Origin of the sequence: Streptomyces sp. NPDC006602 (assembly GCF_042870385.1) — a bacterium.
In the GTDB taxonomy this organism is placed as follows: domain Bacteria; phylum Actinomycetota; class Actinomycetes; order Streptomycetales; family Streptomycetaceae; genus Streptomyces.
The window spans coordinates 1-57275 of sequence record NZ_JBIAHG010000030.1; the positions used below are offsets into that span (position 1 = coordinate 1).

Annotated in this window: 47 protein-coding genes and 6 pseudogenes (1 of these 53 running past the window's edge); 40 read left to right on the forward strand and 13 right to left on the reverse strand. The window is 69.2% G+C overall.

Features of this window, described 5'->3' with window-relative positions; genetic code table 11:
- The first annotated feature begins 826 nt into the window (after positions 1–826).
- From ACFYO2_RS39820 to ACFYO2_RS39830, 3 genes are all read left to right on the forward strand, one after another.
- Positions 827–2176, forward strand: a complete 1350-nt coding sequence (locus ACFYO2_RS39820) for a tetratricopeptide repeat protein (protein WP_388359635.1) — start codon at positions 827–829, stop codon at positions 2174–2176.
- A 749-nt stretch (positions 2177–2925) separates the two neighbouring features.
- Entirely contained in the window at positions 2926–3342 is a 417-nt protein-coding gene (locus ACFYO2_RS39825; protein ID WP_388359638.1) for a hypothetical protein, read from the forward strand.
- A gap of 582 nt (positions 3343–3924) precedes the next feature.
- Positions 3925–4776, forward strand: a complete 852-nt coding sequence (locus ACFYO2_RS39830; RefSeq protein WP_388359640.1) for a class I SAM-dependent methyltransferase — start codon at positions 3925–3927, stop codon at positions 4774–4776.
- Positions 4777–4904: 128 nt separating this feature from the next.
- Here ACFYO2_RS39830 and ACFYO2_RS39835 read toward each other — a convergent pair whose 3' ends face one another.
- Positions 4905–5471, reverse strand: a complete 567-nt coding sequence (locus tag ACFYO2_RS39835; RefSeq protein ID WP_388359642.1) for a hypothetical protein — start codon at positions 5469–5471, stop codon at positions 4905–4907.
- Between the two features lie 362 nt (positions 5472–5833).
- Here ACFYO2_RS39835 and ACFYO2_RS39840 point away from each other — a divergent pair, with 362 nt between their 5' ends.
- The 4 genes and pseudogenes from ACFYO2_RS39840 to ACFYO2_RS39855 all read left to right on the forward strand — a co-directional run.
- On the forward strand, positions 5834–6235 hold the full coding sequence (locus ACFYO2_RS39840) for a hypothetical protein (protein WP_388359643.1): 402 nt from the start codon (positions 5834–5836) through the stop codon (positions 6233–6235).
- A gap of 60 nt (positions 6236–6295) precedes the next feature.
- Positions 6296–7033, forward strand: a pseudogene (locus ACFYO2_RS39845) (IS5 family transposase); the annotation flags it as partial.
- A gap of 181 nt (positions 7034–7214) precedes the next feature.
- Complete coding sequence (locus ACFYO2_RS39850) at positions 7215–7655, forward strand: VOC family protein (protein ID WP_388359644.1); 441 nt, start codon at positions 7215–7217, stop codon at positions 7653–7655.
- A gap of 17 nt (positions 7656–7672) precedes the next feature.
- Positions 7673–7853: pseudogene (locus tag ACFYO2_RS39855) on the forward strand (pyridoxamine 5-phosphate oxidase); the annotation flags it as partial.
- 182 nt (positions 7854–8035) lie between these two features.
- Here ACFYO2_RS39855 and ACFYO2_RS39860 read toward each other — a convergent pair.
- The 3 genes from ACFYO2_RS39860 to ACFYO2_RS39870 form a co-directional block, all read right to left on the reverse strand.
- Positions 8036–9136, reverse strand: a complete 1101-nt coding sequence (locus ACFYO2_RS39860; protein WP_388359646.1) for a Ku protein — start codon at positions 9134–9136, stop codon at positions 8036–8038.
- Between the two features lie 161 nt (positions 9137–9297).
- Complete coding sequence (locus tag ACFYO2_RS39865; RefSeq protein WP_388359775.1) at positions 9298–9408, reverse strand: DUF6207 family protein; 111 nt, start codon at positions 9406–9408, stop codon at positions 9298–9300.
- Between the two features lie 183 nt (positions 9409–9591).
- Complete coding sequence (locus tag ACFYO2_RS39870) at positions 9592–11766, reverse strand: glycogen debranching N-terminal domain-containing protein (protein WP_388359649.1); 2175 nt, start codon at positions 11764–11766, stop codon at positions 9592–9594.
- A 214-nt stretch (positions 11767–11980) separates the two neighbouring features.
- On the opposite strand from ACFYO2_RS39870, the gene ACFYO2_RS39875 reads away from it, so the two are divergent.
- The 8 genes from ACFYO2_RS39875 (at position 11981) to ACFYO2_RS39910 (ending at position 19979) form a co-directional block, all read left to right on the forward strand.
- On the forward strand, positions 11981–13006 hold the full coding sequence (locus tag ACFYO2_RS39875) for a LacI family DNA-binding transcriptional regulator (RefSeq protein WP_388359651.1): 1026 nt from the start codon (positions 11981–11983) through the stop codon (positions 13004–13006).
- 156 nt (positions 13007–13162) lie between these two features.
- A complete protein-coding gene (locus ACFYO2_RS39880; RefSeq protein ID WP_388359654.1) occupies positions 13163–14410 on the forward strand; it encodes an extracellular solute-binding protein in 1248 nt (415 codons plus the stop codon).
- A gap of 42 nt (positions 14411–14452) precedes the next feature.
- Positions 14453–15730 carry a carbohydrate ABC transporter permease gene (locus tag ACFYO2_RS39885; RefSeq protein ID WP_388359656.1) on the forward strand — a complete coding sequence of 426 codons (1278 nt, stop codon included), beginning with the start codon at positions 14453–14455 and terminating at the stop codon, positions 15728–15730.
- A 79-nt stretch (positions 15731–15809) separates the two neighbouring features.
- Complete coding sequence (locus ACFYO2_RS39890) at positions 15810–16715, forward strand: carbohydrate ABC transporter permease (RefSeq protein WP_388359659.1); 906 nt, start codon at positions 15810–15812, stop codon at positions 16713–16715.
- Between the two features lie 82 nt (positions 16716–16797).
- A complete protein-coding gene (locus ACFYO2_RS39895) occupies positions 16798–18444 on the forward strand; it encodes a glycoside hydrolase family 13 protein (RefSeq protein WP_388359662.1) in 1647 nt (548 codons plus the stop codon).
- A gap of 109 nt (positions 18445–18553) precedes the next feature.
- On the forward strand, positions 18554–19117 hold the full coding sequence (locus ACFYO2_RS39900) for a hypothetical protein (RefSeq protein WP_388359665.1): 564 nt from the start codon (positions 18554–18556) through the stop codon (positions 19115–19117).
- Between the two features lie 26 nt (positions 19118–19143).
- A complete protein-coding gene (locus tag ACFYO2_RS39905) occupies positions 19144–19554 on the forward strand; it encodes a phosphotransferase (protein WP_388359667.1) in 411 nt (136 codons plus the stop codon).
- Positions 19555–19610: 56 nt separating this feature from the next.
- Positions 19611–19979, forward strand: a complete 369-nt coding sequence (locus tag ACFYO2_RS39910) for a VOC family protein (RefSeq protein WP_388359670.1) — start codon at positions 19611–19613, stop codon at positions 19977–19979.
- 152 nt (positions 19980–20131) lie between these two features.
- On the opposite strand, the gene ACFYO2_RS39915 is transcribed toward ACFYO2_RS39910, so the two are convergent.
- Entirely contained in the window at positions 20132–21037 is a 906-nt protein-coding gene (locus ACFYO2_RS39915) for an aminoglycoside phosphotransferase family protein (protein ID WP_388359778.1), read from the reverse strand.
- A 155-nt stretch (positions 21038–21192) separates the two neighbouring features.
- Between ACFYO2_RS39915 and ACFYO2_RS39920 the strand changes: the two are divergent.
- Positions 21193–21875, forward strand: a pseudogene (locus ACFYO2_RS39920) (transposase).
- A gap of 53 nt (positions 21876–21928) precedes the next feature.
- On the opposite strand, the gene ACFYO2_RS39925 reads toward ACFYO2_RS39920, so the two are convergent.
- Both ACFYO2_RS39925 and ACFYO2_RS39930 read right to left on the reverse strand, forming a co-directional pair.
- Positions 21929–22675 carry a phosphotransferase family protein gene (locus ACFYO2_RS39925; RefSeq protein ID WP_388359673.1) on the reverse strand — a complete coding sequence of 249 codons (747 nt, stop codon included), beginning with the start codon at positions 22673–22675 and terminating at the stop codon, positions 21929–21931.
- A 145-nt stretch (positions 22676–22820) separates the two neighbouring features.
- Positions 22821–23156 carry a transposase gene (locus tag ACFYO2_RS39930; protein WP_388359781.1) on the reverse strand — a complete coding sequence of 112 codons (336 nt, stop codon included), beginning with the start codon at positions 23154–23156 and terminating at the stop codon, positions 22821–22823.
- On the opposite strand from ACFYO2_RS39930, the pseudogene ACFYO2_RS39935 reads away from it, so the two are divergent.
- The 10 genes and pseudogenes from ACFYO2_RS39935 to ACFYO2_RS39980 all read left to right on the forward strand — a co-directional run.
- Positions 23119–23217: pseudogene (locus tag ACFYO2_RS39935) on the forward strand (SDR family oxidoreductase); the annotation flags it as partial. The gene ACFYO2_RS39930 and the pseudogene ACFYO2_RS39935 overlap by 38 nt on opposite strands.
- Positions 23218–23260: 43 nt before the next feature.
- Positions 23261–23445: pseudogene (locus tag ACFYO2_RS39940) on the forward strand (RidA family protein); the annotation flags it as partial.
- A gap of 74 nt (positions 23446–23519) precedes the next feature.
- On the forward strand, positions 23520–23882 hold the full coding sequence (locus ACFYO2_RS39945; RefSeq protein WP_388359676.1) for a bifunctional 3-phenylpropionate/cinnamic acid dioxygenase ferredoxin subunit: 363 nt from the start codon (positions 23520–23522) through the stop codon (positions 23880–23882).
- An 11-nt stretch (positions 23883–23893) separates the two neighbouring features.
- Positions 23894–24184 (forward strand): hypothetical protein, encoded by a 291-nt coding sequence (locus tag ACFYO2_RS39950; protein ID WP_388359679.1) that lies wholly within the window; start codon positions 23894–23896, stop codon positions 24182–24184.
- Entirely contained in the window at positions 24181–25086 is a 906-nt protein-coding gene (gene folP / locus ACFYO2_RS39955; RefSeq protein ID WP_388359682.1) for a dihydropteroate synthase, read from the forward strand. The genes ACFYO2_RS39950 and folP overlap by 4 nt, the downstream gene beginning before the upstream one ends.
- A gap of 131 nt (positions 25087–25217) precedes the next feature.
- Complete coding sequence (locus ACFYO2_RS39960; RefSeq protein ID WP_388359685.1) at positions 25218–26303, forward strand: S-(hydroxymethyl)mycothiol dehydrogenase; 1086 nt, start codon at positions 25218–25220, stop codon at positions 26301–26303.
- Positions 26303–26935, forward strand: coding sequence for an MBL fold metallo-hydrolase (locus ACFYO2_RS39965; RefSeq protein WP_388359688.1), 633 nt, complete (start codon positions 26303–26305; stop codon positions 26933–26935). Before ACFYO2_RS39960 ends, ACFYO2_RS39965 begins: the two co-directional genes overlap by 1 nt.
- Positions 26936–27184: 249 nt before the next feature.
- A complete protein-coding gene (locus tag ACFYO2_RS39970) occupies positions 27185–27547 on the forward strand; it encodes a bifunctional 3-phenylpropionate/cinnamic acid dioxygenase ferredoxin subunit (RefSeq protein WP_388359690.1) in 363 nt (120 codons plus the stop codon).
- Entirely contained in the window at positions 27544–28746 is a 1203-nt protein-coding gene (locus ACFYO2_RS39975; RefSeq protein WP_388359692.1) for an NAD(P)/FAD-dependent oxidoreductase, read from the forward strand. The genes ACFYO2_RS39970 and ACFYO2_RS39975 overlap by 4 nt, the downstream gene beginning before the upstream one ends.
- Positions 28747–28876: 130 nt before the next feature.
- Positions 28877–30007: an aromatic ring-hydroxylating dioxygenase subunit alpha gene (locus ACFYO2_RS39980; protein ID WP_388359694.1), complete on the forward strand. Its 1131-nt coding sequence runs from the start codon at positions 28877–28879 to the stop codon at positions 30005–30007.
- 42 nt (positions 30008–30049) lie between these two features.
- Here the strand turns inward: ACFYO2_RS39980 and ACFYO2_RS39985 are convergent, their stop codons facing one another.
- Complete coding sequence (locus tag ACFYO2_RS39985) at positions 30050–30847, reverse strand: IclR family transcriptional regulator (protein ID WP_388359697.1); 798 nt, start codon at positions 30845–30847, stop codon at positions 30050–30052.
- A gap of 155 nt (positions 30848–31002) precedes the next feature.
- On the opposite strand from ACFYO2_RS39985, the gene betA reads away from it, so the two are divergent.
- From betA to ACFYO2_RS40045, 12 genes are all read left to right on the forward strand, one after another.
- Positions 31003–32670 carry a choline dehydrogenase gene (betA, locus tag ACFYO2_RS39990; RefSeq protein WP_388359699.1) on the forward strand — a complete coding sequence of 556 codons (1668 nt, stop codon included), beginning with the start codon at positions 31003–31005 and terminating at the stop codon, positions 32668–32670.
- A 3-nt stretch (positions 32671–32673) separates the two neighbouring features.
- Positions 32674–33507 (forward strand): methylenetetrahydrofolate reductase, encoded by an 834-nt coding sequence (locus ACFYO2_RS39995; protein ID WP_388359702.1) that lies wholly within the window; start codon positions 32674–32676, stop codon positions 33505–33507.
- Between the two features lie 193 nt (positions 33508–33700).
- Positions 33701–35170, forward strand: a complete 1470-nt coding sequence (locus ACFYO2_RS40000) for an aldehyde dehydrogenase family protein (protein ID WP_388359705.1) — start codon at positions 33701–33703, stop codon at positions 35168–35170.
- Positions 35171–35190: 20 nt separating this feature from the next.
- Complete coding sequence (locus tag ACFYO2_RS40005; RefSeq protein WP_388359708.1) at positions 35191–36279, forward strand: glycine betaine/L-proline ABC transporter ATP-binding protein; 1089 nt, start codon at positions 35191–35193, stop codon at positions 36277–36279.
- Positions 36279–38282 (forward strand): ABC transporter permease subunit, encoded by a 2004-nt coding sequence (locus ACFYO2_RS40010; protein WP_388359710.1) that lies wholly within the window; start codon positions 36279–36281, stop codon positions 38280–38282. Before ACFYO2_RS40005 ends, ACFYO2_RS40010 begins: the two co-directional genes overlap by 1 nt.
- Before the next feature lie 13 nt (positions 38283–38295).
- Positions 38296–39258, forward strand: coding sequence for an ABC transporter substrate-binding protein (locus ACFYO2_RS40015; protein WP_388359713.1), 963 nt, complete (start codon positions 38296–38298; stop codon positions 39256–39258).
- Between the two features lie 226 nt (positions 39259–39484).
- Positions 39485–41923: an FAD-dependent oxidoreductase gene (locus tag ACFYO2_RS40020; RefSeq protein ID WP_388359715.1), complete on the forward strand. Its 2439-nt coding sequence runs from the start codon at positions 39485–39487 to the stop codon at positions 41921–41923.
- Between the two features lie 22 nt (positions 41924–41945).
- Positions 41946–42806: a bifunctional methylenetetrahydrofolate dehydrogenase/methenyltetrahydrofolate cyclohydrolase gene (locus tag ACFYO2_RS40025; protein WP_388359718.1), complete on the forward strand. Its 861-nt coding sequence runs from the start codon at positions 41946–41948 to the stop codon at positions 42804–42806.
- Positions 42803–44083, forward strand: a complete 1281-nt coding sequence (glyA, locus tag ACFYO2_RS40030) for a serine hydroxymethyltransferase (RefSeq protein ID WP_388359721.1) — start codon at positions 42803–42805, stop codon at positions 44081–44083. The genes ACFYO2_RS40025 and glyA overlap by 4 nt, the downstream gene beginning before the upstream one ends.
- Positions 44083–45315 carry a sarcosine oxidase subunit beta family protein gene (locus ACFYO2_RS40035; protein ID WP_388359724.1) on the forward strand — a complete coding sequence of 411 codons (1233 nt, stop codon included), beginning with the start codon at positions 44083–44085 and terminating at the stop codon, positions 45313–45315. The genes glyA and ACFYO2_RS40035 overlap by 1 nt, the downstream gene beginning before the upstream one ends.
- A 12-nt stretch (positions 45316–45327) precedes the next feature.
- Entirely contained in the window at positions 45328–48564 is a 3237-nt protein-coding gene (locus tag ACFYO2_RS40040; RefSeq protein ID WP_388359726.1) for a sarcosine oxidase subunit alpha family protein, read from the forward strand.
- Positions 48557–49162 (forward strand): sarcosine oxidase subunit gamma, encoded by a 606-nt coding sequence (locus tag ACFYO2_RS40045; RefSeq protein WP_388359728.1) that lies wholly within the window; start codon positions 48557–48559, stop codon positions 49160–49162. Before ACFYO2_RS40040 ends, ACFYO2_RS40045 begins: the two co-directional genes overlap by 8 nt.
- A 113-nt stretch (positions 49163–49275) precedes the next feature.
- Here the strand turns inward: ACFYO2_RS40045 and ACFYO2_RS40050 are convergent, their stop codons facing one another.
- Both ACFYO2_RS40050 and purU read right to left on the reverse strand, forming a co-directional pair.
- Entirely contained in the window at positions 49276–50067 is a 792-nt protein-coding gene (locus ACFYO2_RS40050) for an IclR family transcriptional regulator (RefSeq protein WP_388359729.1), read from the reverse strand.
- A 22-nt stretch (positions 50068–50089) separates the two neighbouring features.
- Positions 50090–50962 (reverse strand): formyltetrahydrofolate deformylase, encoded by an 873-nt coding sequence (purU, locus tag ACFYO2_RS40055; protein WP_388359731.1) that lies wholly within the window; start codon positions 50960–50962, stop codon positions 50090–50092.
- Between the two features lie 249 nt (positions 50963–51211).
- On the opposite strand from purU, the gene ACFYO2_RS40060 reads away from it, so the two are divergent.
- A complete protein-coding gene (locus ACFYO2_RS40060) occupies positions 51212–52354 on the forward strand; it encodes an aromatic ring-hydroxylating dioxygenase subunit alpha (RefSeq protein ID WP_388359733.1) in 1143 nt (380 codons plus the stop codon).
- Positions 52355–52357: 3 nt separating this feature from the next.
- Positions 52358–54646: an FdhF/YdeP family oxidoreductase gene (locus tag ACFYO2_RS40065; protein WP_388359736.1), complete on the forward strand. Its 2289-nt coding sequence runs from the start codon at positions 52358–52360 to the stop codon at positions 54644–54646.
- Between the two features lie 9 nt (positions 54647–54655).
- On the opposite strand, the pseudogene ACFYO2_RS40070 reads toward ACFYO2_RS40065, so the two are convergent.
- The 3 genes and pseudogenes from ACFYO2_RS40070 to ACFYO2_RS40080 all read right to left on the reverse strand — a co-directional run.
- Positions 54656–54960, reverse strand: a pseudogene (locus ACFYO2_RS40070) (glycosyltransferase); the annotation flags it as partial.
- A 31-nt stretch (positions 54961–54991) separates the two neighbouring features.
- The gene (gene fdhD, locus ACFYO2_RS40075) at positions 54992–55867 is read right to left on the reverse strand and encodes a formate dehydrogenase accessory sulfurtransferase FdhD (protein ID WP_388359738.1); all 876 of its coding nucleotides are present in this window, start codon (positions 55865–55867) and stop codon (positions 54992–54994) included.
- A gap of 79 nt (positions 55868–55946) precedes the next feature.
- Positions 55947–57275, reverse strand: partial view of an L-serine ammonia-lyase gene (locus tag ACFYO2_RS40080; protein ID WP_388359740.1) — the 3' portion only. It continues 54 nt past the right edge of the window; the window shows 1329 of its 1383 coding nt (coding positions 55–1383); its start codon lies beyond the right edge, outside the window; its stop codon occupies positions 55947–55949.

Genomic DNA, 57275 nt, shown 5'->3' on the forward strand with positions numbered 1-57275 from the left:
GTAGCCGAAGCCCGGCTCCAGCGGCTCGATCACGAACCGGGAGCGGAATTCGTCGACGACCTCTTCGGTCAACGAGGGACGCTGAGCAATCAGCACGGGGTGTTGCCTCCAGGGGTTTGGCGCCCGCTGTATGACGCCGTAGACACTACGAGGGTACGGGCGGTAGGGGCGATACGGGCTCCGCAGAGGCCGAACCGCCCGTCTCCCGAACCAAGCGATGAGGCTTCGGGCCTCCCTTCCGCCCGCCGCCACCACGGACATTTCTGCTTTGCCTGCGTCCAGCTCTTGGCGGGCAGGACGGCCAGGCAGCCATGCGCGGCCACGGCCGGGTGATGTTGTGTGATGGCGTTGCCGAAAGGATCCCCGCCGTGTGCTGCATCTGCTGGGCACGGCGGCGTGGCTGGGCGGTCTGTGGCGCTACTGAGGTTTTCGGTTCGGGGTGACGTCATGGCGGCGTCGTTGTCCGGTCTCGGCGATGAATCCGTCGAGCAGGTCGGACCGGTACTGCATCCGTTTGAGGCGGGTGCGGACCAGGCCGGCCAGGTGGTCGATACTGCACGGGGTGAGGTTGCCCAGGCTCTTCTTCAGGCGTCCTCACGTCCTCGGCCGGGTTGAGGTCGGGGCGTGCAGGTCGGGGCGTGCAGGTCGGGAAGCGAAAGACCGTCAGCCACGGCCGTTTCCCGATCAGCTTGCGCATGGCGGCGTCGACGTGGTGGCCGTCCACGCCGACGCCTCGATTGGCGGGGAGCGTCATTCCAACCGTGCTGTATTCGAAACTGCCGGGATGTCGGCAAGGTGTCAGCGGCGAGCGCTATGGTGCGTGGCCGTGGACGCTACTGATCTTGACTACCGGGCCCGGACGCGGTCCGGCTGCATCCCGCCGGAGCTGGTCTCACGGCTGCTCGAACGCGGCCACGTGGACGTGGTGGAGCTGCAGGCCGGACGCGGGGAGTGGTTCTGCGCGCTGGCGTGGGCGCGGTTGCTGGGTGCGCAGGGCCGACAGGCCGACGCCTTGGAGGTGCTCGCCCCGTACCTGGCGACAGGCTGGTGGACGGCCGTCGCAGCCGCGGCCGAGCTGCTGGAGGGCTGGGGCCGCGTCGACGAGGCGACCGAGATCACCCGGGTCCGCATGGAGGCCGGACACCTGATGGCGCTGGAGTCCTACGCGCGCCTACTCGCCCGGCACGGCCGCGCAGAGGAGGCGTTCACCCTGCTGCGCCCGCACATCGGCGAGCAATCCCTCGGCGTGGTACTGGTCGACGTCGCGGCCGCCGCCGGCCGCGACGAGGAAGCCGCCGCGCTGCTTGCCGCCCGGACCGAACACCGGTGTTCCGACTTCCCGTGGTGCTGCCGAGGCCTCGATCGCGACACGGCGATCGGGCTCCTCGCCAGGATCCGCGAGCGCCAGGGCCGCACCGACGAGGCGGTCGCCCTGCTGCGCACCGGCAGCACCATGCTGCTCGACAACCGTGAGCAACTGGCCGCGCTGCTGGCACGGCACGGTCGGCTCGACGAGCTTCGGGCAGCTGCGGCGACTGATGACTCGAGGTACGCCGTACAACGGCTCGCGAGGTTGCTGGAGGAGCGCGGCGACGTGGAAGGGGCGATCGCGGCATACCGGCAGGCCGACGGACCCCTGGGCGGCGACCCCAATTCGGCCTTCGAACTCGCGCAGCTCCTGGCCCGGCACGGCCGGGGCAACGAAGCGATCGACGTGATGCGTGTCCAGGCCGACGCCCGCAACGGGGACGACTGGATCCTCCATACTCTGTCCGACCTGTGCCTCGACCAGGGCCGCCCCGAGGACGGCCTGGCGCACCTCGCCGCCCTCGCCGCCGCCCGCGGGGGCGAGGAGGACTGGGACCTGTACTGGATACGGCTGCCGCTGATCGCCGCCCGCGACGGCGTCGACGAAGCGATCGCACAGGCCCGCGCCCATCCCGAGGGCGCCTCCTCATACGCGGCGCCGCACATCGCCGAGCTGCTCGCCAGCGCCGGACGCACCGAGGAGGCCGTCGCCGTCCTGGAACAGCACGCCTCCGCGAACAGCCATGACCTGGCCGGCTACCTCATCGACCTCGGACGCGTCGAGGACGTCCTGGCCGTCCTCCAGCGGCGCACCCCCCGGCCGCCCGAGCTGTCGGACGGTTCCTGGCACGACGATCCCCCGTTCTGAAGCCCTGCCCGGTTCGGGCCCGCTGGGTAGCGTCCCGTCAGAGCGTGTGCCGGTTGCCCGGAGTTGAACTGTGCCGTCGTTGCTCAGCGATGCGAGGGCGACTCCTGCTTCGTAGGAGATGGCAGTCTTGTCGGACCGGGTCGCGATCCCACAGAGGTTCTTTGTTACCAGGTTGGAGTGCTCGCTCTTTGCTGAGCCTGCTCGAACAGGCAAGACGCGCTCGTCAGTACGGAGAGCGCCGTGTCGCTCGTAGAAAGTCCCGCCCGGGATGCTCGGTGGCAGCCCACGCGAGAGCGTGTCGGAGTGGCGGCGGCGCGGGCGTTGAGCGCGTCGTCCTGCGTGGGCGACGTGATCACCTTGCAGGAGGCTTCTTGATCACTCGCAGGAGCGAGTGAGTTCCGAAGAAGCCGTAGCGCTGAATGTGTCCGTCGAGGAGTTCGATGTCCTGGGCCTGGGCGTGGGCGATGTGCGGGGGCGTAGGGCCGGTTGCGAAAGTGGATCTTGGTTGTGTGGTGATTATGTTCTGGGGCGTGGGGTCTGACGAACGACCGAGTCCGGGCCGACAAGGATGCGACTTCTGCAAGAATCGCACCTCCCAACGCAAACGCGGCTCTGGGTGGCGGCGGCGAGCGACGCCAGGCAGCGGCTCTCGGAGATGGAGCAATCACATGGGGTACTGGGGCCCTCTCATCGTCGTCCGCCATCGGCACCCGCTGAACCGGGCGGCAGCCTTCACCGACGGGGTGCACATGGAGCTGCTTCAGGAGCGCGCCGATGACTGGCGGCTCTGGTCGTTGGAAGGGCAGACCTCACTCGACGAGGAGACTCTCATCGAGCTTGTGGAAGTCACTGGCCGCCCGGTCCTTGCCGGATTCGTCATGGACAGTGACTGCCTTGTGCTGGAAGGCCGAACCAGGGACCAGGCAACCTGGCGCGCATGTCTCGACCGGACAGCTATGTCCGCCTACATGGCGGAGGGCGGCCAATCCGTCGACGATTGGTTCCTGGGGCCGGAGGAGGCTGCGGAGCGCGCTGTGGCCTGGGCACGGGCGGCTGGCCTGACCCCCCTGCCCAAGACGATCGCCGATGTCCTGTCGAAGCGGTCCGACCCGTTCGTGGAGGATCTGTTCCAGGAGTTCCTGGACGGCCTGGGCATCGAGCGCTGAACCGCCACAGGACCCAGGACGGTCTTGCGTCGGCACCTTCAGCTCAGCAGCGATCGTTCTTGGCCTCGACCCGCCGCTATACCGCTCCGCCGTCACCCCAATCTGCTTCCCAGCCGGCCCCAGACGTACCGTCAGACGAGGATGCTGTTGGTCTTACGCTGCGCGGCAGTCGCTCGGAGGAGGCGGCCCAGGACTACGAACTCTGGCGAAGCGTGCTGATCACAGCCACTCGTTGATGGCCGCGACGAGGACAGTGGCCTCGTAGCGGACCGCGGGCCTGCTCATCCTCATCGGGCGAGGTCGGTGTTGAGTGAGGTCCTGCTCACGGCCGTTGTTCTGCCCTGCTCGGCAGGGGTCGTTGCGGCGGCGTGAAAAGCGTTCGAGTAAGTCACGCTGGCGGTAGAGGAGTGCGGTCGACGTGAGCGGCCCGGGTGGCTGGACACGGTGATGTCCTCACCGCCGCGCAGGGCTGCATCGAGGGCTTGGACGACGCGTTCGCGGCGGCGGGCGGAGTCGGCTTGTTCCCCTTAACCTGGCTCCACTCATCAGGTCCCCTTGTCATCGATCATCTAGGCTGGCGCGGTGACTGATGAGCCGGAGCGGGTGCAGCCGTCGGGAGTGTGGGCCACGGCGGTGGGGGTGGCCAGGGTGCGGGCGCTGGAGACCGAGCGGGAGAACGCGCTGTTCCGCGACCCACTGGCACAGGCCTTCGCCACCGCCGGCGGTCTGGGGCCCTCCTCGCCGCCGCTGCCCGGTGACGAGGCCGCGCGACGCCGTCGGCTGGGCGTGGCGTTCTCCATCGTCATCAGGACGAAGTTCCTCGACGACCTGTTGCAGCAGGCCTCCGCGTCCGGGGTCCGGCAGGTCGTGCTACTCGGCGCCGGCATGGACAGCCGGGCCTTCCGGATGGACTGGCCCGAAGGCACCCGGCTGTTCGAGGTCGACACCGCCGCGCCACTGGGCTTCAAGGCTTCGGTGCTGCGCCAGGAGCGGGCCGTCGCACGCTGCGAGCGGATCACCGTCGCGGTGGATCTGCGTGAGGACTGGCCAGGCGCGCTGGCCGCCGTAGGGCACGACCCGGGGGTGCCGACCGCGTGGATCGCCGAAGGACTGCTGATCTATCTGCCCGAGGACGCGGTGGAGCTGCTGCTGGCCCGGATCAGCGCGCAGTCGGCGGCAGGCAGTCGGATGGGGCTGACGTTGGGCTCGCGCGGCGTGATCGAGCGCTTCGGCGCGGACGCCGAGCCGGGATCGGCGGCGTCCATGTGGGTCTCGGAGATGCCCGACGACCCGGTGGGCTGGCTGGCCGGGCACGGCTGGGAGGCCGACAGCCACACCCTGCGCGAGCGCGCTGCCGCCTACGGCCGCCCGATCAGCACCCCGCCTCAGCGCGAGGAGCGGCCCGGCGGACTGATCTCGGCGGTCCGCCGGTAGAGCGCCTCCCGGTTCCCTGGATGATCGATTCCAAGGGGGCCTGATGAGTGGAGCCAGGTTCCTGCGCGGCCAGCCGGTCATGCGCGCACTGACCGCCTACGAGCACTACACCCCTTGGAATCGATCATCTAGGGAGTCGCTGGGTGGAGCCCGTACTCGGCCAGCCACTGGAGCAGATCCTGGCGAGAGGTCTCGACAAGGCAGCCTCCGGTGAAGCGGGAGTCGTCGGTCACCTCTGCCACACACTCTGGAAGAGGCGCAAAAGATTGGGCCCCCTCGTCGGTGGTGAACTCGGCCTCCGCCAGGACCAGGCCCCGCAGAGGGCCGTCGAAGACGTCGACGCCCAAGGGAGGCACGCTGAAACGCGTCTTGGACAGCACCGTGGCCGGCAGCGAGGCGAGCAGGTCGTACTCGGCCGGCGACAAGTACGTATTCGTGATCAGTCCCTGAACCGCTCCCGGCCGAGCGACCGGCACTTTCTGGGTGAGCTTGAGCTCGCGGCTGCCGTCTGGCCATTCGGCGCGTCGCAGACGCAGGCGGGTTCCCACCAGATACCGATCGGTGATCGTCCGGTAGGCCGTCACTGCTGACGGTGCCGGCGGTTCAGCCAGGAGGAACCGCCGCTCCCGTTCGACGCGCGCGTACTTTCCCGGGAGAACCGACTGACCTTGAGCCCCACCGGCTTTGTCCATCATGAAGACAGCTTCTCAGCGGCTACTCTCCCTGCCGGCGCATCTCGGTGGCCTTCCGGGAGGTTCACGCCACCGCCTGGCGGTGATGGGGTGCTCGGCGGTGGCGATGTCGTTCCGCAGGGCTTCGAGACCGGGATGGAGGGCATCGGAAGGAGGGCCCAGGAGCTCGTTGAGGCGACGGCACGCTGCGGCTGATCGTCTTCATGGCAGCGGCCACCTGCGCCGCACTCACCCTCGGTGGTGGCGCCTGGCTCGCGGGTCTGCTAGGGCATGTTGCGAAAGTTGAGGCCAGCAAAGGGAGGATGTGTAAGCGGGACCGCGCGCCGAGTGGGCCTAACGGGGGGCCTGCGATAGGTTCAGGCGGCATGGCGGAACCCATTTACTACGTTGATCGCTCGGATCTCCGCGAGGGCAAGCTCGCGGAGGTGAAGGACGCGATGCGTGATCTGACCGCGTTCGCCGAGGCACACGAGCCGCAGCTGATCGCCTACCACTTCTTCGTCGACGAGGCCGAGTCGATGATGACGACACTGGCCGTCCATCCTGATTCGGCGTCAATGGAGCTCCACATGGAGATCGGCGGACCGAAGTTCCGCGCGTTCGGTGGGCTCATCCGCATGAGGTCCATCGACGTGTACGGACGACCGAGCCCAGTGGTCGTAGACCAGCTCCGGCAGAAGGCCGAGATGCTCGGCGGAGGCACTGTCACCATCCACACCCTGCAGGCAGGGTTCAACCGGCTGCATCGACCCCAGAGCACAGCCTGAGGGGCTGTCGCGCAGGTGGATCCTGGTCGTGGATGATCACACGTCGTTGGGCGTGGAGATCTGACGAGTGGCCGGTGGGCACGGCTGGAACCGTTGCTGCCGCAGGGCATCAAGCCGGGCCGTCCACCGGTGTGGACGCGGCGGCAGCTGATGGACGGCATACGATGGCGGACACGGACCGGCGCCCCCTGGCGGGACGTGCCGGAGAGGTACGGGCCGTGGGACCGGGTCCATGACCTGTTCCAGCGCCGGCAGCGGGACGGCACCTGGGCGAGGATCGTCACCCAGCTCCAGGCGGAGGCCGATGCGAAGGGCCTGATCACCTGGGACGTGAGCGTCGACTCGACAGTCTGCCGGGCCCACCAGCACGCCGCCGGGGCGGCGAAAGGGGGGATCCAGAAGGAGCCGCCCGGCGGGGTCTTGGCCGAACCGGCCGATCACGGACTCGGACGTTCCCGGGGCGGGGTGACCACCAAGATTCATCTCGCGGTGGGGCAGGGACAGAAACCTCTGTCGATCGTGATCACAGCTGGACAGCGGGGTGACTCGCCGCAGTTCGAGCCCGTTCTGGAGGCGATCCGGGTGCCCCGGCTGGGGCTTGGGCGGCCACGCAAACGCCCGGACCGGGTCCGCGCGGACAAGGCATACGACTCCCGAAGCAACCGCTCCTACCTGCGACGACGCGGGATCAAGGCCACGATCCCCATCCCTGCCGACCGGGCCCGCAACCGGGCGAAGCTCGGCTCCCGTGGCGGCCAGCCACCGAAGTTCGACAAGACCGACTACCGCGAACGCCATGCCGTCGAGTGCGCACGAGTGGCTGTGACCAGCACTTTCACAACAGGTCCTAGCGGTGCTGGGGCTCGATCCAGATTTTTCGGGGTTCGGCGGTCTGCGGATGTCGAGAACGTGCCACCGGCTCCGTCCCAGGGACATCAGCGGCCACCACCGGCCGCACGAGGAAGAAGGAGAAGCCAGCATGGCGGTTCAGCGGATGGACAACGTCGGCATCGTCGTCGAGGACATGGAGGCCGCCATCGCGTTCTTCGTGGAACTCGGTATGGAGCTGGAGGGCAGGGCGGAGGTCCAGGGCCTCGTCGCCGACCAGTGCACCGGACTCGACGGCGTCCGCTGTGACATCGCGATGGTCCGGACCCCGGACGGTCACAGCCGGCTCGAGCTGGCGAAGTACCGCAGCCCCGCGGCGATCAGCGCCGGGCCGCGCAACCGGCCGCACAACATTCTGGGCACGCACCGCGTCATGTTCGCCGTCGACGACATCGAGGACACCGTTGCCCGCCTGCGCCCTCACGGCGCCGAACTCGTCGGCGAGATCGCCCGGTTCGAGGACAGCTATCTGCTCTGCTACCTCCGCGGCCCGGAGGGCATCATCGTCGGACTGGCCGAGCAACTGCGCTGAGAAGGAGAAACCGAACCATGCAGCCGAACGAGATCATCGAGGTTCTGCCGCCCGATCAGCCAGGAGCTGCTGGCCCGTGACGTGACCCGCCTGGCCTACGTCGCCAAGGACGGAACTCCGCGCAACGTACCGATCGCCTTCACCCGGAACGGGTCGCACATCGTCATGTGTAGGACGAAGAACGCGCCCAAACTCCCGTGGCCGCCCTCGCGCACAGGCTCCTGGAACGACGGCACCAGTAGGTGAGACACATCTGAGTGTCTGGAGAACCGTCCCACTTCGGCTCCGCGGGCTCACCCGGCCGTGGATCGGGCCCGGGCAGGGAGTGCTCAGCATCGGCTTCGGCAGGGTTCATGACACGGGCGCGGCACGATGCCGGGTCAGGCGGCGCTTTTCTTGCGGCGGCGCCCGGCGCGGGCGAGGGCGTCGATGAGTTCCTCCCGGCTCATCTTGGAGCGTCCGGTGATGTTGTGTTCGGTGGCCCGCTGGTACAGCTGAGCCTTGCTCAGTTGCCGCAGTTCGCTCTTGCCGGTGCCGTGCCGGCTGCGGGATGCGGCCGATGCGCGGGCCGTCTTCGGCGGTGCCTTCCTGGCGTCGGTCTTCTTCGCCGCCTTCCCGGCTGCTTTCCCGGCCGTCTTCCGTGCCGCCTTGCGGGCCGGGGCCGGCTTCTTCTGAGGCGGCTCACTTTCTGTCTTCCGTCCGCCGCGGGCCTGGTCGATGCTGCCCTGCAGGACCGTCATCAGGTCGATGACGTTGGTGGCCGCCGGCGCCTCCTCGGCCGGCGCGACCTCCTGGCCCTCGGCCTTCGCCTGCACCAGCTCCCGCACCTTCTCCTGGTAGGTGTCGTGATACCGGGCAGGCTCCCACGGCCCGCTGAGCGCGCCGACCAGCTGGAGCGCCATGTCCAGCTCCTTGCCCTTGCCCGCCCGACGGGAGGGCAGTTGGGGCAGCTCCTGGCGTGGGTCGCGGACCTCATCGGCCCAGTGGAGGGTCTGGAGCACCAGGACCGTGTGCTCCGCGCGCAGCGCGGTCAGGTACTGCTTGTTGCGCATCACGAACGTGGCGATCCCGACCTTGTTGGCTTCGGTCAGGGCGGCGCGCAGCAGTTCGTAGACCTTGGTGTACTCCGTGCCGCGCGGGGCGATGTAGTAGGTGCGGTCGAAGTAGACGGGCTCGATCTGGTCCAGGTCGACGAAGTCGATGATCTCGATGGTCTGGGAGCGGCCCGGCGCGATCTCGTCGAGTTCGTCCGGCTCCACGACGACGTACTCGCCCTCGCCCACCTCGAAGCCCTTGACGATGTCCTCGCTGTCCACTTCGTTGCCGGTGCGTTCGTTGACCCGCCGGTTGCGGATCCGGTCGGAGGTGCCGCGCTGCAACTGGTGGAAGTGGACGGTGTGGTCCTCGGTCGCGGTGAACAGGCCGACCGGCACGCTGACCAGCCCGAAGGTGATCACACCGGTCCAGATCGCGCGCGCCATGACCATCCACTCCCTCTGCCCACCGCACGATGCTCCTGCTGACCACGCTGACACCCCTGGACGCACAGCGCGCGCTGGGATCACTCCGACCACGGCCGTGACACCGCCGACCACCAGGTCAGCGCCCTGCCGTGCCTCCCCAGCCCTCTGCTTGTTAGGTGCTACCAGTTGATCTCCCGTACGGCCAGGTAGCAGCGCAGCCGGACGCCGGGCCGCCCGGGATCTCGGATCGTACGGTCCGCCGTCGCGGTCGCCCACCGCGTGGCGAGCAGCTCCTCGCGGTCGCGTCCGGCAGCTGCGCGGCCCCGGCCACAACCTCCGGAAAGGCCGGCGCCATCTCAGTGCCGAGCCTCGAACGCAGCGCCACTCGCCCCGCGTTGACGGAGACCAGCGCCCGCAAGCCCGTCCCCTTCGGTTATGCGCTGTTGAGCTGTCCGCGGATATGGTCCGGCGAGTCAGGCCCGCGACTGGGCGTAGTGCTCGACGATCAGCCGAGCCGGGGGTGATACCGATTCGATCCGCCCGTCGGAGCCGATTTTGACGTCGAGCCGTTCTCCCGCGACGGTGAGCCCTGCGACGGTGAGCGCGCCGACGGGGAGTGGGCCTGTCGGCCGGAGGTGCAGGCGGCCTGCGGGTACGTCGGGCTCCAGCCCGGTGAGCGCGGTCATGAGGGCGATGACTGATGCCGCTGACCAGGCTTGTGGCCGGCAGGCGGCCGGGTAGGGGACCGGTGCGGGGGTGTCCGTGCGGGCGTCGCCGCCCCACAGTTCCGGCAGCCGGTAGTCGAAGGCCGGTGCCGCGGCGAGGATGCCCTCGATGAGCCGGGCGGCGGCGTCGGGGTGTCCGGTGCGGGCGAGGCCGACGACGGCGATGGCGGTGTCGTGGGGCCAGACGGCGCCGCAGTGGTAGCGCAGCGGGCCGAAGCCGCCGGACGTCGACGACATCGTCCGCAGCCCGTAGGCGTCGGACATGTCCGGGGCGGCGAGCCGTGCGGCGACGGCGGCGGTCTCGTCGGCGTTGAGGATGCCGGTGGCCAGGAGATGGCCCATGTTGCTCGCGACCGCGTCCACCGGTCGGCCCGAGCCGTCGAGTGCCATGGCCGGGTAGGGCCCGTGCTGGTCGGAGACCCAGAATTGTGCGCGGAAGCGGTCGGAGAGGCCGGACGCGAAAGTCCGCCATCGTTCACCGTCGGGCAGACCGAAGGCGTCGAGGAGTGCCGCTCCGGCTTGGGCCGCCTCGTAGGCGTAGCCCTGTACTTCGGCGAGAGCCAGGGGCGCTTCGGCGAGGCGGCCGTCGGCGAACCGCGCGGCGTCCGCGGAGTCTTTCCAGCCTTGGTTGGCCAGGCCGGTGCCGGTGTGGTCGACGTAGGAGAGGAACCCGTCTCCGGCCTGGGCGGCGGCGTCGATCCAGCCGAGAGCCGCCGTGAGAGTGGGCAGCAGCGGTTTGATGTCGGCGGCGGGCAGGCCCCAGCGCCATGCGTCGTGGAGCAGGCAGATCCACAGGGGGGTCGCGTCGACCGTGCCGTAGTAGACGGGGGGCAGGCGAAGGCCCATGCCGTCGTCGAAGACCCCGCGCCGGACCTCGTGGAGGATCTTGCCCGGCTCTTCCTCCGATGCTGTATCGGTGCGGGTGCCCTGCTGGGCGGCCAGGGTGCGCAGGGTGCCCAGGGCGAGGTCTGTGCCCAGCGGCAGGAGCATTCGAGCGGCCCACAGGCTGTCCCGGCCGAAGAGTGTGAAGAACCAGGGGACGCCTGCGGCGAGGAAGGTGTCACCGGGCGATGCGGCCGTGGCCATGCGCAGTGAGTGGAGGTCGTCCAGGCTCTGCGCGAGGAGTGCGGGCAGGCGGCGGTCGTCGGCGGTGACATCCGGGCGCTGCCAGGTGGGTCGGGGGTCGGCGGCCGTGACGACCGCGTCCGGTTCGGTGATCTCGACGGCCAGGTGCAGGTCGGCGCTCTCGCCGGGCTCGACCGTGAGGGTCCAGGTCAGCGTGGAGTGCTCGGCGTCGGGTGTCGCGCCGGGGGCGCTGACGGCGACAGCGACCGTGTCGTCACCCCAGCTCAACCCGCCGGTGCCGGGCGACAGTTCGCCCGCGGGCTTGAGAGGAGACCGGGCTGCCTGGCCCGCCTTCGCGTGCTCCAGTGGCGCGAGGTCCCCGGCGATTTCCACCCGGACGGCGAGGTGCACCGGCGTGGTCGCGGTGGAGCGGACGGTGAGCTGTTCGGTGAGCAGGCCAGGGTTGAGGATGCGCCGCCGGTCGACCCGGACGGTCGGGTCGGGAACGGCGTCGCCGAGTGCCTGGGCCAGACCGACGAAACGGCTGCGACCGGGTCCGTCCGTCGCGTTCATGACCCCGATGACAGGAAGCCAGCCCTCGCCGTCGCCTGTGCCCGCGGCCTCGCCGCCGGCCGTGGGGGGCGCCTTCCCGGCGTGTTCACCTGACGGGGCACCGACGGGGCGCAGCGCCACGCGCAGCATACTCACCGCGCGCACGTCGGCGTGGAAGAGCCCCTGCACGCCCGCGCCGGGAGCGGCGGCGTCGAGGTTGCCATCCGGCCGGGACAGCACGACGGTCGGGGCGGCGAGGGTGACCGCGAGGTCGTGCAGGAGCGGCTGCCGCTGAGGTGAAGTCATGAAGCTCCGTCCGGTGCCCTCGTGTCTCGTGGGCGGTTGTGAGGGCGATTCGTAACTGCGCCGACTCTTGACAGTCCGAGCGGCGATCGCCACAGTAACCGATCAGAACGCTAAATTTAACGTTCAAATCGAAGCGGGACGACGTTACGACGCCCCACGGCGACGGCGATACGCTGCGGTGCGGTGCCGTGAACTTTGTGGAGGTGGCTTCGCGATGGCGCGAGTAACACTCGAGAGCGTGGCGCGGCATGCCTCTGTGTCGATGCAGACGGTGTCCAACGTCATCAACGCGCCGCACCGGGTGCGGCCGGAGACCCTGGCCCGTGTGCAGGCCGCCATCAAGGAACTCAACTACCGCCCGAACCAGGCTTCCCGGACGCTGCGGACCCGGCGTTCACGACTGATCGGCGCCCGCATCGAGCCGCCGCGCGACGGCGTCAACGGCGCCGTCCTCGCCCACTTCCTCCAGTCGCTGACCGCCCAGACCCAGGAGGCCGGCTACCGGATCGTGGTGTTCACGGCCACGGACGACGACCACGAATGCGCTCTGTACGAACAGCTTCTCGACGACCACGACCTCGACGCCTTCGTCCTGCACGCCACACATGCCGGCGACCGCCGGACGGCATGGCTCACCGAGCGCCGGGTGCCGTTCGTGACCTTCGGCCGTCCCTGGGGAGTCGAACCCGAGGCTCCCGAGCCGCACGGCTGGGTCGATGTCGACGGCGCGCAAGGGACCCTTGCCGCGACCCGGCATCTCATCGGGGCCGGCCACCGTCGGATCGCCTTCCTCGGCTGGCCGGAAGGTTTTGAAGTAGGTGCGGACCGGCGCAGCGGCTGGTCCGCCCTTATGGCCGTGTCCGGGCTCGATACCCCGGCGGGCTATGACATGGGCGTCCCCGACGGGCTCGACACCGGCCGCGAGGCCGCTGCGGCGATGCTCGACCTGCCCACCCCGCCGACCGCGATCGTCTGCGCGAGCGACTCGCTGGCCCTCGGGGCCTGGACCGAGATCACCGCGCGTGGAATGCGCCCCGGGGCCGATGTCGCGGTGGTCGGCTTCGACGACTCCCCGACCGCGGCGGTCGTAGGCCTGAGCAGCGTGGCGCAGCCGTACGACGAGGCCGCCGCCGCCTGCCTGCAGATGCTCCAGAAACTGCTGGCGGCACCCCAAACGCCGCCCACCCTGCCTGCCCCGGTCCTGCTGCCGCCTCGGCTCGTCGTCCGCGTGAGCGGCTAGCCGCCCCGCAACACCACACGCTTCTCATCCCGCCGAGCGGCTCCGTAGTCCGCTCTGCCAACACCCGCGCTCCCGATCATGGCCCCAGTGCGGCGACGGGATGCGGTCCCCTCTACCACCGGCTCGTCAGGTCGGCCCTGCACAAGGAGATTTGTCATGAGAAATCCGCGTACCCGCTGGGCGGTTGGTGCCGCCGCGGTGTTGTCGCTCAGTCTGTCGGCCTGTGGTGGCAGTGGGTTCGACGACAGCGGCACCGACAGCCAGGCGTCGGCCGGTCCCGCCTCGATCAAGGTCCTCATCGCCTCCAGCGGTGACGCCGAGACGAAGGCCGTCACGGACGCCTCCAGCGCATGGGCGGCCAAGTCCGGCAACAAGGCGACCGTCACCCAGGCTCAGGACATCAGCCAGCAGCTCGGCCAGGGCTTCGCCTCCAACAACCCGCCGGACGTCTTCTACGTCGACGCCAAGTTCTTCGCGACGTACGCCAGCGCGGGCAGTCTCGAACCGTACGGCGACAGTTTCGAGGGGAAGGACGACTTCTACCCTGCTCTGCGTCAGGCGTTCACCTACGACGGCAAGCTCTACTGCGTTCCCAAGGATTTCTCCACGCTCGGCCTGCAGATCAACACCACGGCGTGGGCGAAGGCCGGCCTGACCGACGCCGACATCCCCACCACCTGGCAGGAACTGGCAGCGGTGGCGAAGAAGCTGACGACAAGCAAGCAGGTCGGCCTGGCCCTCGGCGACACGCGCGACCGGATCGGCGCCTTCATGGTCCAGGCCGGCGGATGGGTGACCGACAAGGATGCCACCAAGGTCACCGCGGACTCTCCCGAGAACCTCAAGGCCCTGAACTACGTGAAGTCGCTGCTCGCCGACGGCTCGGCCAAGTACCCCAAGCAGCTCGACTCCGGCTGGTCGGGCGAGGCCTTCGGCAAGCAGAAGGCCGCCATGACGATCGAGGGCAACTGGATCGCCGGCGCCATGAAGAACGACTACCCGGACGTCAAGTACAAGACGGTCCCGCTCCCGACCGGTCCGACGGGCAAAAAGGGCACGCTCGCCTTAAGCCAGTGCTGGGGTATCGCGGCGAAGAGCAAGCACAAGGCCGCGGCCATCGACTTCGTCAAGGCGATGACCGCGAAGGACGCCGAACTGAGCTTCGCCAAGGCGCTCGGCGTGATGCCGTCACGGCAGTCCGCTGAGGCCGAGTACGTCGCCCAGTTCCCGCAGGACAAGGCATTCATCGACGGCGCCGCGTATGCCCAGGCCCCGGTGAACATCCCGAGGATCGACCAGGTACTCACCGACTTCGACACCGGCCTTCAGGGACTGCCCAGTGCCGACCCGAAGCAGATCCTCGTGCGACTTCAGAAGAACGCGCAGGCGGTCGTTGGCCAGTGATTCGGACACCCCGGATCCGGACAGAGTGAGAGTGAATCTGCGATGAGTGAACCGAGCCCCGGGCCCGCACAGGGCCCGGGCAGCGGCCCGGCACCGGCCCGCCCGGCAGGCACCGCCGAGGCCCCCGCCCCGTCACCCGTGCCGGGCGGCCGCCGAAAGGACACCGGCCCGGACGGTGCCAAAGCCAGTGGAGGAGCTGGTGAAGGCCGCCACACGCGAGCGCCCCGCGGCGGTATCCGGGGCCGGGAAGGTCTCGCCGGCTGGCTGTTCGTCTCACCCGTCCTCGTCGTGCTCGGACTCTTCCTGGTCGTGCCGATCGGCATGGCGCTGTGGGTGAGCCTGTCCGACTGGAACGGCCAGGGCAGCCCCTTCTCGTCAGGCGTGCACTTCGTCGGCGGCCAGAACTACGAGCCGCTGCTCACCAAGCCCGGCCTGGCGCAGAGCGACTTCATGACGAGCCTGCGCAACAACGCCTACTACGTGCTCTTCGTCGTCCCGCTGCAGACCGCGCTCGCGCTGGGCCTGGCGCTCCTGGTCAACGGCAGACGGCTGAAGGGCAAAGGCTTCTTCCGCACCGCGTACTACTTCCCGGCGGTGACGAGCTCGGTCGCGATCTCGGTCGTCTTCCTGTTCCTGTTCTCCTCCAGCGGTGTCGTCAACTCCCTGCTGGCGAAGATCGGAGTCGACGGGCCGGCCTGGTTCGCCGATCCGCGCGGCATCATCCACCTCGCCCTCGATGCCTTCGGCGTGAACAACGACGCGCCACCGTCCGCACTCGCCGACACCACCGTGGGCGGTCTGTCCCTGTGGGACTGGATCTCGGGCCCCAGCGTGGCCATGTGCGCGGTCATCGCCCTGGTGGTGTGGACGACGGCGGGCACGTTCATGCTCATGTTCCTCGCCGCGCTGCAGGACATCCCCCTCGAAGTCGAGGAGGCCGCCGAGATCGACGGCACCGGGCGCTGGCAGCGCTTCCGCCACGTCACGCTGCCCATGCTCAAGCCGACCCTCTTCCTCGTCCTGACCCTCGGCCTCATCGGCACCTGGCAGGTCTTCGACCAGATCTACGTCATGACCAAGGGCGGACCGGGAAAGACGACGCTGACTCCCGCGTTCCTGTCGTACCAGTCCTCGTTCTTCAACAACGAGTGGGGACAGGGCAGCGCCATCGCCTTCATCCTCTTCTCGATCATCGTCGTGATGACGCTGCTGCAACGGTTCGTCCTGCGCGACAAGGACGAGGCCCGCGCCAAGGCCGCCACCCGGCGCGCGGCGAAAGCGGCCCGCTCCGGATCCGGCCCAACCACAGGGACGGCCTGATGACCCGCACCGCAGCAACCGCGCCCACCACCGCAGCCGCCCCAGCGGCCACAGCCGACGTCCACAACAGAGGCACGCGATGAGCACACAGCACAAGCACGCCGACACAGACGGCACGGGCACAAACCGCCGCGCAGGCGCACCCACGCGCACCCGCCGCGGCAGCGGTCTCACCCGGGTACTCGGCTACACCGCTCTCGTCGCCATCGCGCTGCTCTACATCTACCCTTTCCTCATCCAGCTCGCGACGAGCTTCAAGACCGACGCGGATGCCACCAGCCACCCGCTGTCGCTGTGGCCGACCCACTTCACGCCAGCGGCCTTCAGCCGGCTCGCCGAGGCGGACTATCCACGCTGGTTCACGAACTCCGTCGTCGTCGCACTCTTCGTCACCGCGGGCCGCGTGTTCTTCGACTCCCTTGCCGGATACGCACTGGCCCGGCTGCGCTTCCGCGGCCGCGGTGCACTGTTCGGTGCCGTCATCGCGGTCATGGCCGTGCCCGGCGTGGTCCTGCTGATCCCGAAGTTCCTCGTCCTCAACCAACTGGGGATGTACGACTCCTACTCGGGGATGATCGTCCCGCTGCTCGCGGATGCCGCGGGGGTGTTCATCATGAAGCAGTTCTTCGAGTCGATCCCCATCAGCGTCGAGGAAGCGGCCCGCATCGACGGGGCGAGCACCTTCCGGATCTTCTGGTCCGTGGTGCTGCCGATGGCCAAGCCGGCCCTGATCACCCTGACCATCCTGTCGTTCCAGGGATCGTGGAACGAACTGCCGCACTTCATCGTGTCCCGGCAGAGCCCGGAACTGAACACGTTGACCTCCGGGGTCGCCTCACTCGTCTCCGGCCAGCTCGGCGACGGCAACCAGTACCCGATCAAGCTGGCGGCGGCCCTGCTCATGACCATCCCCGTGGCACTGGTCTTCTTCGCCTTCCAGCGGCACTTCGTCCGCGGCGGCACGGCAGGCGCGACCAAGGGATAGCCGGACCAGGCACCCGAAGTTCCTTGTGATCAATTAGCGGGCGGTGCGGAGCACGCACTCCTCTCCGACAGGACCCAGCCACATGAACAACACACCCCGCACCAACGACGCCGCGAACGACTCCTGGTGGCGCACCGCGGTCATCTACCAGGTGTACATACGCAGCTTCGCCGACGGCGACGGCGACGGAACCGGCGACATCGCCGGCCTGCGCTCCCGCCTGCAGTACCTGGCCCACGTCGGTGTCGACGCGATCTGGATCAACCCCTGGTATCCGTCCCCGCTGGCCGACGGTGGCTACGACGTCTCCGACTTCCGCGACATCCACCCCACCTACGGCACCCTCGACGAAGCCCGGAAGCTGATCGCCGAGGCCCACGAGCTGGGCCTGCGGGTGATCCTGGACATCGTCCCCAACCACACCTCCGACCAACACACCTGGTTCCAGAGGGCATTGGCGGCGGCGCCCGGATCCCCGGAACGAACGCGGTTCCTCTTCCGCGACGGCAGGGGCGAGAACGGCTCCCTGCCTCCGAACGACTGGCACGCGGCCTTCGGTGGCCCCACCTGGACCCGCACGCCGGACGGCCAGTGGTACCTCCACCTCTTCGCCCCCGAACAGCCCGACCTCAACTGGGACAACGACGAGGTCCGGGCCGAGTTCGAGTCGATTCTGCGCTTCTGGTTCGACCTGGGCGTCGACGGCTTCCGCATCGACGTCGCCCACGGCATGGTGAAGGATCCGGCCCTCCCGGACCTCGGCCTGACGGAGTTCTCCGTCATCGCTCACGAAGACAACCACCCTCACTGGGATCGCGACGGTGTCCACGACATCTTCCGCAGCTGGCGCGCCATCGCCGACAGCTACCCCGACCCCCGCGTCTTCGTCGCCGAGGCCCACGTCCGCCCCGGCCGCCTGCCCGACTACCTCCGCCCTGACGAACTCCACACCGCCTTCAACTTCGACTTCCTCAAGTGCGCCTTCGAGGCAGGCAAGCTGCGCGAGGTGATCGACCGCACGATCACCGATCTGGCGAGTGTCGGCGCCCCCGCCACCTGGGTCCTCTCCAACCACGACGAGGCCCGCCACGTCACCCGCTACGGCCGCGCCAACACCGGCGTCACGACCCCGATACGCGACCAGGGCCACCCCACCGACCTCACCCTCGGCACCCACCGAGCCCGAGCGGCGGCCCTACTGATGCTGGCCCTGCCCGGAGGCGCGTACATCTACCAGGGCGAGGAACTCGGCCTGCACGAGGTCGAAGACCTCCCCGAGTCGGCCCTCCAGGACCCCACCTGGGAACGCTCCGGCCACACGGTCCGAGGCCGCGACGGCTGTCGCGTCCCCCTCCCTTGGACCGGCGACACCCCGCCCTTCGGCTTCAGCACGTCCGGAGCCGCACCCTGGCTTCCCCAGCCCGACGACTGGAAGTCCTACACCGCCGAAGCCAACCAGGCCGACCGCACCTCCATGCTCCAGCTCTACCGCTCCGCCCTGCGCCTGCGCCGCACCAACCCCAACCTGCGCACTGAGGAATTCCGCTGGCTGGAATGCCAGGCAGACACGCTCCTCTTCGCACGCGGCAACGGCCTGCTGTGCGCGGTCAACCTCACCGACCAACCGATCCCGCTCCCCGACGCCACCAGCCCCCTCCTCGCCTCAGGACCGCTGGACGACGCCGGGTTGCTGCCTCCCGACACCACGGTCCTGCTGCAACGGGACTGACGAACGCAGACGGGATCACCCCGGCCGACCTCCCTCGCGCGCCAGCCGCGTCCGAATACACCAAGGCCTGTCCGGTGTTCCTCCCCGCCGATCGGACAGGCCTTGGCCCATGTCCAAGAGTCCGATGGAGTTGCCGGAGACGAGGACGGCCCTCTCGCAGAATGATCGCCATGAAGACAGGGGAAACCCGATGACCGGTGATCGCGACGAACGACGCACTGCGGCAGGTTGGGCCGCGATGCCTCCCCAGGTGTCCGCTCAGGTCGAGCAGTTGCTCGGCAGCCCGGTGGCCGACGCGATCAGCCAACCAGGTGGCTTCTCGGAAGGCATGGCCGTACGAGTACACCTGGCGAACGGCAGGCGTGCGTTCGTCAAGGCAGCGAGCTCACTGGTGGATCCGGCAGCGGCGGACTTCCACCGCAGGGAGATCGCGGTCTCGCAGCGGCTTCCCGGGGAGGTGCCGGCCGCGCGGTTGCTTGATGCCTACGACGACGGCACCTGGGTGGTGCTGGTCTTCGAGGAGATCCCGGGACGGCTACCTGCACAACCGTGGCAGCCTGACGAACTCACCAGAGTGCTCGCGGCAGTCACCGATATGGCCGAGGTCCTGACACCATCGCCCGTGGACGAGGCGATCTTGAGCAAGCCGCGCCTGGGGGATGGCTGGAGGTGATGGCGGATAGCGCTGTCACGAGGAGAGTGGAGAAGCTGTCGCCGTGGGCAGCCCACCATTTCGACGACCTCGTCGCCCTGGAACAGTACGCTTCCCTGGCTGGCAGCACCCTGCTGCACGGAGACCTGTACCCGTTCAACATCACGCTGACCGCGGACCGTGTCTTCGTCGTCGACTGGCCGCACGCCTGGGTCGGGCCCCGTCACTGTGATGCGGTAACGCTGCTGGCGAGCGTGTCGCTCAGCGGTGTGGATCCACAGCCGATCGCCGAGAACCACCGGCTGACTCGCGATCTCGAACCGATCCAGATCAATGAAACTCCGCCATCTTCAAGTGGCTGGTCAGCGGGGTGGCGTGACCTCGTTTCGGGGTGCTCGTGTTGGTCGTGGGCGGCAGTCTGTGGTGTAGATCGTCTGGCAGGGCGGTTTTGCCGATGAGTTCGCCGTCCTCGAACGGTCCACCCAGCGACACGACCGTTCTCGACAGGAGTGCCATGTCCACCATCCAGCCAGTGATCTTGACTGCCCACCACGACGCCCTGCTCGGCTTCTATACGAAATTGTTCGGTGCCGAGGAGATCTTCCGGGTGCCGGAGGAAGGCCCGGTCTTCTACCTCGGCTTGCGCATCGGCGATACCGACCTCGGGCTGGTGGCCAAGGCCAACCCGGGGGATCAGGAGGCGTCGCGGATCTTGCTCAGCATCGGTGTCGACGACGTCGATGAGACGCTCGGCCGGGTAACGGCGCTGGGCGGCTCAGTCCGCGGCGGCCCCAACGACATGCCGTGGGGACAGCGCGTCGCCCACATCCAGGACCCCGATGGCAACCCGGTGAACCTCACCCAGCCGATCCCGGCTCAGTGACGCTGTTCCGGGTGCTTGTGCTGGTCGTGAGCTACCTGCGGTAGAGATCATTTGCCGGCAGTGGCCTCGATGTTCGCCAGGACGAGCAGCGCGCGAAGCAGGTGGGTGGCGCGGGCAGGGGCGGTGCGCAGTTTGCGCCCAAGGCGAGCAAGTCATGCGAGCGATTTGTCCGCCAGGATGCGTTCCAAGGATCGCTGACCCATCCGGCTCATGGGCGGGTTGCTTTCGACGTAGTACCAGACCAATCCCATCGCTTGAACGAAAGCCCACGCCTTGCCTCGCTCCCATTCAAGGTCGTCGCAACCCAGGTGATCGCGGAGTATCTGCCGTGGCCCGGGCTCGAGTAGATGCCATGCGCTGATGAGATCCAGAGAAGGGTCAGCCGGTCCGAAGCCGCCAACGTCGAGAATCCCCGCAAGCCGGCCGGCGGACACGAGGACGTTGCCAGGGATGAGATCGCAATGGGCCATGACGTCCTCAGTTGCACCTCGCGGCAAATTGCGCAAAGTTGCCCAGGTGCGGCGAAGCGATGGGACATCCAGGAGTTGCTCACTGTGCCTGAAACAGGTCTCCATCCACGCGTCATGGGATTGCAGGTCGCCTCCTCGGCCCGTGCCGGCAAACGTGCGGCCACGCGTGTTGATTGCGCGCAGGTCGCCGATGAGATCGGCCAAGTCGCGGGCGAACGCGACCGATTCGCCTGGGTCCTCGTGGCCGGCCACGATCCCGGGCAGCCACGTCTGCACCGACCACGGAAGCGGGTAGCCCGCCCCGGGTTCACCGAGCGCGACCGGCTCGGGCGTGGGGAAACGAGTGCGACCTGCCAGCTCGCGAGCCGCTTCTGCTTCGGACTCCAGCCAGCGACGCGTCGACTCGACATCTGCGGACTCAAGAGGGAATCGAGCTGTGAACCGATCGCCGATGCGGAAGATGGCGTTGACCGTACCCTGTCCAGCGACGCTCCTGACTGGCAGGCTTCGCCACTCGGGAAACTGCTGCTCCACCAACGTGCGCACCGCCTCAGGTGACACCGTCAGCTGGTTGGCGTGCATTTTCATGGTGGAAGCATCCGCGGCACGATCTTCAACGGCAACCCGTTTTTGCAACTCGGCCTGTATGACGTCGAAGACCTCCCCGAGCCGGCGCTTCAGGGTCCCATCTGGGAACGCTCCGGCCACACGATCCAAGGCCCGACGGCTGCCGCGTCTCTTCCCTGGACCGGAGACACCCCGCCGTAGGGCTTCAGTACCACCGGAGCCGCCCTGGCTACCCCAGACCGCACTTCCATGGCACCGGACTGAGCATCCGTGAGGTTCCCCCGAGATGCGGAGTGCTGTACACCGGGATCCGCTGGGAATTTCTGCCCCAGGAGCTGGGCTTGGCTCGGGGATGACCTGCTGGCGACGGCTGCGGGACTGGAACAAGGCCGGAGTCTGGCAGCGCCTGCACGAGCTGCTGCTCTCCGAGCTGCGGGCCGCAGATCTGCTGGACTTCTCCCGCGCCGCGGTCGACTCCAGCCACATACGCGCGATGAAGGGCGGGCCGGCCACCGGTCCGTCCCCGGTGGACCGGGGCAAGGCCGGCAGCAAGCACCACCTGATCGTCGAGGCGCACGGTATCCCGCTCGCGGCAATCACCACCGGCGGCAAGCGCAGCGACGTCACCCCACTGATCCCGCTGACCCAGGCCGTCCCGCCGATCCGCGGCAAGCGCGGACAGCGGCTCCGGCCTGGGCGTGTACCGCTGGGTCGTCGAAGGAGCGATCGCGCTGCTGCACTGGTTCCGCCGCCTCGTATCCGCTGGGAGATCCGCGACGACATCCACCACGCGTTCGTCACCCTCGGTTGCACTGTCATCTGCTGGCGACGACTGCGCACCGCACCTTGTTGGGAGTAAGCGAGGCGCTCGATGGGTCAGAAGGCGCTCACAGTAGTCGGGCCCGTGCAGCCTCACATCCGGGATCTCAGCACGTCGACCTCACAGCCCGGCGCGGACGGGTCGAAGCCGTGCTCGATCAGCCAGCGAACCCCCAGCAGGCTTCGCAACGACCACCACGCGTGGATCACGTCGAGGTCGACGTCGGTGCCATAGCCGGCGATGACGTCGTCGAGGTGCTGCTCGTGCCCGAGCGTGAAGGTGGCGAGGTCGTACAGGGCATCACCCTGGCCCGCCTCGGACCAGTCGATGATGCCGGTGACCTCGTCGCCGTCGACAAAGACGTGCGCGATCTGCAGGTCGCCGTGCGTGAACGCCGGAGTCCACGGCCGGAGCGCGGCTTCGGCGACGTGGCGGTTGCGGGTGACCAGGTCGGCGGGCAGGACGCAATTCGTCACGAGCAACTCGCACTCGTCGTCGAGTTCCGCCGCCAGCGCGACGATGCTCCGGCCGGCCCGGCCGGGCCGGGCCGGCAACGGCGCGTCATGCAGCTTTCGGATGGCGGTGCCCGCCGCGGCCCACGCCGCCGGCGACCCGGTCGACGGCCCGCCGAGGCGCCCGAGCGTCGTCCCCGGGAGTGCAGCCATCGCGAGCACGGGCGGCTTACACCACAGGACCTCCGGGGTCGGGACCGGCGCCAGGGCCATCGCCTCGACCTCGACGTCGATGCGCGCCTGATCGGCGTCCACCTTCAGGAACACGTCGCCGACGCGCAGTGTCGCGCGCTCGGAATGGGCGACGACGACTTTGACCTCATCCATGGGCGACCAGTATCCCGGGATGACCGTCGACGTCGCCGGGATTATCGCGTGCGATTACGCGGCTGACCGCCTCCCGCTACCCGGCGGCCTCCTGCACGACACCGACCTCTGACCAGGCCAAGCCCACCACTTTTGTCAGGAGTCCTTAGCTTGACTCTGTCGGGGATCTTGGAGCAGTCGAGGTGAACTGCCCAGCGTCCGCCAGGACTTCGACCGGGCTATGCCGTGCTGGTCCAGGAAGGTCTGGAAGGCGGTCGGTGGCCGTGGTCAGGGGGGTTTCCTCAGTCGGTGGCAGGCCGCTGAGCCGTTCGATGTTCACGGCGATGGCCGTAAGTACATGTTGCAGATGAGTTTTCGGCTGTCCTCGGTAGCGGCAGTGGCGCATGCCGTGTCCGTGGCCGAACTCGTTGATGGTGCCCTCGACTCCGTAGCGGACCGCGTAGCCCCGGCAGATCGCCGAGGCGGCCGCGTGGCTGCTCAGCGACCGGTCCTCGTACGTGACCGGCGCGATCTTGCCAGTCGACGGCGGCGCCGGAGCCTGACAAGAGCGGCCCGGCCGCTGCCCGCTGGTGACCCCCTGTCCTCCTTGCCGCCCAGGTTGAGCAGTGCTACCTCAACATCGCCACCGCACTGGACGAGGCCGGCGGTTCCTTCGACGACGTGGCGAAACTGACCTTCTACGTCGGCGAGTGGACTGCCGAAACGATGCCCCGCTCCTGGAGGGAATCTCCCGGGCGGCCGCAAAGCTGGGGGTCAGTTTCCCGGTCCCTTGACAGGGTTCCGGACCCACCGCAAACTCTGTTGCGTAAAGAGAGTTAGGTTTCCTTATACGCAACGAGGTGTCATGATGATTCCCGCGTGCCGTCTCGTGGATCTGCCGCGAGGTGAAGCCCTCCGGCTCGAGACAGATCCACCGGTTTCGGTGTTCCACACCGACGACGGCGAGGTCTTCGCCATTGACGACACCTGCACCCATCAGGACGCCTCGCTCGCCGACGGCTGGCTGGAGGGCTGCGAGGTGGAATGCCCGCTGCACGCCTCGAAGTTCGACCTGCGGACCGGAATGGTCGACGCTCCGCCGGCCAAGCGCCCGGTCCGCACCCACGAGGTCCACATCGAGGACGGCATGATCTACGTCCGGCTGTCCACGGCCGCCCCCAACCTGCCGCCGTGCGTCGCGGCCCGGCTCGCCGGGGGTCTCGCGTGAGGACAGTGGCCGTGTTGGGCGTCCCGTCGGCCGGGCTGTCGGCGGCGCGCTCGTTGCGGAAGCAGGGCTACGACGGGCGGCTGGTCGTCATCGGCGAGAAACCCCGTCGCCCCTATGACAGGCCGCCGTTGTCGAAGGAGTTCCTCACCGGCACGAGGGACGGGGCCGAGCTCGCCCTGGGGGCGGACGTCCACCGCCGCGCAAGGAACCCCGTCGCCGTACTGGGCCTGGACCGGACCAGGCTCCTCACGCCCCGGCGTCGGCGGCTCTGCGCCACCGTGGCCCGGGTCGGGTCCGCATGACCATCGCGACCCCGCTGGGCCGAGGGGCTCCCGTGGCTCCCGTGCTCTACCCGCGAGGCCTTCCCCGGCCCGCCCGCACCCTGGTCATGGGCGTGGTGAACGTCACGCCCGACTCCTTCTCCGACGGCGGGATGTGGTTCGACGCGGAGCGCGCCGTCGCGCACGGCCTCGCGCTGCTCGACGAGGGTGCGGACATCCTGGACGTGGGCGGCGAGTCGACCCGCCCCGGCGCGGAGCGTCCGTCGGCCGAGGAGGAGCTGCGGCGCGTTCTGCCGGTCGTGCGGGAACTCGCAGCCGTCGGCGCGCCGGTCAGTGTCGACACCATGCGGGCCGAGGTCGCCGCCCGCGCGCTCGAGGCCGGCGCACGGCTGGTCAACGATGTCTCGGGCGGCCTTGCCGACCCCGGGATGCTGCCGTTGATGGCGCAGGCCGGGACGCCGTACGTGGTCATGCACTGGCGTGGGCACGCCGTCGACATGCAGGCGAAGGCCCTGTACGACGACGTGGTCAACGACGTCGTCGACGAGTTGCGGCTGAGGATCGAGGCGGCTGAGCGGGCCGGGGTGTCGCCGGACTGCCTCATCCTCGATCCGGGGCTGGGGTTCGCCAAGGCTCCCGACCACAACTGGCAGGTGCTGGGACGTCTCCGGGAGGTCGCCGCGCTCGGGCATCCGGTGCTCGTGGGCGCGGCTCGGAAGTCCTTTCTGGGGCAGCTGCTGGCCGACCCGGCGACGGGCCGGCCCCGTCCGGCCCCTCTGCGGGACGCGGCCACGTCCGCGGTGTCCGTCCTCGCCGCCGTGCAGGGCGCCTGGTGTGTCCGCGTGCACGACGTCGCCTCGACCGTCGACGCGGTGCGGGTGACCGCCCGCTGGAGTCTCGAAACCTCCACCCCGGCCCAGTAGCCGCCCCGGATTCGAGCGGAAACATTCCTTGACCGCCGCTCGCCTTTCCATGATGCTTTGTTGCGGCATGCGAGATAGATACCGCAATGAGAAACGCTTGACTTGGATCTCGTACCAGCTGAGGAGTAGCCATGGCTCACCACGTTCGCGCTGTCGTCGCGCTAAAGAAGGGTGCCCCCGTCAGTCTGGAGACGATCATCGTCCCCGACCCGGGTCCGGGGGAGGCGCTGGTGAAGGTCGAGGCGTGCGGGGTCTGCCACACCGATCTGCACTACCGCGAGGGTGGCATCAACGACGACTTCCCGTTCCTGCTCGGGCACGAGGCCGCGGGTGTCGTGGAGGCGGTCGGGGACGATGTCACCGACATCGCCCCGGGTGACTTCGTCATCCTCAACTGGCGTGCCGTCTGCGGGCAGTGCCGGGCCTGTCGGCGGGGGCGACCGCAGTACTGCTTCAACACGCACAACGCGCGGCAGAAGATGACCCTGGCCGACGGCACCGAGCTGTCTCCGGCCCTGGGGATCGGCGCGTTCGCGGAGAAGACGCTGGTGGCGGCGGGACAGTGCACCAAGGTCGACCAGGCGGCATCCGCGGCCGCCGCCGGCCTGCTCGGATGCGGAGTGATGGCGGGCATCGGCGCGGCCATCAACACGGGCAACGTCGGACGCGGTGACACTGTGGCGGTCATCGGCTGCGGAGGGGTGGGAGACGCGGCGATCGCCGGCGCGCGGCTCGCCGGAGCCGCCAAGATCATCGCCGTCGACATCGACGAGAGGAAACTCGACACCGCGACGCGGATCGGAGCGACCCACACGGTCAACTCCACGCAGGCTGATCCCGTGGCGGCCGTACGCGAGCTGACCGGCGGCTTCGGCGCCGATGTGGTGATCGAGGCCGTCGGCCGTCCGGAAACGTACAAGCAGGCGTTCTACGCGCGCGACCTGGCCGGCACCGTCGTCCTGGTCGGCGTGCCGACGCCGGAGATGAAGCTCGAACTCCCGCTGCTGGACGTGTTCGGGCGGGGTGGCGCGCTGAAGTCCTCCTGGTACGGCGACTGCCTGCCCTCCCGCGACTTCCCGATGCTCATCGACCTGTATCTGCAGGGCCGGCTGGACCTGAACGCGTTCGTGACGGAGACCATCGCCCTCGACGAGGTCGAGAAGGCCTTCGAGCGGATGCACGACGGCGACGTGCTGCGCTCGGTGGTGGTCTTCTGATGGCGGCCGCGCGCATCGAACACCTCGTCACCTCGGGCACGTTCTCACTGGACGGCGGTACCTGGGACGTCGACAACAACGTGTGGATCGTCGGTGACGACACCGAGGCCGTCGTCATCGACGCCGCGCACGACGCCGACGCGATCGCCGAAGCGCTCGGCGGACGCACGCTGCGGGCCATCGTGTGCACCCACGCCCACAATGACCACATCGATGCCGCACCCGAACTCTCCGCGCGCACCGGTGCTCCGATCCTGCTCCACGGAGACGACCTGGCGCTGTGGAAACAGACCCATCCCGAGCGGGCGCCCGACGGTGAACTGGCCGACGGGCTGGTCGTCGCCGTGGCGGGTGTCGAGCTGACGGTACTGCACACGCCCGGCCACGCCCCCGGGGCGGTCTGCCTGTACGCGCCCGCCCTGAAGGCACTCTTCAGCGGTGACACGCTCTTCGCGGGCGGGCCGGGGGCCACCGGGAGGTCGTACAGCGACTTCGGCACCATCGTCGACTCGATCCGGGACCGACTCCTGACGCTGCCGGGAGACACGGTCGTGCACACCGGTCACGGAGGGACGACCACCGTCGCCGCAGAGGCCCCGCATCTCCAGAAGTGGATCGACCGCGGGTTCTGACCGCCGCGTGAGGTCTCCTCGTGCCGACGGAGCACATCGGCCGACGCCCACCTCGACCATGTCGAAGACGCTGATCGTCGCCGTGGGTCCGTCGGCACGGTGTGTTGCTTTTCGCGCACGAAGTTCCGCCATGAGCGACGTGGATGTGAGAGGCGGCTCGCCCTCTGGATGTCTTGACAGGGGTTGGGGCCGCCTTCAAACTGGCGTTGCGTTAACCGCAATCCGTTTCGCTATACGCACCGAGGTGTCATGATGATTCCCGCGTGCCGACTCGTGGATCTTCCGCGAGGAGAGGCCCTCCGGCTCGACATCGAGCCGCCGGTCTCGGTGTTCCACACCGACGACGGCGAGCTCTTCGCCATTGACGACACCTGCACCCACCAGGACGCCTCGCTCGCCGACGGCTGGCTGGAGGGCTGCGAGGTCGAATGCCCACTGCACGCCTCCAAGTTCAACCTGAAGACCGGCGCCGTCGATGCTCCGCCGGCCAAGCGCCCCGTCCGGACCCACCAGGTCGTCGTCGAGGACGGCATGATCTACGTCCGGCTGTCCACGGCCGCCCCCAACCTGCCGCCCTGCGTCGCAGCTCGGCTCGCCGGGGCTCTCGCGTGAGGACAGTGGCGGTGGTGGGCGCGTCGCTGGCCGGTCTGTCGGCGGCGCGCTCGCTGCGCAAGCAGGGCTACGACGGGCGGCTGGTCGTCATCGGCGACGAAGTGCACCGCCCGTACGACAGGCCGCCCCTGTCCAAGGAGTTCCTGGCCGGCACCATGGCTGAAGCCGATCTCGCGCTGGAGACGGACGACGAGGATCTGCGGGCGGAGTGGGTGCTCGGAGCCCGCGCCACCGGACTCGACAGCGCCCGCCGCGCCGTGCGGCTCGCCGACGGGCGGGAAATCCGGGCCGACGGCATCGTCATCGCGACGGGCGCGGCCGCGCGGGCACTGCCGGGCACGGAGGGTCTGGCCGGTGTGCACGCCCTGCGCACGCTGGACGACGCCCGCGCCCTGCGGGACGAACTGGCTCTGGGGGGAAGGCTGGTGGTGATCGGTGGCGGTTTCATCGGCGCCGAGGTCGCCTCCACCGCCTACGCTCTGGGACTCGACGTGACGGTCGTCGAGGCGGCGCCGACGCCGCTGGCCGGACCGCTCGGAGAGACCATGGGCGGCATCGTCTCCGCCCTCCACACGGACCACGGCGTACGGCTGCTGTGCGGCGTGGGCGTGAAGGGGCTGAGCGGCGACGAGCGAAGCGAGATGGGGCTCCCCCCGGGCGAAGTCCGGGGGAGGGTCGATGCCGTCCTGCTCGAGGACGGCCGCAGCATCCCCGCCGACATCGTCGTCGTCGGTGTGGGCGCACGCCCGTGCGTCGACTGGCTGGAGGGATCCGGCGTCGCGCTCGACAACGGCGTCACCTGCGGTGCGGACGGCCGCACCAGCCTGGCCGGCGTGGTCGCGGTCGGTGACTGCGCCAACTGGTACGACCCCCGTGCGGGCGCCCATCGCCGCGTCGAACACTGGACCGGTGCGCGGGAACGCCCCGATGCGGCCATTGCCACACTGCTGGCGGGGGGCGCGGTGGAACCCGGGATGCCCCGGCCGCCGTACTTCTGGTCGGACCAGTACGGTGTGAAGATCCAGTTCGCCGGTCACGCCGCCGGCGCCGACAGTGTGACGATCGAGGAAGGCGCCCCGGACGACCGCAACGTCCTGGCCGTCTACCGGCGTGCCGGGCAGCCGGTCGCCGTGCTCGGGATGAACCAGCCGCGGCTGTTCATGCGGTGGCGCAAGCAGCTCGCGGCCGCAGTGTCTTGACACCGTCCCCGCGGCACATCACTCTACTGTTGCGTATTGCGCGCAGTGTTTCTCCAAGCGAAATGACGTCCGGTGTCGTTCTTCCCGGCGTGCGAATGACCGATCCCTGACGTTCCCCGAGGAGTGCCCTGTGACCTCGACCAGCCTGCCCGACAGTCTGATCGCCACTCTCCCCGGCTCCTCCTACACGGATCCCGGGATCTTCGCCCAGGAGCAGGAGCGCATCTTCGAAGCCATGTGGTTCTGCGCCGTGCGCTCCTCCGACCTGGCCGGACCCGGGGCCTTCCGGACGGTCGAGGTGGGGCGCGAGAGCATCCTGATCACCCGCGCACGGGACCACTCGATACGCGCCTTCTTCAACGTCTGCCGGCATCGCGGAGCCAAGCTCTGCACGGAGGAGGCCGGCGAGGTGAAGCGCGCCTTCCAGTGCCCTTACCACGCCTGGACGTACGACCTGACGGGCAAGCTCGTCGCGGCGCCCAACCTCACCAAGATGCCCGACGTCGGCCGCACGGAGTACGGCTTGGCGAGCGTGGCCACGCGTGAGTGGCTCGGCTACGTGTGGGTGTGCCTCGCGGAGAACCCGCCTCCCTTCGAGGAGGTCGTGCAGGACGTGGTCGCACGTCTCGGCGACACCGAGTCCATCGAGCACTACGACATCGAGAACCTCGAGGTCGGCCGGCGGATCGTCTATGACGTCAAGGCGAACTGGAAGCTCATCGTCGAGAACTTCATGGAGTGCTACCACTGCGCGACGATCCACCCCGAACTCACCGAGGTGCTCCCGGAGTTCGCCGACGGGTATGCCGCTCAGTACTACGTCGGTCACGGCGCGGAGTTCGGCGCCGAGGTCAAGGGCTTCACCGTCGACGGCTCCGAAGGGCTGGACCGTATCCCGGGGGTCACCGAGGACCAGGACCGCCGCTACTACGCGATCACCGTCAGGCCGCAGGTGTTCATCAACCTCGTGCCCGACCATGTGATCTTCCACCGGATGTACCCGGTCGCCGCGGACCGCACGATCGTCGAGTGCGACTGGCTCTACCTCAAGCACGTCGTCGACAGCGGGAAGGATGTCAGCCGGTCGGTCGAGCTCTTCGACCGCGTCAACCGGCAGGACTTCGACGCATGCGAGCGGTGCCAGCCCGCGATGAGCTCCCGGCTGTACGCCAAGGGCGGCGTTCTGGTGCCCAGTGAGCACCACATCGGAGAGTTCCACGACTTCGTACAGCGACGTCTGGGGGCGGGGCATTCGCAGTAGCGGCGGTTGTCCGGCGGGCCGGTGCTCGGTGGTGCGCCGGCCTCAGCCCAGATAGCCCATCCGGTGGCTGATCTCCTCGGCGCCCTGGACGAGCACCGGGGCGAGTTCGTGCATGCGTTCCTCGGTGAGCCGGTACGCGGGTCCGGAGGCGCTGAGTGCGGCGATGACCTCTCCGTCACGGTCGCGGACCGGTGCCGCCATCGCGTGGAGACCCTCTTCCAGCTCCTCCAGTGTCCAGGAGTAGCCGCGGTCCCGGACCTCGGCGAGATTCTTCTCCAGCTTGGTCTTCGCGGTCAGGGTGCCCGGGGCCATCTTCTTCAGGCCGGCCTCGGACAGGAGTGCCGTGCGTTTCTTGGCGGGCATGTGGGCCAGCAGGATCTTGCCGCTGGAGGTGGCGTGCAGCGGGGTCAGTTGGCCGACCCAGTTGTATGCGGTGATGGCGCCGCGTCCGCGCACCTGGTAGAGGTTGATCGCGTACTGCTCCTGCATCACGGCGATGTTGACGGTCTCGCCGAGTTCCTCGGCCAGACGCTCGCAGACCGGGCGGCTCTGCTGGGTGAGGTCGATGCGGCCGGTCACCGCGCCGGCGAGCCGTACGATCCCGAAGCCCAGGCGGTATTTGCCGCGCTCGCCCGCCTGCTCCACCAGGCCACGCGTCTCCAGGGCGCCGAGCAGCCGGAACGCGGTGGACTTGTGCACGTCGATCTCGGCGGCCACCTCGCTCACGCCGGCTTCGCCGCGCTGCGCCAGGATTTCCAGCACGTTGATGGCGCGGTCGACGGACTGGACTCCGCCGTTCTGTGAACTTGTCGTTTCGTTATCCGGACTGTAGTTGCTCACAGCGAAACTATACCCACAGTAAATATCGGCCGTGGCCTCGCAGTCACAGAACTGACGCACCGACAGGCAAGTTGCGTCGTCCGCAACCTGGTGCGCATGGCGGTACTCGTACTAGCATGCCGCGTATATCTAGGGCACGAGCGAGACGAGGCATCATGGCTCCTGTGCAGTACGACTTCGTCATCGTCGGCGGCGGATCGGCCGGCAGCGCACTGGCCAACCGGCTCTCCGCGGACCCGGGCAACCGGGTGCTGGTTCTGGAAGCCGGAAGACCCGACTACCCGTGGGACGTCTTCATACACATGCCCGCGGCGCTGACCTACCCGATCGGCAGCCGGTTCTACGACTGGAAGTACGAGTCCGAACCCGAGCCCCACATGGGCGGCCGGCGTGTCTACCATGCGCGCGGCAAGGTGCTGGGCGGCTCCAGCAGCATCAACGGCATGATCTTCCAGCGCGGCAACCCCCTGGACTACGAGCGCTGGGCCGCCGACCCCGGCATGGAGATCTGGGACTACGCGCACTGTCTGCCCTACTTCAAGCGGATGGAGAACTGTCTCGCGGCCGACCCGGACGACGAGTTCCGCGGCCACGACGGCCCTCTCGTCCTGGAGCGCGGCCCCGCCTCCAACCCGCTGTTCACCGCCTTCCTCGCGGCTGTCCAGGAGGCGGGCCAGCCCCGCACCGACGACGTCAACGGCTACCAGCAGGAGGGTTTCGCCCCCTTCGACCGCAATGTTCACCGAGGACGCCGGCTGTCGGCCTCGAAGGCGTACCTCAAGCCCGCGAAGAAGCGGCCCAACCTCACCATCACGACCCGTGCCCTCGTCACCCGGGTCCTCTTCGAGGGCAAGCGGGCCGTAGGCGTCGAATACCGGCGCGGCCGTGGCAAGCCCCGGCAGGTGCGTGCCCGTGAGGTCATCCTCTGCGGCGGCGCCATCAACTCCCCCCAGCTCCTGCAGCTTTCCGGCGTGGGCAACGCGGAGGAACTGAGCGCGCTCGGCATCGACGTCGTCCACGACCTCCCGGGTGTGGGCGAGAACCTGCAGGACCACCTGGAGGTGTATATCCAGTACGCCTGCAAGCAGCCCGTCTCCATGCAGCCGTACCTGGCGAAGTGGCGGGCTCCCTTCATCGGCCTGCAGTGGCTCTTCCGCAAGGGACCCGCCTCGACCAACCACTTCGAGGCGGGCGGCTTCGCCCGCAGCAATGAGGACGTGGACTATCCCAACCTGATGTTCCACTTCCTGCCCATCGCGGTCCGCTACGACGGTTCCGTGCCCGAGGGCGGACACGGCTACCAGGTGCACGTCGGGCCCATGTACTCCGACGCGCTCGGCTCGGTGAAGATCAGGAGCAAGGACCCGGACGAGCACCCGGCGCTGCGCTTCAACTACCTGTCCACCGAACAGGACCGCCGCGAGTGGGTCGAGGCGGTCCGGGTCGCCCGCAAGCTGCTCGGCCAGCCCGCCCTGGCCCCGTACAACGACGGGGAGATCTCGCCCGGACCCTCGGTCCAGACCGACGAGGAGATCCTCGCCTGGGTCGCCAAGGACGGCGAGACCGCCCTGCACCCCTCCTGCACCTGCAAGATGGGCACCGACGAGATGTCCGTCGTGGACCCCACCAGCATGCGCGTGCACGGAGTGGAGGGGCTGCGTGTCGTCGACGCGTCCGTGATGCCCTACGTCACGAACGGCAACATCTACGCGCCGGTGATGATGATCGCGGAGAAGGCGGCGGACCTCATCCTCGGCAAGGAGCCGCTGCCGCCCTCCAAGGCCGTGTACTACCGGCACCGCGACGCGCGGCAGGCGGGGTAGGCGTTGGGCGCCGAGGGCCTCCGCGCCCTGCTGGACAGCGTCCGCTACGAGGTGCTGCCGGCGAAGTCGACCGAGGACAAGGTCCTCGCCCATGTCCCGCGCGATGTCGTCGTCACCGTGACGGCGTCGCCGGTCAAGGGCTTGGAGCCGACGCTCGACCTCGCCTGCCGGCTCGCGGCGCACGGCTACCGCGTCGTCCCGCACGTGACCGCGCGGCTGCTGCGGGACGACGCGCACCTCAAGGACGTGATCGACCGGCTCCGCGGGGCGGGTGTCGACGACGTCTTCGTTCCGGCGGGCGACGCCGATCCGCCGGCCGGGGCCTACGACGGGGCGCTGCCGGTGCTGCGCAGACTGGGTGAGCTGGGCAGCCCGTTCGCCCGGGTCGGCATCACCGGCTACCCCGAGAGCCATCCGCTTCTCCACGACGACCTCACCGTCCAGGCGATGTGGGACAAGCGAGCGCACGCCACGTACATCGTCAGCAACCTCTGCTTCGACCCGCGGGTGCTGGGCGACTGGGTCGCCCGGATACGCCGCCGCGACGTGGCCCTGCCCGTTCATGTGGGCGTCGCGGGGCCGGTGCAGCGGGCGAAGCTGCTGTCCATGGCGACGAAGATCGGCGTGGGTGAGTCGACGCGCTTTCTGACCAGGCACCCCTCCTGGTTCCTGCGCTTCGCGGCCCCCGGCGGCTACTCGCCCGAGCGGCTGCTCGCACGCGGCGCCGAGGCCCTCACCGAGCCCTCGGCCAAAGTGGCGGGCCTGCACCTCTTCACCTTCAACCAGATCGCCGAGACCGAGCGATGGCGCCGCGCTCTGCTCGACCGACTGTCGTAACACAGACTTCTCCGTTCGTGCTTGGATCGGAAATCAGCTGTGTCCGGACTCCGCACAGGGTGTCCTGGCGGCCGCGCGCTTGGCTAAACCGTCACCCGCCAACCCCTTGACGTGGGGTTCCGCATTCCCCAGAGTGTTCCACCAGAAGCAATACGATGCGTAATGCGCAACGAAAGCTCGAAGGGCTCCCGACGTGGCAGACCTGTATGTGGCTGGGGAATGGCGGGATCCGGTGGCCGGAGGGCACCGGGACATCCGCTGTCCCGCTGACGGCACCCTCTCCGCGACCGTATCCGAAGGGACGCGTCCCGACACCGAGGCCGCCATCGCCGCGGCCCGCCGGGCCTTCGACGAAGGCCCGTGGCCGCGCACCCCCGAACGCGAGCGGGGCGCGCTGCTGCTGCGCACCGCCGACCTCGTCGAGCGCGACGCCAAGCAGTTCGCCCGCGCCGAATCGCTGGACACCGGCAAACGGCTGGTGGAGAGCGAGTACGACATCGCCGACGTCGTCTCCTGCTTCCGCTACTACGGCGGGCTCGGCGGCACCGACGCCGGCCGCGTGATCGACACCGGCCGCGACGACGCCGTCAGTCGCGTCGTGTACGAGCCGATCGGCGTGTGCGGATTGATCACCCCGTGGAACTACCCACTGCTCCAAGCCAGTTGGAAGGTCGCTCCCGCTCTTCTCGCGGGCAACACGATCGTCCTCAAGCCCAGCGAACTCACCCCCTCCACCTCGATCCTGCTGATCAAGGCACTGGAGGAGGCGGGACTGCCGGCCGGCGCCGCCAACCTCGTCCTGGGCACCGGACCCGAGGTGGGCGCGCCGCTCGCCGAGGACCCGGCCGTCGACATGATCTCCTTCACCGGCGGGCTGGACACCGGCAGACGGATCATGGCGACCGCCGCCGCGACCGTGAAGAAGGTCGCGCTGGAACTCGGCGGGAAGAACCCCAACGTCGTCTTCGCCGACGCCGACTTCGAGACCGCCGTGGACTTCGCGCTCACGGCCGTCTTCCTGCACTCCGGGCAGGTCTGCTCGGCCGGCGCCCGGCTGATCGTCGAGGACTCGCTGCACGACCGCTTCGTCGACGAGGTCGTGCGCCGCGCCCGCCAGATCCGCCTCGGTGGCCCCTTCGATCCCCGGGCGCAGACCGGAGCGCTGATTTCCGCACAGCACCTGGCGAAGGTCGAGGCGTACGTCGCGGCCGGCCTGGCCGAAGGCGCCGTACTGCGCTGCGGCGGCGCCCGTCCCGGCGACCCGGCACTGGCGAACGGCCACTACTACCCGTCCACCGTGCTCGACGAGTGCCGGCAGGACATGCGGGTGGTGCACGAGGAGTCCTTCGGACCCGTCCTCACCGTGGAGCGCTTCACCGATGAGGACGACGCCGTACGCATCGCCAACGACACCGAGTACGGACTCGCGGGGGCCGTTTGGACGCAGGACGCCGGAAAGGCCCAGCGGGTCGCCCGGCGGCTGCGCCACGGCACGGTGTGGATCAACGACTACCACCCCTACGTGCCCCAGGCCGAATGGGGTGGCTTCGGGCATTCCGGCGTGGGCCGGGAACTGGGACCGACAGGCCTGGACGAGTACCGGGAGCCCAAGCACATCTGGCAGAACATCCAACCCAGGCCGCAACACTGGTTCAGCGGCTGAACGCCGAAAAGAGGTCAACCATGACCCCAACGCAGACCGATGCACAGAGGCGGCGCGCCACCCCCGAGGACTCGGCCCCCACACCGGTCATATCCGTGCGCAACCTGTGGAAGGTGTTCGGACCGAAGGCGGACCAGGTACCGGACTCCGAGGAACTGTGCGGGCTCACCCGCCGCGAACTGATGGACCGCACGGGCTGTACCGCCGCCGTGCGCGACGTGCACTTCGAGGTCGCGCCCGGCGAGGTCTTCGTCGTCATGGGCCTGTCCGGCTCCGGCAAGTCCACCCTGGTGCGCTGTCTGACCCGGCTCATCGAGCCCACCGCCGGTGAGATCGTCTTCGAGGGCGAGGACATCCGGGACGCTGACGCGAGGCGCCTGCGTGAACTGCGGCGCAGCAAGTTCTCCATGGTCTTCCAGCACTTCGGTCTGCTGCCCCACCGCCGCGTCGTCGACAACGTGGCGTTCGGGCTGGAGATCTGCGGCATGGGCAGGGCCGAGCGCATCAAGCGGGCGCTGGAAGTCGTCGAACTCGTGGGCCTGTCCGGGTACGAGAACTCCTACCCCGACCAGCTCTCCGGCGGTATGCAGCAGCGCGTCGGTCTCGCCCGGGCGCTGGCCGGCGACCCGGACGTACTCCTCTTCGACGAGCCGTTCTCCGCGCTCGACCCGCTGATCCGCCGTGACATGCAGAGCGAGGTCATCCGCCTGCACCACGAGGTCGGCAAGACCATGGTGTTCATCACCCATGACCTCTCCGAGGCGCTGAAGCTGGGCGACCGCATCCTCATCATGCGCGACGGCAGGATGGTCCAGTGCGGTACCGGCGACGAACTGGTCGGCGCCCCCGCCGACGAGTACGTGCGCGACTTCGTCAAGGACGTGCCGCGCGGCGACGTATTGACCCTGCGCTGGATCATGCGCCCGGCGGAGCCCGACGACCCCCTGGACGGGCCGGAGTTGGGACCGGACGTCGTGGTGCGGGAGGCCACCCGGGCGGTGCTCGCCGCCGAGAAGCCGGTCAAGGTCGTCGAGGACGGCAAGCTGCTCGGCATCGTCGGTGACGAGGAGATCCTCGCGGTGGTCGCCGGGCAGGAAGGTGACAGGTGATGACGGTCGCCATCGAGAAACCGGAGAAGACGGAGACGGTGGAGCAGACCGCGCCGCCCGTCGCGAGCGCGCGCAGGGTCAGCCGTCGGATGGTGCTGGCCGCGATCCTGGTCGTCTGGCTGGTTCTCTTTGCGGTACTGCGCGGAAAGCAGACCCTGTCGCTGGCGGCGGCGGATCTCACCGATCTGCACCGCTGGTTCAACGACGTCAACGACGCGATCGGTGCGGACCGCAATTCCAACCCGCTCTTCCTGTACTTCTTCAACGAGATCCGCCTGGTCATCGACGGCCTGGTGACCTTCGTCCAAGAACTGGTCTCCCAGCCGTCCGGCGACCGGCCGGTGCCGCAGATCGGCTGGCTCGGTGTCGTCGGCCTGACCGGGTACGTCTCCTGGGCCGTGGGGAACTGGCGTGTCGCGCTCCTGGCCGTGGCCGGCTTCACCTTTCTCGGGCTGCAGGGCCTGTGGCAGGAGAGCATGGACACCCTGGCCCTCACCCTCTCCGCGGTTGCGGTGGCGCTGCTGTTCGCGATTCCCCTGGGCGTGTGGGCGGGGCTGTCGGACCGGGTCAACCGGATCGTCACGCCCTTCCTGGACTTCATGCAGACGATGCCGACCTTCGTCTACCTGGCTCCTCTGACCCTCTTCTTCCTCATTGGTCCCGCCTCCGCGACGATCGCCACACTGATCTACGCGGCACCGCCGGCCATCCGCATCACCGCGCACGCCATCCGTTCCGTACCGGGGACGACGGTCGAGGCGGCCGACTCCCTCGGGGCCACGCGCCGTCAGACGCTGCTGAAGGTCCTGCTGCCGATGTCCAAGCGGACCGTGGTGATGGGCGTCAACCAGACCATCATGGCCGCACTGGCCATGGTGACCATCGCGGCTCTGATCGACGCACCCGGCCTCGGAAAGACCGTCGTCCAGGCGCTGCAGTCGCTGGACGTGGGAACGGCGTTCAACGCCGGTCTGGCCATCGTCGTCATGGCCATCGTGCTGGACCGGGTGACCACCGCTGCCAGCGGACGGGCGGAGGCGGCCCGGCGCTCGGGGAACCGCTTCCTCAAGTGGCGGCGGCAGCTGCTGCTGGGCGGCGGAGTCGCGGCGGCGGTTCTGGTGTATCTGTCGCACACGTACATGTGGGCGGCGGAGTTTCCCGGTGAGGGCGGCACCGGCAGCACCATCGCGAAGGCGGCGGACGACGTGACCACCTGGGCACAGGACAACCTGTCGGGCCTGACGAACGGCTTCCGCGACGCCCTCACCAACGGTCTGCTCAATCCGTTCCAGACCCTGCTGACCGACTCCCCGTGGTGGCTCGTCGGTGCGGCGCTGGTCGGAATCGGCGCGGTGCTCGGCGGCAGGCGCGCCGGGGTCACCACCGTCGTGTGCGTGGGACTGCTGGTCGGCACGGGCGTGTGGTCGGACGGCATGACCACACTGGCGTCGACCGCCGTGGCGACGGTGCTGGTGATGTTGCTCGGTGTCGTCCTCGGGGTGTGGATGGGGCGCAGCATGCTCGTGGACCGGCTGCTCAGGCCGACCCTCGACGCGGCCCAGGTCATGCCGCCGTTCGTCTATCTCGTGCCGTTCCTCGCGCTGTTCGGCGCGACACGGTTCACGGCCATCGTCGCCGCCGTCGTCTACGCGGCCCCGGTCGCCATCAAGATCATCGCGGACGGGGTGCGGGCCGTGCCCGCGACCACCGTCGAAGCGGCGATGTCCACCGGGTGCAACACCTGGCAGATCATCACCAAGGTTCAACTGCCGATGTCGCGCAACGCCCTGACGCTCGCGACCAACCAGGGGCTGATCTACGTGCTGTCCATGGTCGTCGTGGGCGGCCTGGTGGGCGCGGGCGCCCTCGGCTACGACGTCGTGGCCGGCTTCTCGCAGGGGCAGCTGTACGGCAAGGGGCTGGCGGCCGGTCTCGCCATCGTCCTGCTCGGCGTCATGTTCGACCGGATCACTCAGGCGGCGGCTCGCCGCACCATTGCATAAGGAGCACGACACCATGGCAAGACACTGGCGGGCCGGCGCGGTCGGCATGGCGGTTCTCGGCCTCACCCTCACGGCCTGCGGCGGTGCGAAAGTCGGTGACGACAGCGCCGGCGGCTCGGGGAGCTCGGGCAAGTGCGGCACCTTCAACCTCGCTGTCAACCCGTGGGTGGGTTACGAGGCGGACGCGGCGGTCGTCGCGTACGTCGCGGAGCACGACCTCGGCTGCAAGGTCACCAAGAAGGATCTGAAGGAAGAGATCGCCTGGCAGGGATTCGGGACGGGCGAGGTCGACGCCGTCATCGAGAACTGGGGCCACGACGACCTGAAGAAGAAGTACATCACCGACCAGAAGACCGCCGCGGAGGCCGGCCAGACCGGCAACAAAGGCCTGATCGGCTGGTATGTGCCGCCGTGGCTGGCGAAGGCGCACCCGGACATCACCGACTGGAACAACCTCGACAAGTACGCGTCCAAGTTCAAGACCTCCGAGTCGGGCGGCAAGGGCCAGCTCCTCGACGGCGACCCGTCGTACGTCACGAACGACGAGGCTCTCGTGAAGAACCTGAAGCTGGACTTCAAGGTGGTGTACGCGGGCAGCGAGACCGCGCTCATCCAGGCCTTCCGGAACGCCGAGAAGAACAAGGAATGGGTGATCGGCTACTTCTACGAGCCGCAGTGGTTCATGTCCGAGGTGCCGCTGGTGAAGGTCAAGCTGCCGGAGTACAAGGCGGGCTGTGACGCCGATGCGGAGAAGGTGGCCTGTGACTACCCCGTCTACAACCTCGACAAGATCGTCAGCGCGAAGTTCGCCAAGTCGGGCAGCCCGGCCTATGACCTGGTGAAGAACTTCACCTGGACGAACGACGATCAGAACACCGTGGCCAAGTACATCGCGGTGGACAAGATGTCGCCCGAGGCGGCGGCGAAGAAGTGGGTCGAGGCCAACCGCGGCAAGGTCGACGCCTGGATCAAGTAGGGCACTGGACCGCCCTGGGAAACCGCCGGAAAAGGCCCGGCAGGCTGCGCTGTCAGCCTGCCGGGCCGCGTCGTGTCCGGGGTGTTCTCCCAGCCGCGTCGGGAGTGGTTTTCCGACGTCCTGGACCTCTTGACACCCACCCCCACGGCAGGCACATTGAGTTGCGCAACCTGAATCATGTTGCGTAGACAGCAACTCAATCGCTTTCAGTGTCGGAGGTGCGGCGATGGCGGGACCCCGGGTGGTCATCATCGGAGCGGGCGTCGTGGGGGCGGCGCTCGCCGACGAGATCTCCGCGCGCGGCTGGACCGAAGTGACCGTGGTCGACCAGGGCCCGCTGCCCGCCACCGGGGGATCGTCGTCGCATGCTCCGGGCCTGGTCTTCCAGACGAACTCCTCCAAGACCATGACCGAGCTGGCCCGCTACACGGTCGAGAAGTTCTCCTCCCTCGACGTCGACGGCCAACCCTGCTTCCTCCAGGTCGGCGGCCTCGAAGTGGCGACCACCCCGGAGCGCGTCGCGGAACTCCACCGCCGCCACGGCTGGCTCACCTCCTGGGGCATCGAGAGCCGGCTGCTGAGCACCGAGGAGTGCGTCGAACAGCACCCGCTCGTCAACCCGGACAAGATCCTCGCCGGCCTCCTGGTCCCGACGGACGGGCTCGCCAAGGCCGTCCTCGCCGTCGAGGCGCAGATCCGCCGGGCCACCGAGCGCGGAGTGCGCTTCCTCGCCCGCCACGAAGTACTGGACGTGACGAAGGCCGACGGCGAGGTCACCGGCGTCCTCACCGACCAGGGCGAGATCCCCGCCGACATCGTCGTGTGCTGCGCCGGCATCTGGGGCCCGAAGATCGCCCGCATGGTCGGCATGAACCTCCCGCTCACCCCGCTCGGCCACCAGCTCGCCTGGACCGGCCCGATACCGGCGCTCGCGGGCCAGACGGAGGAGGCGGTGCGCCCGATCCTGCGCCACCAGGACGCCGACCTGTACTACCGCGACCGCTTCGACGGCCTGGGCATCGGCTACTACGGCCACCGCCCCATGCCCATCACCGCCGACGAGATCCTCCCCGTGGACGAGGCCGACGGGATGCCGTCCGTCCTGAAGTTCACCGAGGACGACTTCGCGCAGGCGTGGACCGAGACCCAGTCCCTGCTCCCCGCGACGAAGGACGCCAAGGTCGAGGAGGGCATCAACGGCCTGTTCTCCTTCACCACCGACGGCCTGCCCCTCCTCGGAGAGTCCCCGGACGTCAAGGGCTTCTGGGTCGCCGAGGCCGTCTGGGTCACCCACTCCGCGGGCGTGGGACGGGCCGTGGCCGAATGGCTGGTGGACGGTCACTGCTCGTCCTTCGACCTGCACGAGTGCGACGTCAACCGCTTCGAGCCGCACCAGCTCTCCCCGGAGTACGTGCTGGCCCGCGACTGCCAGAACTTCGTCGAGGTCTACGACATCCTGCACCCCCTGCAGCCGTCGGGGGACCCGCGCCCGATCCGCATGAGCCCGTTCCACGCCCGCCAGCAGAAGCTGGGCGCCTTCTTCCTGGAGGCGAACGGCTGGGAGCGCCCGCAGTGGTACGAGGCCAACGCGAGGCTGGTCGAGGGCCGTTCCCTCGTCACCCCCAACGACTGGGCCGCGCGGTACTGGTCGCCCATCGTCGGCGCCGAGGCCCAGACCACCCGCGAGACCGTCGCGATGTACGACATGACGGCCCTCAAGCGGCTGGAGGTCAGCGGCCGCGGTGCCGCCGGCTTCCTGGAGCGGCTGTGCACCGGCAAGGTCGCCAAGTCCGTCGGCTCGGTGACCTACACCCTGCTCCTCGACCACGACGGCGGCATCCGCAGCGACATCACCGTCGCCCGGCTGGCCCCCGACCTCTTCCAGGTCGGCGCCAACAGCAACCTGGACCTCGACTGGTTCACCCGCCACCTCCCCGCCGACGGCACGGTCCAGGTCCGCGACATCACCCCCGGCACCTGCTGCATCGGCCTGTGGGGCCCGCTCGCCCGCGATGTCCTGCAGCCGCTGACCGACGCGGACTTCTCGGCGAGCGGGCTGAAGTACTTCCGCGCCAAGCGCGCCGACATCGGCTCCGTCCCCGTCACCGCGATGCGCCTGAGTTACGTCGGAGAGCTCGGCTGGGAGCTGTACACCACCGCCGACCTCGGCCAGAAGCTGTGGGACACCCTGTGGCGGGCGGCCGAGCCCCTCGGCGGCATCGCGGCCGGCCGCGGCGCCTTCAACAGCCTCCGTCTGGAGAAGGGCTACCGCTCCTTCGGCACCGACATGACCTACGAGCACGACCCCTACGAGGCCGGTGTCGGCTTCGCCGTCAAGGCCGACAAGGACGACTTCATCGGCAAGGCCGCGCTGGAGCGCCGCAAGGCCGACGTCCGGCGGAAACTGACCTGCCTCACGATCGACGACCCGCGCGCCGTCGTCCTGGGCAAGGAGCCGGTGTACGACGGCGAGAGCCCCGTCGGCTACGTCACCAGCGCCGCCTACGGCTACACGATCGGCAAGGGCATCGCCTACGCGTGGCTGCCCACGGCACTGACCACCCCCGGCACCGCCGTGCAGATCGGCTACTTCGACCAGCGCGTCGAGGCAGTGGTCGCCGAGGAGCCCCTGTTCGACCCGACCATGTCCCGCCTTCGTGGCTGACCGTAGGGAAGGAACACCGCCGGTGACCGCACAACTGCTCGACGGCAAGGCGACCGCAGCCGACATCCGCCGCGAACTCGCCGAGCGCGTGGCCAAGTTGACCGCGACAGGCGGCCGGATGCCGGGGCTCGGCACCGTCCTGGTCGGCGACGACCCGGGCAGCCGCGCCTACGTCGCAGGCAAGCACCGCGACTGCGCACAGGTGGGCATCGCCTCGATGCGCCGAGACCTGCCCGCCGACGCGTCACAGCAGCAGGTCGAGGACGTCATCGACGAACTCAACGCCGACCCGGCCTGCACCGGCTACATCGTCCAGCTCCCGCTCCCGCGCCACCTGGATGCCAGCGCCGTACTGGAACGCATGGACCCGGCCAAGGACGCCGACGGCCTGCACCCCGTCAACCTCGGCCGGCTCGTGCTGGGCGTCGAGGCCCCGCTGCCCTGCACCCCGCGCGGCATCGTCGAACTCCTGCGCCGGTACGACGTCCCGCTCGCGGGAGCGCGGGTGTGCGTGATCGGACGCGGCATCACCGTAGGACGGCCCATCGGGCTGCTCCTCACCCGCAGGTCCGAGAACGCCACGGTCACCCTCTGCCACACCGGAACCAAGGGCCTGGCCTGGCACGTACGCGAGGCCGACATCGTCATCGCGGCCGCCGGCTCGCCCGGACTGATCACCAAGGACATGCTGCGCCCCGGCGCGGCCGTCCTGGACGTCGGAATCACCCGCACCGACCACGGGCTGGTCGGCGATGTGCACCCGGACGCCACTCAGGTGGCCGGATGGCTCGCGCCGATGCCCGGAGGTGTGGGCCCCATGACCCGGGCCATGCTGCTCGCCAATGTCGTCGAGGCCGCCGAGAGGAACGCGAACGCCGTATGAACGCGCTGAACACCCCCCTGGCGCAGCTGGACCCCGAGGTCCACGCAGCCCTCCGCGCCGAACTGCACCGCCAGCAGTCCACCCTGGAGATGATCGCCTCCGAGAACTTCGCGCCCACCGCGGTGATGGAGGCCCAGGGCTCGGTCGCGACCAACAAGTACGCCGAGGGCTACCCCGGCCGCCGCTACTACGGCGGCTGCGAACACGTCGACGTCACCGAGCGGCTCGCCATCGAGCGGATCAAGTCCCTCTTCGGCGCCGGGTTCGCCAACGTCCAGCCGCACTCCGGCGCCCAGGCGAACACCGCCGTCTTCTTCGCGCTGCTCCAGCCCGGCGACACGATCCTCGGCCTCGACCTCGCGCACGGCGGGCATCTCACCCACGGCATGCGCCTCAACTACAGCGGCAAGATGCTGAACGTGGTGCCGTACCACGTGTCCGAGGCCGACAACCTCGTCGACATGGACGAGGTCGAGCAGCTCGCCAAGGAACACCGCCCCAAGATGATCATCGCGGGCTGGTCGGCGTACCCGAGGCAACTGGACTTCGCGGCCTTCCGGCGGATCGCCGACGAGGTGGGCGCCCTGCTGATGGTCGACATGGCGCACTTCGCCGGTCTGGTCGCCGCCGGGCTGCACCCCAACCCCGTACCGCACGCCCATGTCACCACCACGACCACCCACAAGACGCTCGGCGGCCCGCGCGGCGGGGTCATCCTCACCAACGAGGCCGACCTCGCCAAGAAGATCAACTCGGCGGTGTTCCCCGGCATGCAGGGCGGCCCGCTGGAGCACGTCATCGCCGCCAAGGCGGTCTCCTTCAAGGTGGCGGCGTCACCGGAGTTCGCGGAGCGCCAGGCCCGCACGCTGGCCGGGGCCCGCGTCCTGGCCGAGCGCCTCACGCGGCCCGACGCGGCGGCGGCCGGGGTCCGGGTGCTGACCGGCGGCACGGACGTCCACCTGGTCCTGGTCGACCTGCGCGACTCGGAGCTGGACGGCCGGCAGGCCGAGGACCTCCTCCACGAGATCGGCATCACCGTCAACCGCAACGCCGTGCCCTTCGACCCGCGCCCGCCCATGGTCACCTCGGGCCTGCGCATCGGCACCCCGGCGCTGGCCACCCGTGGCCTCACCGAGGAGGACTTCGCCGAGGTCGCGGACGTGATCGCGCTGGCGCTCCAGGCCGAGCCGGACGTCGCCGCCCTGCGTGCCCGCACCGAGGCACTGGCCGCCAAGCACCCGCTCTATCCGCACCTGTCCGAAGACGGAGACGTTTGATGAGCCCCCGCACCCCCGGCGCCGAGCTCCCCGAGCACCCCGACTGGCTGTGGCGCACACCCGAGCCGAAGCGCAGTTACGACGTCGTCATCGTGGGCGGCGGCGGCCACGGCCTCGCCACCGCCCACTACCTGGCGAAGAACCACGGCATCACCAACGTCGCCGTACTGGAGAAGGGCTGGCTCGCGGGCGGCAACATGGCCCGCAACACCACGATCATCCGCTCCAACTACCTCTGGGACGAGAGCGCCGGCATCTACGAGCACGCGCTCAAGCTGTGGGAGGGCCTGGCGGAGGAGCTGGACTACCCGATCCTCTTCTCCCAGCGAGGCGTACTGAACCTCGCCCACAGCCTCCAGGACGTCCGCGACAGCGTGCGCCGGGTCGAGGCGAACCGCCTGAACGGCGTGGACGCGGAGTGGTTGGACGCGGACGGGGTCAAGGAGGTCTGCCCGATCGTCAACATCTCCCCGGACGTGCGCTATCCGGTCCTGGGCGCCACCTATCAACCGCGCGCCGGCATCGCCAAACACGACCACGTCGCCTGGGGCCTGGCCCGCTCGGCGGACGCCGCCGGAATCGACATCATCCAGAACTGCGAGGTCACGGGCCTGGATGTGGTCGGCGGCCGGGTGGTCGGAGTCCAGACCACTCTGGGCCCCATCGCGGCGGGCAAGGTAGCCCTGTGCTCGGCCGGCCACACCTCGGTCCTCGCCGCCATGGCGGGCATCGAACTCCCGCTGCAGAGCCACCCGTTGCAGGCGCTGGTCTCCGAACTCCTGGAACCGGTGCACCCGACGGTCGTCATGTCCAACGCGGTCCATGTGTACGTCAGCCAGGCACACAAGGGCGAGTTGGTGATGGGCGCGGGCATCGACTCGTACAACTCGTACACCCAGCGCGGCGCGTTCCACATCATCGAGGAGCAGATGTCGGCGGCCCTGGAGCTTTTCCCGGTCTTCGCCCGTGCCCACGTGCTGCGCACCTGGGGCGGCATCGTCGACACGAGCCCCGACGCCTCGCCGATCATCGGCCTGAGCCCGGTCGACAACCTTTATCTCAACTGCGGCTGGGGCACGGGTGGTTTCAAGGCCACTCCGGGGGTCGGCTGGGTCTACGCCCACACCATCGCCCATGACACCCCCCACCCGCTCAACGCCCCCTTCTCGCTCGACCGTTTCACCACCGGCGCGCTCGTCGACGAGCACGGCGCGGCCGCGGTGGCCCACTAGGGAGCCGAACCCATGCTGCTGATCCCCTGCCCGTGGTGCGGGCCCCGCGACGAGGCCGAGTTCCACTACGGCGGCCAGGCCCATGTGCCGTATCCGGAGGCCCCGGCGGCCCTGACCGACGAGGAATGGGCCCGGTACCTCTTCTTCCGCGACAACACGAAGGGCCCGTTCGCCGAACGGTGGAGCCATGCGGCGGGCTGCCGACGCTGGTTCAACGCGGTGCGGAACACGGGGACGAACGAGATCCTGGCGGTGTACCGGACGGGTGAGGACCGCCCGGTGACCATCGAGCCCCGTCCAGTGCAATCAGCCCGTCCGGCGTTCGAGGACGAGGCCCCTTCAGGGCCGACGGGAGACCAGGATGCGGAGCCCCCAGCGGGGGGCCAGGGGGAAGCCCCCCTGGTTTCGGGAAGGGGCGGGGTGGGGGACAAGAACCAGCCGTTCCGCCTCCCCACCGGCGGTCGCCTCGACAGGGACGAGCCCCTCACCTTCACCTTCGACGGCACCGAACACCAGGGCTACCGAGGCGACACCCTCGCCTCCGCCCTCCTTGCCAACGGCGTCATCCAGACCGGCACCAGCATCAAGCTCGGCCGCCCGAGAGGCATCTTCTCGGCCGGCGTGGAAGAGCCCAACGCCGTCATCCAGATCGAGGCCCCGTTCCCCGAGCCGATGCTGCCCGCGACGACCGTCGAACTCTACGACGGCCTCGTGGCAACCAGCCTCCCCGGCCAGGGCCGCCTTGCCACCGAACCGGACCCCGCCCGCTACGACGCCGTACACGCCCACTGCGACCTGCTGGTCGTCGGCGCGGGCCCCGCCGGCCTCGCCGCCGCGTCGGCGGCCGCACGCACCGGCGCCCGCGTCATCCTCGCCGATGACCAGCCGGAACTCGGCGGCAGCCTCCTCGGCTCCGGCGAACTCCTCGACTGGGTCGACGAAACCGGCACCCGACTCGACGCGGCCCCCGATGTCCGCGTCCTGCGCCGCACCACCGTCTTCGGCTACTACGACGACAACCACCTCCTGGCCGTCGAGCGCCGCACCAACCACCTCGGGGCCCAAGCCCCGGAGAACGTCTCCCGCGAACGCGTCTGGCGTATCCGCGCCCGTCGCGTCGTCCTCGCCACCGGCGCCCACGAGCGCTCGCTCGCCTTCGCGGACAACGACCGCCCCGGCGTGATGCTGGCCGCCTCGGCCCGCGCCTACGTCAACCGCCACGGCGTCCTGCCCGGCCGCCATGCCGTGGTTTTCACCACCAACGACAGTGCCTACGCGGCCGCGTTGGACCTCGCCTCGGCAGGCGTGGCAGTCTCGGCGATCGTCGACACCCGCACCGAGCCCGGGGAGTGGGCCGAGCGGGCCCGGCAGGCCGGCATCGAGGTGCTGTCCGGCCACGCCGTCACCGGCACGGAAGGCGCCCCGCGTCTCACCTCCGTGACCGTGGCCCCGTACGGGGAGTCCGCGGGGCAGCGGGAGTTCGCCGCCGACCTGCTGCTGGTCTCCGGCGGCTGGAACCCCGTCGCCCATCTGTTCAGCCAGGCGGGCGGCAGACTGCGCCACGACGAGCAGCTCGGCACTTTCGTCCCCGACACCTCCCGTCAGCTGGTCGAGGTCGCGGGCAGCGCGAGCGGCGTCTTCGACCTGGCCAGGGTCCTCGCACAGGGGGCTGCCGCCGGAGCCCGCGCGATCGAGGCCGAGGGCTACATCTCCGAGACGCCCCGCCTCCCGCAGGTGTCCGTACAGCCGCAGACGCCCGCCATGCAGGTCTTCACCGTCCCGGGCCGTGAAGGCGCCCCGCGCTTCGTCGACCTCCAACGCGACGTCACCGTCGACGACCTGGCGCGTGCGACCGGCGCCGGAATGCGCTCGGTCGAGCACACCAAGCGCTACACCACGGCCGGCACCGCCAACGACCAGGGCAAGACCTCGGGAGTCCTGGCCAGCGGCGCCGTCGCCGAACTGCTCGGCGTGGACATCTCCGCGCTCGGCACGACCACGTTCCGGCCGCCCTACACGCCGGTCTCCTTCGCCACCCTCGCCGGCCGAGACCGCGGCGCGCTGCTCGACCCGATCCGTACGACCGCCCTGCACGAGTGGCATGTCTCGCACGGCGCCCTGCTCGAGAACGTCGGCCAGTGGAAGCGCCCCTGGTACTACCCGCAGGACGGCGAGGACATGGAAACGGCCGTGCTGCGCGAGTGCGCCGCCGCCCGCGAGGGCGTCGCCTTCATGGACGCCTCCACCCTCGGCAAGATCGACGTCCAGGGCCCGGACGCCGGCGCCTTCCTCGATCTGCTCTACACCAACATGATGAGCACCCTGAAGGTCGGCATGATCCGCTACGGAGTCATGTGCCGACCGGACGGCATGGTCTTCGACGACGGAACCGTCATCCGCCTCGCCCAGGACCGCTTCCTGGTCACCACCACGACGGGCAACGCGGCCGCCGTTCTGGACTGGATGGAGGAGTGGCTCCAGACCGAGTGGCCCGGACTGCGGGTCCACTGCACGTCCGTGACCGAACAGTGGGCCACTGTGGCCCTGGTCGGCCCGCGCTCCCGCGAGGTCCTCGGCTCGCTCGCACCCCGCCTGGCCGTGGCCAACGAGGACTTCCCGTTCATGGCGTGGCGCGACGCGACCGTCGCCGGCATCGACGCGCGGGTGTGCCGGATCAGCTTCTCCGGCGAACTGGCCTATGAGATCAATGTGTCGCCGTGGCAGGCCCTCGCCCTGTGGGAGGCGCTGTACGAGGCCGGCGCCCCGTACGGCATCACCCCGTACGGCACCGAGACGATGCACGTCCTGCGGGCCGAGAAAGGCTACCCGATCGTCGGCCAGGACACCGACGGCACGGTCACACCGCAGGACCTCGGCATGGGCTGGGCGGTGTCCAAGAAGAAGCCGGACTTCATCGGCAAGCGCTCCTACGCCCGCGCCGACACCGTCCGCCCCGACCGCAAGCACCTCGTCGGTCTGCTCCCCGACGACCCGGGCACGTTTCTCCCCGAGGGCACGCACCTGGTCGCCGACAGCGTGCTGCCCGCGCCGCCCGTCCCGATGCTCGGCCATGTCACCTCCAGCTACCGCAGCGCGGCGCTCGGCCGGACCTTCGCGCTCGCCCTGCTCAAGGGCGGCCGGGAGCGCATCGGAGAGCGGCTGTACGCCCCTGTGGGCGACCGGCTGGTCCCGGTGACCGTCACAAGCCCCGTCCTCTACGACCCCGAGGGAGCCCGCCGCGATGGCTGACACCGCCCTTACCGCCCCGCCCCGCAGCCCCCTGTCGCCTGTCGCCGACCGCCTGGCCACCGTGACCCGCACGTCCGAGGGCGCGATCCGGCTGGCCGAACTTCCCTTCCTGACCCAGATCAGTGTGCGCCTGGACGCAAAGGGAGCGGCGGCGGACGCCGTCGGGCCGGCGCTGGGTGTCCAGCTGCCCGTCGAACCCAACACCGCCGTACGTGCCGGGGAGCTGACCGTTCTGTGGCTCGGCCCCGACGAGTGGCTCGTGGTGGGCCCGCCGGGCGGGCAGCGGGACGTGGAGAGCCGGATCCGTGAGGCGGCCGGCGGCGAGCACGTGTCCGTCATCGATGTCTCCGCCCAGCGCACCACCCTCCTGGTCACGGGCTCTCGCGCCCGCGACCTGCTGGCCCACGGCTGCGCCCTGGACCTGCACCCGCGCTCCTTCGGGGCCGGACGCTGCGCCCAGACCACCCTGGGCCGCACCGAGGTCGTGCTGGTCGCCCGTGACGAGCCCCGGGCCGGATTCTGGGTGCTGGTCCGTTCGTCCTTCGCCGGCTACCTGACGGACTGGCTGCTGGACGCGGCCGTGGAGTGGAGGGCCTGAGAACCGGGGGGATCGTGCAGACGGCGGACAGGTGATCCGGAGACCGGATCACCTGTCCGCCGTCTGTCCTGCGGTTGGTTTCGCTCAAGCGACCGGAATTCGTCGGCCGGACGTCAGCCCAGATGGCCGAGACGGCGGCTGAGTTCGTCCGCGCCCTCGATCAGCACCGGTGCGAGCTCGTGCATCCGCCTCTCGGTGAGGCGGAAGGCCGGCCCCGAGGCGCTGAGGGCGGCGACGGTTGCGCCGTCACCCGAACGGACGGGAGCGGCCATGGCGTTGAGGCCCTCCTCGTACTCCTCCACCGTCATGGCGTAACCCCGCTCGCGGGCCTCGGCCAGCTCCGCCTCCAGCTTCTCCCTGGAGGTCAGCGTGTGCGCTGTCATGCGGTCGAGCCCGGCCGCGGCGATGAGCTCGTCACGGAGCTCGGGTGCGAGGTGGGCCAGGAGGATCTTGCCGCTCGATGTGCAGTGCATCGGCGTCTGCCGTCCGACCCAGTTCTGCGCGGTGATGGCGGACCGGCCGCGCACCTGGTCGAGGTTGATCACATGGTGGGACTCGAGCACCGCGATGTTCATCGTCTCGCCCAGTTCCTCGGCGAGACGCTCGCAGATCCTCCGCCCGTACTTGGTGACGTCAATGCGCCCAGTGACCGCACCCGCCAGGCGCACGATGCCGAAGCCGAGGCGGTACTTCCCGCGCTCGCTCTCCTGCTCGACCATCCCATGTGCCTCCAGCGCGCCGAGCAGGCGGAAAGCGGTGGACTTGTGGACGTCGATCGCCTCGGCCACTTCACTGACGCCTGCCTCGCCGCGCTCGGCCAGGATCTCCAGCACGGTGACAGCCCGGTCGACGGACTGCACACCGCCACTCGAAGTGCCGGCGGGGCCGGTGCTGTGACTGCTCATGGCGAAACGATAGGCGAAGCGGTCAGCGAAAGACGACCGTGCGATTGCCGTTGATCATGATCCTGCTCTGGCTGTGCCACTCCACGGCCCGCGCGAGGACCTGCGCCTCGACGTCACGCCCCAGGGTGACCAGGCTGTCGGGGCTCTGGGAGTGGTTCACGCGGATGACGTCCTGCTCGATGATGGGCCCCTCGTCGAGGTCCGGGGTGACGTAGTGCGCCGTGGCCCCGACGAGCTTGACGCCGCGCTCGTGGGCCTGGACGTACGGCCTGGCCCCCTTGAAACCCGGCAGGAACGAGTGGTGGATGTTGATCGCCCGGCCTTCGAGCTGCTTGCACAGATCGTTCGACAGGATCTGCATGTAGCGAGCGAGGACCACCAGGTCGACGTCGAGCTCGTCGACGAGCTCCAGCAGCCTCGCCTCCGCGTCGGCCTTCGTTTCCTTGGTCACGGGAAGGTGGTGGAACGGGATCCCGTAGCTCTCGGCGAGCGATTCGAAGTCCCGATGGTTGGAGACGATCGCCGGCACCTCGATGTTCAGGGCGCCGGTGCGCCGCCGGAAGAGCAGGTCGTTCAGGCAGTGACCGAACTTCGACACCATGATCAGTGTGCGGGTCGGGGTCGACGCGTTGTGCAGCTGCCAGGAGATCCGGTAGGCCTCCGCCACCGGGGCGAAGCCGGACCGCAGGGCGTCCAGCGAAGTGGCCGGATCCGAGACGTCGAAGTGCACGCGCATGAAGAAGAGGTCCTGCAGCCGGTCGTCGAACTGCTGGCTTTCCTGGATGTTCCCGGAGTGCCGGACGAGGAAGCCGGTGACGGCGTGGACGAGGCCGGAGCGGTCCGGGCACGAGAGGGTGAGGACGAACTCACGGTCGGGGTGCGGTCGAAGAGACACTGAGTCCTCCGGGGGGTGCGCATGACGCAACAGTGGGACTGATACGCAACATGGTCCTGGTTGTGGTGGCCTGTGGTCAAGGGTTCGGTCCCACGTTGCCTTCGGGGCGGGATGTGCTTTCGGCGACCTCGGGAGACCTCTTGACAGTGATCCGGGTGAACTGCACTGTGTGTTGCGTAAGTCGATACGCGTTGCACATAAAGCAACTGCTGCGGTTCCTGCCCGAGACACTTTCCTTCGAGGTGAACCATGACCACGCCCGGCCTGCCCGAGAGCCTGATCGCGACTCTCCCCGGTGATCACTACACCGACCCGGAGATCTTCCGTCAGGAGCAGGAGCGCATCTTCGAGTCCATGTGGTTCTGCGCGGCGCGCTCGTCGGAGCTCGCGAAGCCGGGCGCGTTCAAGACCGTCGACGTGGGCCGGGAGAGCATCCTCGTGACCCGCTCGCGCGACAACTCCGTCCGCGCCTTCTTCAATGTCTGCCGGCACCGGGGCGCGAAGCTGTGCACCGAGGAGTCCGGCGAGGTGAAGCGGGCGTTCCAATGCCCCTACCACGCCTGGACCTACGACCTCAACGGCAAACTCGTCGCGGCTCCGAACCTGACCAGCATGCCGGACGTCGGCCGGACCGAATACGGCCTGGCGAGCGTGGCGGTGCGCGAGTGGCTGGGCTACGTGTGGGTGTGCCTGGCCGAGAACCCGCCCTCGTTCGAGGAGTCGGTGATCGAGGACGTGGTGGCGCGCCTGGGGGACGTGGAGTCCATCGACCGGTACGACATCGAGAGTCTGGAGGTCGGCCGGCGGATCGTCTACGACGTGAAGGCGAACTGGAAGCTGATCATCGAGAACTTCATGGAGTGCTACCACTGCGCGACGATCCACCCCGAACTGACCGAGGTGCTCCCGGAGTTCGCCGACGGCTACGCGGCGCAGTTCTACGTGGGCCACGGTGCCGAGTTCGGTGAGGACGTCCAGGGGTTCACCGTCGACGGCTCGGAGGGCCTGGACCGCATTCCCACGGTCTCCGACGAGCAGGACCGCCGCTACTACGCGATCACCGTGCGGCCGCAGGTGTTCATCAACCTGGTACCCGACCACGTGATCTTCCACCGGATGTACCCGGTGACCGCCGACCGGACGATCGTGGAGTGCGACTGGCTGTATCTGAAGGGCGTCGTGGAGAGCGGCCGGGACGTCAGCCGCTCGGTGGAACTCTTCGACCGGGTCAACCGGCAGGACTTCGACGCCTGTGAGCGCTGCCAGCCGGCGATGAGCTCGCGCCTGTACGCGAAGGGCGGGGTCCTGGTGCCCAGCGAGCACCACATCGGCGAGTTCCACGACTGGGTTCAGGACCGCCTCGGCACCCGCTCGCACGCCGCGGAGCGTTAGCCGATGCCCCGCAAGGCACCCGCCGAGGACCCCGGCGACGACCGTCTGCGGGTGGGCCCGCCGAAGGACTACGCCGCGGGAATCCCCGCGGTCACTTCCTCACTGAGGCACGCCCACGCACAGATGGGCGTCCGCCGCAGTCTGCTGACCCTGCTGAGCGTCAATCAGAAGACGGGCTTCGACTGCCCGGGGTGCGCCTGGCCGGAGCCCGAGCACCGGCATCGTGCCGAGTTCTGCGAGAACGGGGCGAAGGCGGTGGCGGAGGAGGCGACCCTGCGCCGGGTCACGCCGGAGTTCTTCGACGAACACCCACTGACGGCGCTCGCCGAACGCAGCGACTACTGGCTCGGCCAGCAGGGGCGCCTCACCCACCCCGTGTACCGCCCCGCCGGCAGCGACCGATACCGGCAGATCTCCTGGGACGAGGCGTTCGCCGTGGTCGCCCGGGAGCTGGGCGGCCTGGACTCCCCGGACCAGGCCGCCTTCTACACCTCGGGCCGGGCGAGCAACGAGGCCGCGTTCGCCTACCAGCTCTTCGTCCGGCTCCTCGGCACGAACAACCTGCCGGACTGCTCCAACATGTGCCATGAGTCAAGTGGCTCCGCCCTGGTCGAGACCATCGGCATCGGCAAGGGCAGCGTCCGTCTGGAGGATCTGTACGAGGCCGACCTGATCCTCGTCGTGGGGCAGAACCCGGGCACCAACCACCCCCGGATGCTCTCGGCGCTGGAGACCGCGAAGGGCCGCGGAGCCCGTGTCATCGCGGTCAACCCGCTCCCCGAAGCGGGACTTCTCAGGTTCAAAAACCCCCAGCGGCCCTCGGGCATGCTGGGCGGCGGCACCCAACTGTCCGACAGGTTTCTCCAGATCAGGCTCGGCGGTGACCAGGCCCTCTTCCAGGCCTTCAACCGCATGCTCCTGGAGGCGGAGGACGCCGCTCCCGGCACCGTTCTCGACCATGACTTCATCACCGCGCACACCCATGGCTTCGAGGAGTTCGCCGAGCAGGCCCGCAAGGCATCCTGGGACGACGTCCTGGAAGCCACCGGCCTGTCGGCACAGGAGATCAGGCAGGCGTTCCAGGAGGTCCTGGCCGCCGACAAGATCGTCGTCTGCTGGGCCATGGGCCTCACCCAGCACCGCCATTCGGTGCCGACCATCCGCGAGGTCGTCAACTTCCTCCTGATACGCGGCAATGTCGGGCGTCCCGGCGCCGGCCTCTGCCCCGTGCGCGGGCACTCCAACGTCCAGGGCGACCGGACGATGGGCATCCACGAGAAGCCGGACGCGGCCTTCCTCGACGCACTGGGCGCGGAGTTCGGTTTCGTTCCGCCGAGCCGGCACGGCCACGACGCGGTGGAGACCATCCGTGCCATGCGAGACGGACAGGTGCGGGTCTTCGTCGCTCTCGGCGGCAACTTCGTCTCCGCCGCTCCCGACACCGAACTCACCGAGCAAGCACTGCGCGACTGCGAGCTCACCGTGCAGATCTCCACCAAGCTCAACCGGTCCCACGCGGTGACCGGCCGGCAGGCGCTCATCCTCCCCTGCCTCGGCCGCACCGAAGCCGACCTCCGACCGACGGGGCCTCAACTGGTCACGGTGGAGGACTCCATGGGCATGGTGCACCTCTCGCGCGGGCGGCTGGCGCCCGCCTCCGACGCCCTGCTGAGCGAGGTCGCGATCATCTGCCGGATGGCACGGGCGGTCCTCGGCGACGAACGAGTGCCCTGGACCCACTTCGAGGCGGACTACGACCTGATCCGCGATCGGATCGAGCGCGTGATCCCCGGCTTCGAGGACTTCAACACCCGCGTACGGAAGCCGGGCGGCTTCGCGCTGCCCCACCCTCCGAGGGACGAAAGGCGCTTCCCCACGAGGACCGGTCTGGCCAACTTCACCGTCAACCCCCTGGAGGTGCTGCGCGTCCCGCAGGGGCGGCTCCTCCTTCAGACCATCCGCTCGCACGACCAGTACAACACCACGATCTACGGCCTGGACGACCGCTACCGGGGAGTCCACCAGGGCCGCAGGGTGCTCTTCCTCCACCCGGAAGACCTGGCCGCACACGGCCTCGCCGAGGGCGAACTGGTCGACATCGTCAGCGAGTTCTCCGACGGAGTCGACCGCAGGGCACCCGCGTTCCGTACGGTGGCGTACCCCACCCCGCGCGGCTGCTGCGCCGCCTACTTCCCCGAGACCAACGTCCTCGTCCCGCTGGACTCCACGGCGGAGATCAGCAACACCCCGACCTCCAAGTCCATCGTGGTCCGGCTGGAACCGGCGCGCTGACCCAGGAGCTCAGCGGCCGCCGCGCATCGCCGCCTCGTACACGGCCGCCGTGTCCGAGGCGGCCGTGTCCCAGCCGAACGACCCGGCGTGCCGGGCGCCGGCGGTGCCCATCCGGGCGGAGAGCGCCGGGTCGTCGGCGAAGCGGCGCAGGGCCCGCGCATAGTCCGCAGCACGGTGCCCCACCACGAGCACGCCGGTCAGCCCGTCCGTACGACCACCGGCAGGCCACCAAACCGCGGCAGCGATCACCGGGGTGCCGCATGCCTGCGCCTCCGCGGCCACCAGGCCGAAGGCTCGCTGTGGGACGGCTTGACTTCCTCCCCCTCATTCACGAGGGGGAGGAAGTCAAGGGGCTTCGAAAGGTCCTCCCACGGACGCCGAATCGGTTGCCGTCCTCAGGACGATGCGCTGCTCGCCCGCGTACACGTTCATGGAGCCGCCACGCAGGAACCCGACCAGCGTGAGACCGGTCTCCGTCGCCAGATCCACCGCGAGGGAGGAGGGGGCCGAGACCGCGGCCAGCACCGGAATGCCCGCCATGACGGCCTTCTGCGCCAGTTCGAAGGACGCGCGGCCGGAGACCAGCAGGATGCTCCGGGACAGCGGCAGCTCGCCGGACTGCAGTGCGCGGCCGATCAGTTTGTCGACGGCGTTGTGGCGGCCCACGTCCTCCCGCAGGTCGAGCAGTTCTCCCTCCTCCGAGAACAGCCCGGCGGCGTGCAGGCCCCCGGTGCGGTCGAAGACCCGCTGGCCGGCCCGCAGCCGGTCGGGGAGGGCGGCCAGCAGCGCGGGGTCGACCCGGACCTGGGGAGTGTCGGCGATCGGTCCGCGGGCGGTGGTCCGTACAGCGTCCAGGCTCGCCTTTCCGCACAGACCGCAGGAGGAGGTGGTGTACACGTTCCGCTCGAGCGAGATGTCCGGCACCACCACGCCGGGCGCGAGCCGTACGTCGACGACGTTGTACGTGTTCGCACCGTGCGCTGTCGCGCCCGCGCAGTACACGATGTTCGCCAGTTCCTCGGCCCGGCCGAGCACGCCCTCGCTCACCAGGAACCCGGCGGCCAGCGCGAAGTCGTCACCGGGCGTCCGCATGGTGATCGCGAGGGGCCTGCCGTTCAGCCGGATCTCCAGCGGCTCCTCAGCTACCAGAGTGTCCGGGCGGGTGCTCACGGCACCGTCCCGGATGCGCAGCACGCGCCGTCGCTCGGTGACCCGTCCCATCGAACCTCACTCCAGTCGGTCGCACGGGCAGCGGGAAAGACAGGCGTCCGGACCCGGTCCGGACCTCCTGCCCCGCGCTTCAGCACTCGATGACGTTGACTGCGAGCCCACCGCGGGCGGTCTCCTTGTACTTGACCTTCATGTCGGCGCCCGTTTCCTTCATGGTCTTGATGACCTTGTCCAGGGAGACGTGGTGGCGGCCGTCGCCCCGCATGGCCATCCGGGCCGCGGTGACGGCCTTGACCGCCGCCATGCCGTTGCGTTCGATGCAGGGGATCTGGACCAGACCGCCCACCGGGTCGCAGGTCAGGCCGAGGTTGTGCTCCATGCCGATCTCGGCGGCGTTCTCGACCTGTTCGGGGCTGCCTCCGAGGACCTCGGCGAGACCACCGGCGGCCATCGAGCAGGCCGAGCCGACCTCGCCCTGGCAGCCGACCTCGGCACCGGAAATGGAGGCGTTCTCCTTGAACAGCAAGCCGATGGCGCCGGCCGCCAGCAGGAAGCGGACGATGCCGTCGTCGTCCGCTCCGGGGACGAAGTTGAGGTAGTAGTGCATGACGGCCGGGATGATGCCGGCGGCCCCATTGGTCGGCGCGGTGACCACCCGCCCGCCGGCCGCGTTCTCCTCGTTGACCGCCATCGCGTAGAGAGTCACCCACTCCATCGCCCGGCCTGCCGGATCGCCGTCCGCCCGCAGTGCCTTGGCCACAGCGGTGGCCCGGCGGCGGACCCTGAGCCCGCCCGGCAGAATGCCCTCACAGGACAGGCCGCGGGACACACACGCCGCCATCACGCGCCAGATCTCCAGCAGGCCGGCGCGGATCTCGGCCTCGGTGCGCCAGGCCTTCTCGTTCTCCAGCATCAGGGCCGAGATCGACAGACCCGTTTCCCGGGCCAGGCGCAGCAGCTCGTCAGCGCTGCCGAAGGGGTACTTCAGCACGGTGTCGTCCGGCTTGATGCGGTCCTCGCCGACCGCGTCCTCGTCGACGACGAACCCGCCGCCGACCGAGTAGTACGTCTTCTCGTACAGCGGCAGCCCCTCGGCGTCGTGGGCGAAGAGCGTCATGCCGTTGGCGTGGTACGGCAGGGAACGACGGCGATGCAGCACCATCTGCCTGGCCGAGTCGAAACCGATCTCGTGGGCGTCGCCGACGTCACGGCCCAGCAGCCGCAGCCTCCCGGTGGAGGTGATCCGTTCGACGTCCGTCTCGGCCTGGGCGATGTCGACCGTGTGCGGCTCGTTGCCCTCCAGACCGAGCAGGACCGCCTTGGGGGTGCCGTGGCCGTGGCCGGTGGCGCCGAGAGAGCCGAAGAGTTCGGCACGTACCGATGCCGTCCGGGCGAGGAGTCCTTCCTCCTTCAGACGACCGACGAACCTGTGGGCGGCCCGCATCGGGCCGACGGTGTG

Excerpts from the sequence above, each read along its gene's own strand:
- ACFYO2_RS39825 (WP_388359638.1), top strand. The coding sequence starts at position 2,926 with ATGGAGCTGCTTCAGGAGCGCGCCGATGACTGGCGGCTCTGGTCGTTG.
- ACFYO2_RS39835 (WP_388359642.1), bottom strand. The coding sequence starts at position 5,471 with ATGATGGACAAAGCCGGTGGGGCTCAAGGTCAGTCGGTTCTCCCGGGA.
- ACFYO2_RS39840 (WP_388359643.1), top strand. The coding sequence starts at position 5,834 with ATGGCGGAACCCATTTACTACGTTGATCGCTCGGATCTCCGCGAGGGC.
- ACFYO2_RS39850 (WP_388359644.1), top strand. The coding sequence starts at position 7,215 with ATGGCGGTTCAGCGGATGGACAACGTCGGCATCGTCGTCGAGGACATG.
- ACFYO2_RS39860 (WP_388359646.1), bottom strand. The coding sequence starts at position 9,136 with ATGGCGCGCGCGATCTGGACCGGTGTGATCACCTTCGGGCTGGTCAGC.
- ACFYO2_RS39870 (WP_388359649.1), bottom strand. The coding sequence starts at position 11,766 with ATGACTTCACCTCAGCGGCAGCCGCTCCTGCACGACCTCGCGGTCACC.
- ACFYO2_RS39875 (WP_388359651.1), top strand. The coding sequence starts at position 11,981 with ATGGCGCGAGTAACACTCGAGAGCGTGGCGCGGCATGCCTCTGTGTCG.
- ACFYO2_RS39880 (WP_388359654.1), top strand. The coding sequence starts at position 13,163 with ATGAGAAATCCGCGTACCCGCTGGGCGGTTGGTGCCGCCGCGGTGTTG.
- ACFYO2_RS39885 (WP_388359656.1), top strand. The coding sequence starts at position 14,453 with ATGAGTGAACCGAGCCCCGGGCCCGCACAGGGCCCGGGCAGCGGCCCG.
- ACFYO2_RS39890 (WP_388359659.1), top strand. The coding sequence starts at position 15,810 with ATGAGCACACAGCACAAGCACGCCGACACAGACGGCACGGGCACAAAC.
- ACFYO2_RS39895 (WP_388359662.1), top strand. The coding sequence starts at position 16,798 with ATGAACAACACACCCCGCACCAACGACGCCGCGAACGACTCCTGGTGG.
- ACFYO2_RS39900 (WP_388359665.1), top strand. The coding sequence starts at position 18,554 with ATGTCCAAGAGTCCGATGGAGTTGCCGGAGACGAGGACGGCCCTCTCG.
- ACFYO2_RS39910 (WP_388359670.1), top strand. The coding sequence starts at position 19,611 with ATGTCCACCATCCAGCCAGTGATCTTGACTGCCCACCACGACGCCCTG.
- ACFYO2_RS39915 (WP_388359778.1), bottom strand. The coding sequence starts at position 21,037 with ATGAAAATGCACGCCAACCAGCTGACGGTGTCACCTGAGGCGGTGCGC.
- ACFYO2_RS39925 (WP_388359673.1), bottom strand. The coding sequence starts at position 22,675 with ATGGATGAGGTCAAAGTCGTCGTCGCCCATTCCGAGCGCGCGACACTG.
- ACFYO2_RS39945 (WP_388359676.1), top strand. The coding sequence starts at position 23,520 with ATGATGATTCCCGCGTGCCGTCTCGTGGATCTGCCGCGAGGTGAAGCC.
- folP (WP_388359682.1), top strand. The coding sequence starts at position 24,181 with ATGACCATCGCGACCCCGCTGGGCCGAGGGGCTCCCGTGGCTCCCGTG.
- ACFYO2_RS39960 (WP_388359685.1), top strand. The coding sequence starts at position 25,218 with ATGGCTCACCACGTTCGCGCTGTCGTCGCGCTAAAGAAGGGTGCCCCC.
- ACFYO2_RS39965 (WP_388359688.1), top strand. The coding sequence starts at position 26,303 with ATGGCGGCCGCGCGCATCGAACACCTCGTCACCTCGGGCACGTTCTCA.
- ACFYO2_RS39970 (WP_388359690.1), top strand. The coding sequence starts at position 27,185 with ATGATGATTCCCGCGTGCCGACTCGTGGATCTTCCGCGAGGAGAGGCC.
- betA (WP_388359699.1), top strand. The coding sequence starts at position 31,003 with ATGGCTCCTGTGCAGTACGACTTCGTCATCGTCGGCGGCGGATCGGCC.
- ACFYO2_RS40005 (WP_388359708.1), top strand. The coding sequence starts at position 35,191 with ATGACCCCAACGCAGACCGATGCACAGAGGCGGCGCGCCACCCCCGAG.
- ACFYO2_RS40010 (WP_388359710.1), top strand. The coding sequence starts at position 36,279 with ATGACGGTCGCCATCGAGAAACCGGAGAAGACGGAGACGGTGGAGCAG.
- ACFYO2_RS40015 (WP_388359713.1), top strand. The coding sequence starts at position 38,296 with ATGGCAAGACACTGGCGGGCCGGCGCGGTCGGCATGGCGGTTCTCGGC.
- ACFYO2_RS40020 (WP_388359715.1), top strand. The coding sequence starts at position 39,485 with ATGGCGGGACCCCGGGTGGTCATCATCGGAGCGGGCGTCGTGGGGGCG.
- glyA (WP_388359721.1), top strand. The coding sequence starts at position 42,803 with ATGAACGCGCTGAACACCCCCCTGGCGCAGCTGGACCCCGAGGTCCAC.
- ACFYO2_RS40035 (WP_388359724.1), top strand. The coding sequence starts at position 44,083 with ATGAGCCCCCGCACCCCCGGCGCCGAGCTCCCCGAGCACCCCGACTGG.
- ACFYO2_RS40040 (WP_388359726.1), top strand. The coding sequence starts at position 45,328 with ATGCTGCTGATCCCCTGCCCGTGGTGCGGGCCCCGCGACGAGGCCGAG.
- ACFYO2_RS40045 (WP_388359728.1), top strand. The coding sequence starts at position 48,557 with ATGGCTGACACCGCCCTTACCGCCCCGCCCCGCAGCCCCCTGTCGCCT.
- ACFYO2_RS40050 (WP_388359729.1), bottom strand. The coding sequence starts at position 50,067 with ATGAGCAGTCACAGCACCGGCCCCGCCGGCACTTCGAGTGGCGGTGTG.
- ACFYO2_RS40060 (WP_388359733.1), top strand. The coding sequence starts at position 51,212 with ATGACCACGCCCGGCCTGCCCGAGAGCCTGATCGCGACTCTCCCCGGT.
- ACFYO2_RS40065 (WP_388359736.1), top strand. The coding sequence starts at position 52,358 with ATGCCCCGCAAGGCACCCGCCGAGGACCCCGGCGACGACCGTCTGCGG.
- fdhD (WP_388359738.1), bottom strand. The coding sequence starts at position 55,867 with ATGGGACGGGTCACCGAGCGACGGCGCGTGCTGCGCATCCGGGACGGT.